We start from the raw sequence: 57,338 nt of genomic DNA, 5'->3' as shown, positions 1-57,338 counted from the left end.
GGGATGGCGCCGCTGTCCGACGCCGAGCTCGCGCAGGTGCACCACGACCCGCTCGTCGACGCCGGCGCGCACGACGCCATGCGCCCGTTCGTGATGGACACCGCGCACTTCTACCTGCGCCGCAACCATTCGAACGAGTGCCGTGTGGCGGCGTCGCTCGATGCACGTCGCAATGCCGCATCGTCAGTCGCGATCGACGACGGCGACCTCGATGCGCTGTTCGACGGCGATCGCAGCAACGCGGTCGCACCGCAGCGCGCCGCGGTGCGCGCCGTGGTCGGACGCCGGCTGTTCGTGCTGACCGGTGGGCCTGGCACCGGCAAGACCACGACCGTGCTGCGCATGCTCGCGATGCTGCAACGCCAAGCCGAAGCCCCGCTTTCGATCGCAGTCTCGGCGCCGACCGGCAAGGCCGCGCAGCGGCTCGTCGATGCGCTGCGCCGCGGCCGCCAACAGCTGCTCGCACGCGACCTGCCGCCGGCGTGGCGTGCGGCGGTCGATGCGCTGCCCGACGGCGACGCGCTCACGCTGCATCGCCTGCTCGGCTTCGACCCGCAGCGCAACGCATTCCGTTTCCACGCCAAGCGGCCTTTGACCGCGGACGTCGTCGTGGTCGACGAGGCCTCGATGGTCGATCTGGCGCTGCTGCGCGGTCTGCTCGATGCGGTCCGGCCCGATGCCGCGCTCGTGCTCGTCGGCGACGCGGACCAGCTGGCATCGGTGTCGACCGGGTCGGCGCTGATGGACGTCGTCAGCGTGCTCGAACGCGAGCGCGACGGAGCGCTCGTCCGCCTTCGGCACAGCTTCCGCGCCGAACGCACGCTCGTGGCGCTCAATGAGACGGTTCGCACGGGCGACGCCGCGGGCTTCGCGCAGGCGGTCGAGGCCGCCGGAGAACGCGCGGCCCACCGGCGCGTCGACGACACCGCCCGGCTCGCGACACAGCTGCGCGCCTGGAGTGAGCGGCTCGCAGCACTGACGGCGCTGCGGGCGTCGCCGGCCGCCGAACCGGAAGCATTGCGTGCGACCGCGCTCGCCGCGCTCGACGCGTTGTCGCAGCAACAGCTGCTGTGCGCATTGCGCGAGGACGTGTTCGGAGCGGTCGCGACCAACCGCACGATCGAGCGCCATCTGCGGCGCGCCTGGCGCGAGCCGGAACGTGCGGAGTGGTACGCGGGTCGTGCGGTCATCGTCACCCGCAACGATGCCGCGTCGCGCCTGTTCAACGGCGACGTCGGCGTGTGCCTCGCGGATGCCGACGGCCGCCTGCAGGTCTGGTTCGAAACGGCGGACGCCTCCGGCGCCCGAGACGTGCGCGGCTTTCCGCCCGGAGCGCTGCCCCCGCATGAGCCCGCGTTTGCGATCACCGTGCACAAGAGCCAGGGCTCGGAGTACGCGCACGTGGCCGTGCTGCTGCCGCCCGATCCCGCACATCGCATCCTCTCGCGCCAGTTGCTCTACACCGCGGTGTCGCGCGCCCGGGAGCGGGTCGAGCTGTGGAGCAGCGACGCCGCGCTCCACGCTGCACTCGCGCAGCCGGTGGAGCGCAGCGGACGGCTTGCCGAGCGCCTCGCCCGCTTGCCTGTCGCGGATGCCGCTCCGGAGCAACCGAAACCCGTGCCCGTCGTGGCCACGCCGCGGCAGGGCGAGCTCGCGTTTTGATCGGACGGTTGACTTCGGCCCGGGCGGTCCCCAACCATGCTCTCCCGCCGCACCGTCCGGGTGCGGTCCAGCCGAAGGTGACCCGCGCGAACGCGCCGGTCGAGCGTGCGACATGAGCACTACCGCCTCCCATCGCTGACCGCTCCGCGCGCCGCTTCGACGGTGCGACCCGCTTCTGCTTCTGTCCCGTCCGGCCCGCGCCGGCACGTCTTCGATTCCACGCCCGCCCGACGGGCCGCACCGGTATTCCCGATGATCGCGATCACGCTCCCCGACGGCAGCCGCCGTGAGTTCGACCACCCCGTGTCCGTCATGGACGTCGCCGCTTCGATCGGCCCCGGCCTTGCGAAGGCCACCGTGGCCGGCGAAGTCGACGGCAAGCTCGTCGATGCCTGCGACGTCATCGACCACGACGCGAAGCTGCGCATCATCACGCCGAAGGACGCCGAGGGCGTCGAGATCATCCGCCATTCCTGCGCGCACCTCGTCGGCCACGCGGTCAAGCAGCTCTACCCGAGCGCGAAGATGGTGATCGGCCCCGTCATCGACGAGGGTTTCTACTACGACATCTGGAGCGAGCGTCCGTTTACGCCCGATGACCTCGCCGCGATCGAAAAGCGCATGGCGGAGCTCATCGAGACCGAGTACAGCGTCATCAAGAAGATGACGCCGCGCGATGAGGTCATCGAGACGTTCAAGTCGCGCGGCGAGGACTACAAGCTGCGCCTCGTCGAGGACATGCCCGAAGAAACCCACATGGGCCTGTACCACCACGAGGAATACGTCGACATGTGCCGCGGTCCGCACGTGCCGAACACGCGCTTTCTCAAGGCGTTCAAGCTCACGCGCATCTCCGGTGCGTACTGGCGCGGCGACTCGAAGAACGAGCAGCTGCAGCGCATCTACGGCACCGCCTGGGCCGATGCGAAGCAGCTCAAGGCCTACATCCAGCGCATCGAGGAAGCCGAGAAGCGCGACCACCGCAAGATCGCAAAGCAGCAGGACCTGTTCCACCTGCAGGAAGAAGGCCCCGGCCTGATCTTCTGGCATCCGAAGGGCTGGTCGATCTGGCAGGTGGTCGAGCAGTACATGCGCAAGGTCTACCGCGAATCCGGCTACCAGGAAGTGCGCTGTCCGCAGATCCTCGACGTGTCGCTGTGGCAGAAGTCCGGCCACTGGGACAACTACAAGGACAACATGTTCTTCACCGAGTCCGAGAAGCGGACCTACGCGCTGAAGCCCATGAACTGCCCGGGCCACGTGCAGGTGTTCAACCAGGGCCTGCACAGCTACCGCGACCTGCCGATCCGCTACGGCGAGTTCGGTGCCTGCCACCGCAACGAGCCGTCCGGCGCGCTGCACGGCATCCTGCGCGTGCGCGGTTTCACGCAGGACGACGGCCACGTGTTCTGCACCGAGGACCAGATCGAGGCCGAGGTCCGCGCGTTCCACCAGCAGGCGCTCGGGGTCTATGCCGATTTCGGCTTCACCGATATCCAGATCAAGATCGCCCTGCGCCCGGACAACCGCCTCGGTGATGACGCGACCTGGGACAAGGCTGAGGACGCGTTGCGCTCGGCCCTGCGCGCCGCTGGTGTCGAGTGGGAGGAACTGCCGGGCGAGGGTGCGTTCTACGGCCCGAAGATCGAATACCACCTGCGCGACGCGATCGGCCGCACCTGGCAGCTCGGCACGATGCAGGTCGATTTCATGATGCCCGGCCGCCTCGGCGCCGAGTACGTCGACGAGAGCAGCCAGCGCCGCCAACCGGTCATGCTGCACCGCGCCATCGTGGGCTCGATGGAGCGCTTCATCGGCATCCTGATCGAGCACCACGCCGGCCAATTCCCGGCCTGGCTGGCACCCGTGCAGGCGGTTGTCATGAATATCACGGACGCCCAGGGCGACTACGTGGCCGAGGTCCGGAAAACCCTTTCAAATCAAGGTTTCCGGGTGGACGCGGATTTGCGGAACGAAAAAATCGGCTATAAGATCCGCGAGCACACGCTGCAGCGGGTGCCGTACCTGCTCGTGGTCGGAGACCGCGAGCGTGAAAACGGCATGGTTGCAGTGCGCACGCGGGGCGGTGAGGATCTCGGCTCTATGTCCGTCGCCGATTTTGCTTCGCGTTTGCACGACGAGGGCGCACCGCGTCCCGTAGCCTGACCTTGAACCCGGTCGCACGGCGGCCGGCACGATCCACACCGGAGATTGCAACATCAGCACCCCCGACAAGCCGAACCGGAAGAACAGCGAGATCCGCGTCCCGCGCGTGCGCGTCATTGGCAGCGATGGCGAGATGATCGGCGTCCTGACGCGCGATGAAGCGCTGAGCCAGGCGCAGGATGAAGGCCTCGACCTCGTCGAGATCCAGCCGAACGCCGATCCGCCGGTCTGCAAGATCATGGACTTCGGTAAGTACAAGTTCGAGCTTCAGAAGAAGGCGAACGAGGCGAAGAAGAAGTCCAAGCAGATCGAGATCAAGGAAATGAAGTTCCGGCCGGTCACCGACGAGGGTGACTACCAGATCAAGCTGCGCAACATGCGGCGCTTCCTTGAAGAAGGCGACAAGATCAAGGTCAACATCCGGTTCCGCGGCCGCGAGATGAGCCATCAGGAGCTCGGACGTGCGATGGCCAATCGCATCGAGCAGGATCTGGGCGAGGACATTGTCATCGAGTCCCGGCCGCGGCTCGAAGGCCGTCAGATGGTGATGATGATCGCGCCGAAGAAGAAGCAGTAAGCGCGAGCATTGAGGTCCCGGCAGCCCGTCTTCGTGACGGGCTGCTGCGTTTCAGGCCCTGCTGGGGCCTGCAAGCCGTTCAATTTGCACGCGATTCACTGCTCGTGCACAATGCGCGGCCCGGTTCGCGCCGGGCGTGCCAGCAGGCACGAGGACAGGTCGCCCCGCGAGGGCGGCATTCGCCGGTCAGGGCAGGATGGAAAGCGCGGCGGTTCCGTTGAGGAAACCGCGGCCGCCCGGCCAGTCAAAGAATCCGAAAGGACATCGCAATGCCCAAGATCAAGACGAATCGGGCGGCGGCCAAGCGCTTCCGGAAGACCGCTTCCGGGAAGTACAAGTGCGGCCACGCCAACAAGAGCCACATCCTCACCAAGAAGGCGACCAAGCGGAAGCGCAATCTCCGGCAGACGAACCACGTTCGTCCCGAAGACGCGGGCCGTCTGGACCGCATGCTGCCGTATTTGTGAGGAGAGTGAGCAATGGCACGAGTTAAACGTGGTGTACAGGCGCGCCGTCGCCACAAGAAGGTCCTCGCTCAGGCGAAGGGTTACTACAACGCACGCCGCAAGGTGTTCCGCGTCGCCAAGCAGGCGGTCACGAAGGCGCTGCAGTACGCCTACATCGGCCGCAAGCAGAAGAAGCGCAATTTCCGTCAGCTGTGGATCGCGCGTATCAATGCCGCTTCCCGCCAGAACGGCATGAGCTACAGCCGCTTCATCAACGGTCTCATGAAGGCCGGTATCACGCTCGATCGCAAGGTGCTGGCCGACATCGCCGTGCACGACGCAGCGGGCTTTACCGTGCTGACCGAGAAGGCCAAGGGCGCGCTCGCGGCGTAAGAAGCACGAAGCGCAGTCCGCAGCGATGCGGGCTACGTCGAAGCCTCACGCATGGGGAAGGGCGCAAGTCCTTCCCCATGTGCGTTTTGGGCCCCGCACTTTCCGTCCGTCGCAGGGCTGCCGGCCTCAAGCCGACCGGACCGTGCCGACCCGCATCCCTGCAAGACTGTCTCCCGGCTTCATCGACATCGAGGTCGTCATCCCGAGCGCGGTGCCGCGGCGCCCGCCAGTGCGCTCGGGATGACCACTTCCAGGTCCTACCGCAGATGAGCGACATCGAATCCCTGACCCGGCAGGCGTTGGCCGACATCGCCGCCGCCGATTCCCCCGATGCCGTCGAGGCGCTGCGCGTCGCGCTGCTCGGCAAGGCCGGCCGCGTCACCGCGCAGCTCAAGCAGCTGGGCGCGCTGCCGCCCGAACAGCGCAAGACCGCCGGCGAGGCGATCAACCGAGCACGCGACGAGCTCACGGCCGCGTTGACCGAGCGCAGGGCAATGCTCGACGCCGCGGCGCTCGACGCACGGCTCGCGTCCGAAACGATCGACGTGACGCTGCCCGGCGTCGACGCCACGCGCGGAGGCCTGCATCCGGTCAGCCGCACGCTCGAGCGCATCGCCGACATCTTCGGCCGGCTCGGCTTCGAACTCGCCGACGGTCCCGAGATCGAGGACGACTGGCATAACTTCGAAGCGCTGAACTTCCCGCCGCACCACCCGGCGCGCGCGATGCACGACACGTTCTACTTCGACGACGGCCGGCTGCTGCGCACGCACACCTCGGGCGTGCAGGTGCGTTACATGCAGCGCCTCGTGGCTGCCGGGCGCACGCCGCCGCTGCGCATGATCGCGGCCGGCAAGGTCTACCGCAGCGACAGCGACCAGACGCACACGCCGATGTTCCATCAGGTCGAAGGCCTGCTCGTCGACGAGCGCGCGAGCTTCGCCGACCTCAAGGGCACGTTGGCCGAGTTCGTGCGTGCGTTCTTCGAGCGCGATTTCGAGATGCGCTTCCGTCCGAGCTACTTCCCGTTCACTGAGCCGTCGGCGGAAGTCGACATTGCTTGGCAGCAGCCCGACGGCAGCACGCGCTGGCTCGAGGTGCTCGGCTGCGGCATGGTGCATCCGACCGTGCTGCGCAACGTCGGCATCGACCCGGAGAAGTACACGGGCTACGCGTTCGGCCTCGGTGTCGAGCGCTTTACGATGCTGCGCTATGGCGTCGACGACCTGCGCAGCTTCTTCGAGAACGACGTGCGGTTCCTGAGGCAGTTCGCCTGACCGCAACTACGGGCCGCCTGCACCGCGCCGCCCGGTGCCGCTGCGCGCGCGCCCCGCGATGAGCCGCCACGCCTCACCTTTCACGAGTCACGACCGCCCATGAAATTCAGCGAAAACTGGCTGCGCCAGCACGTGCCCACCGCCGCATCGCGCGACGAGCTCGCCGCGACGCTGACGGCGATCGGCCTGGAAGTCGAGGACGTCACGGCGCTGGGCGCATCGCTCGACGGTGTCGTCGTCGCGCGCATCGTGAGCGCCGAGAAGCACCCGGAAGCCGACCGCCTGCAGGTGTGCCGGGTCGACACCGGCAGCGGCGAGCCGGTGCAGATCGTCTGCGGCGCGCCGAACGCGCGCGTGGGCCTGCTCGCGCCGCTTGCGACCGTCGGCGCGACCCTGCCGGGCGGGCTCGCGATCAAGCCCGCGAAGCTGCGCGGCGTCGAATCGCAGGGCATGTTGTGCTCGGCGAAAGAGCTCGGCGTCGACGCCGATGCATCCGGTCTGCTGGAACTGCCGGCCGACGCGCCTGTCGGCACCTCGATTGCGCAATACCTGGGCCTGCCCGACGCGACGATCGAGATCAAGCTCACGCCGAACCGCGCGGACTGCTTCAGCGTGCGCGGCATCGCATTCGACGTCGCGGCCGCGACGGGTGTCGAGGTCGCGCCGCTCGCGATCGAGCCTGTCCGCGCGCAGTCGCAGGCGACGCTCGAGATCCGTCTCGGTGCCGGCGCCGACGCGCCGCGTTACTGCGGGCGCGTGATCGAGCAGGTCGACGCCGCGGCGCCGACGCCCGCGTGGATGGCCGAGCGCCTGCGCCGCAGCGGCATCCGCCCGCTGTCGCTGATCGTCGACGTCACCCAGTACGTGATGCTCGAGCTCGGCCAGCCGATGCATGCGTTCGACCGCGACACACTGGCCGGCCCGGTCGGCGTGCGTCACGCGCGCGCGGGCGAGACGCTCAAGCTGCTCGACGGTCGCGACGCCGCGCTCGCCGAGGACTTCCTCGTGGTCACCGACGCGGACCGTCCGGTCGCGCTTGCGGCCGTCATGGGCGGGTTCGACACCCGAGTGACCGACCCGACGCGTTCGGTGTTCCTCGAATCGGCTCACTTCGCGCCCGCCGCGATCATCGGCCGCGGCCGCAAGCTCGGCCTGCACACTGATGCCGCGCACCGCTTCGAGCGCGGCGTGGACCCGCAGCTGCCGCGCATCGCGATCGAGTACGCGACGCGCCTGATCCTCGATGCCGCGGGCGGCGTCCCGGGCCCGGTCGTCGAGGCCGCGCTCGCCGAACACCTGGCCCCGCCGCAGGCGATCGGGCTGCGCCGGGCACGCCTTGCGCGCGTGCTCGGGCTTGAGGTCGCCGACGGCGAGGTCGAGCGCATCCTGCGCGCGCTGGGCTTGTCGGTGGAGGCGACGACCGAAGGCTGGTCGGTCACGCCGCCGAGCCGGCGTTTCGATCTGGCGATCGAGGAAGACCTCATCGAAGAGATCGCCCGCGTCCACGGGTACGACAAGGTGCCCACGACGCTCCCGGGCGGTGCGGCGACGCTCGTGGCGCCGAGCGAAGCGCGTGTTGACGACGCGACGCTCCGCCGCCAGCTGGTCGCGCGCGACTTCCTGGAAACGATCAATTACGCGTTCGTCGACGCGTCGCTGCTCGAGCAATGGGGCTCGACCGACGGCGCCGTCCGCCTTGCAAATCCGCTCAGCGCCGAGCTCGGCGTGATGCGCACGATGCTGCTGCCCGGCCTCGTCGCCGCGCTTGCCCGGAACACGGCGCGGCAGCAGGCGCGCGTGCGGTTGTTCGAGCTCGGGCGCGTGTTCACGGCCGCCGGCGCAGGCGGCGCGCCGCGCGAGACACGGCGCATCGCGGCCGTCGCGACGGGTCCGGTCGCGGCCGAGCAGTGGGGCGTGTCCGCGCGTCCGGTGGGATTCCACGACCTCAAGGGCGACCTCGAAACCCTCGCGGCCGCATCGGGCGCCGTGCTCCAGTACCGCCCGGCCCAGCCGTCCTGGGCGCATCCGGGCCGCGCGGCCGAGGTGGTGCGTCTCCAGACCGACGGGACACAGTCGGTGCTGGGCTGGATCGCGCAGCTTCATCCGCGGCTGCAGCAGGCGCTCGGGCTCGACCACGACGTGGTGGCGTTCGAACTCGACCTCGAGCCGCTTGCCGTCCGCGCGCTGCCGCGTTCGGGGGCGGTTTCCAAGTTCCCGTCCGTCCGCCGCGATCTCGCGTTCGTCGTCGCACAGGACGTGCCTTGGAGTGCGATCGAAGCGACCGTCCGATCCGCTGCAGGCCTGTCGCTGCGCGAGCTCGTGCTGTTCGATCGCTATCAGGGCAAGGGGGTCGAAACCGGGTTCAAGAGCTTGGCTATGGGCTTGATTCTGCAGGAAGAAGCGCGCACCCTCACTGACCGCGATGTGGAGGCTGTCGTAGCCGAAACGCTCGCGGCATTGCAGCGCGAGCACGGCGCGCTCATCCGGTCGTGACGCACCGGTTGGCACGTTTGCGGTTCGGTGGTTGATCGATCGAGCGCGTTTCGACAGGGGGAGCGATGGCGTTGACCAAGGCGGAGATGGCGGAGCGTCTGTTCGACGACGTCGGCCTCAACAAGCGTGAGGCGAAGGAGTTCGTCGACGCGTTCTTCGACGCGCTGCGCGAAGCGCTTGAGGGCGGCCGTCAGGTCAAGCTGTCGGGCTTCGGCAATTTCGATCTGCGCCGCAAGAATCAGCGCCCCGGTCGCAACCCGAAGACCGGCGAGGAGATCCCGATCTCCGCGCGCACCGTCGTGACGTTCCGCCCGGGCCAGAAGCTCAAGGAACGCGTCGAGGCATTCAGCGGAGCCGACCATGCTTGATCCAGGCAGTAACCGCGAGCTGCCGCCGATTCCGGCGAAGCGCTACTTCACGATCGGTGAAGTCAGCGAGTTGTGCGACGTCAAACCCCATGTGCTGCGGTACTGGGAAACCGAGTTTCCGACGCTGAATCCGGTAAAGCGCCGCGGCAACCGTCGCTATTACCAGCGCCACGAGGTGCTGATGGTCCGCCAGATCCGCGGGCTGTTGTACGAGCAGGGCTACACGATCGGCGGCGCGCGTCTGCGCCTCGAGGGCGGCGCGCAGAAGGATGAGTCCGCGCTGAGCTCGCAGATCATCAAGCAGGTGCGCATGGAGCTCGAAGAAGTCCTGCACCTGCTTCGACGCTGACAGGCTTCAGCCGGTCGAGCCGGCCGCTTGCCGTCTGTGGGTGCGTCACCGCACCGCCGTCCTACGCCTGTGGCGCAACGCTCGTCCAGGCCCGCCCGTTGTCGCTGACACCCGCGTCGCAATCGAGCGCTGGCTGCCGTCGTGCGCTTCCGCTGTTCCATGGCGCGCCACCGTGCGATGCACCTCGTCATCGCGGCGGTTCGGAGACTGTTCTTTCTCGGCCTGTCGTAGCGTTGGCCGCGCTCGCATGACGCGATGGGCTGGCGAGGCGAGGCCAAACCGCTATACTTGCCGCCCGCTCCAGCAGCGGGGCATCCAGGATGGATGCGAGCAACACGCGTCGGGGCGTAGCGCAGCCTGGTAGCGCATCTGCCTGGGGGGCAGAGGGTCGTCGGTTCGAATCCGGCCGTCCCGACCAATCGAACGTTCGCGAAAACGCCCGGCCCGCGCCGGGTGTTTTCGTTTGGGCGATCGAATCATCGAAACCGGGCCGTCGTGGCGCGACCCGCCTGCGGCGCAATCGCGGTGTGCGACGCACCTGCCGCACTCGTCGTGCCGTGACGTGCCGGGCAACCACGCGGGGCAACGCCCTGCACGCCGGATCACATCCAACGGAACCAATGACCTGTGAGCGATGTCGGATTGGCGCACCGACGCCTACAGTCGGCGCCGCTCGCGACGCGCGGGCGAATCCCCGACACGGAGTTCATCGGATGCGCCCATTTATTTCCACCCTGCTCGCGGCTGCGCTCGTGAGCCCGCTCGTCGCGCATGCGCAGGCACCCGTGCCAACGGCTGCGCATTCGGGCGAGGTCGCGCCTGACGGCGGCCCGATCCGCGACCTTGATGCGGTCGTGGTGTCAGGCGTCGTCTCGGGCCCCGGCATGTGGAAGGTGCGCAAGGGTGATCACACGCTTTGGGTGCTGGGCACGCTTTCGCCGCTGCCGAAGAAGATCGAATGGGTGTCGCGTGACGTCGACGCGGTGCTCGGCGTGGCTCAGGAGGTGATCTGGCAGCCGAGTCTTGTGATCGGCACGGACGTCGGCATGTTCCGGCTCATGACGCTCGCGCCCAAAGCGCTGGGCGCGCGCAAGAATCCCGGCGGCGAGACGTTGCAGGACGTGGTGCCTGCCGAGATGTACGCGCGCTGGCTGCCACTCAAGCAGAAGTACGTCGGCCGCGGTGGCGGCATCGAGAAGTGGCGGCCGATGTTTGCGGCGATGGAGCTGTTCGACGAGGCCATGGATGACGTTGGGCTTGTGGAAGGCGGCGTCGTGGGGCCGACCATCGAACGCGCGATCAAACGGCGCAAGATCCCGGTGTCGAGTCCGAGCGTGAAGATCGCGATCGAGGACCCGAAGCAGCTGCTCAACGAGTTCCGCAGCACGAAGCTCGACGACCTCGAGTGCTTCGGCAAGACGCTCGACCGCCTCGAATCGGATGTTGACGCAATGCGCGAGCGTGCGAATGCATGGGCGGTCGGCGACGTCGACGCGCTGCGCGCGCTGCCCTACAGCGACCAGAACGAGGCGTGCATGCAGGCCGCGATGCGCGCCGGCGTCATGCAGAAACGGGTGAAGCGCGATATCGACGCCGAAGTGCGTGACGCCTGGATGCAGGCGGCGGAAAAGGCGCTCGCGAAGAACAGCGTGACGTTCTCGACGCTGCCGATGCGCGAGCTGCTCAAGCCCGACGGCTACCTCGCGCAGCTGCAGGCGAAGGGCTACGAGGTTGAAGCGCCCTGATGCGCGTTTGATCGCCGGCGTCGCGCCGGCGATCGATGCCGCAGACCCGCTCTCTGCGCGTCCGCTTAAGGTCCGGTGATCAGCCGATCGCGCGATGCGGCGTCGGCGCGGCGATCACGGGCCAGCGCGCGAGCACCGCGCGGCGGATCCCGTCGGCATCGAGCCCGGCTTCGGAGAGCAGCTGCTCGCGGCTCGCATGGTGCTGGAACTCGTCGGGCAGGCCCAGGTGCAGCACCGGCAGCACGACCCCTTCGGCATTGAGCAGCTCGGCCACGCCGCTGCCGGCGCCACCGGCGACGACGTTGTCCTCGAGCGTGACGAAGCCCTCGTGCGTGCGTGCGAGTTCGAGCACCAGCGTGCGATCGAGCGGGCGCACGAAGCGCATGTTGACGACGGTCAGGCCGAGCTCGGCGCCGACGACTTCAGCGGCCGGTACGGTCGCGCCGAAAGCGAGCAGCGCGATGCGCGCACCGCGACGGCGCAGCTGCGCCTGGCCGATCGGCAGCGTGTCGAGCGTTGGTTCCACGGCCACGCCCGGGCCGGTGCCACGCGGGTAACGCACCGCGGCCGGACCCGCGTAGTGATGGCCCGTCGACAGCATCTGCCGGCACTCGTTCTCGTCGGCCGGCGCCATGACGACCATGTTCGGCACGCAGCGCAGGTAGGACAGATCGAGGTTGCCTGCGTGGGTCGCGCCGTCGGGTCCGACCACGCCGCCGCGGTCGATCGCGAACAGCACGTCGAGGTTCTGGATCGCAACGTCGTGCACGAGCTGGTCGTAGCCGCGCTGCAGGAACGTCGAGTAGATCGCGCAGACCGGCTTTGCGCCTTCGCACGCCATGCCGGCTGCGAGGGTGACCGCGTGTTGCTCCGCGATCGCGACGTCGAAATAGCGGTCCGGGAATTCCTTGCTGAAACGCACGAGGCCGGAGCCTTCGCGCATCGCCGGCGTAATGCCGAACAGGCGAGGGTCGGTCGCGGCCATATCGCACAGCCAGTCGCCGAAGACGTCGGTGTAGGTCGGCTTCTTCGCGCCGGGCTTGCTGACCATGCCTTGGGCAGGATCGAACGGCGAGACCGCGTGGTAGCCGATCTGGTCGCCTTCGGCGAGTCCGTAGCCCTTACCCTTGGTGGTGATGACGTGGAGCAGCTGTGGGCCCTTGAGGCCCTTCAGCGTCTTCATCGCACCGAGCAGCGCAGGCAGGTCGTGGCCGTCGATCGGGCCGGTGTAGTGGAAGCCGAGTTCCTCGAACAGCGTGGACGGCACGAACATGCCCTTCCAGTGCTCTTCCCAGCGCCGCACGAACTTCGCAGCCGGCTTGTTCTTGTCGCCGAGCAGCTTCTTGCCGCCTTCGCGGATCGCGTTGAGCGTGCGGCTGCCGGTCAGCCGGCCGAGCATCTGCGTGAGCGCGCCGACGTTCTCGCTGATCGACATCTGGTTGTCGTTGAGCACCACGAGCAGGTTCGGCTCGGGCTCCATGCCGCCGCCGTGGTTCAACGCCTCGAAGGCCATGCCGGCGGTCATCGCGCCGTCGCCGATCACGGCAACGACTTTGCGATCGTCGCCCATGCGCTGCAGCGCGATCGCCATGCCGAGCGCGGCGGAGATCGACGTCGAGCTGTGGCCGACGCCGAACGTGTCGTACTCGGACTCCTCCCGCTTCGGGAACGGCGCAACACCGCCGGCCTGCTTGACGGTGTGGATGTCGTCGCGGCGGCCGGTCAGGATTTTGTGCGGGTAGGTCTGGTGGCCGACGTCCCAGACGAGGCGGTCACGGGGCGTTTCGAACAGCCAGTGCAGCGCGACGGTGAGCTCGATGACGCCCAGTCCCGCGCCGAAGTGGCCGCCCGACTGCGCCACCTGCTCGATGAGGTAGGCGCGCAGCTCGTCCGCGATGGCGGGCAACTCGTCTTCGGGAAACGTGCGCAGGTCGGCAGGGATGGAAATGCGCGACAGGCGCGGGTAGCGCTGCGGATCAATCATGGGGAATGCGCGCGGCGCCGTACTCGAACGTAGGTTGTTGATTTTCTTTCACCGCGCGGGCTGGGGCAAGTTAAACGCGAGCGCGGCGCGAGCGGATGGCCGGCGCATTCAGTTGCGTGCGTGCGAGACGTCGTGTGAGGCAGTCGAGGTATCGCCGATCCACAGGGTGCGAATTTGGCCCCGCGACTGCGCCGAACGGTCGATGCGGCTGTGGAGGCTAGACTGAAAGCAATGCACCCGGCGCGGGCCGAGCGGGCCGCTGCGCAGCGAGCCTCGTCTAGCGGCGTATCGGGGGGGGCTATCCGCCGGCTCGCCCGCGCGCGACGGTCAGCGACCGCGGAGGCGACCGAACAGGCCGCCCTTGTTTGCATCGGGGTCCGGCGCGCTTTCGCGGAACGGCTCGGCAAAGCCGGTTGCGAGGTTCGCGTTGACGAAGTCAGTGACGTCCTCGAGCGGTGTGCCGCTGGCCTCGGCGAGTTCCGGCAGCGTCGTCGGGCCCTTCATCATCACCGTCGCAATGCGGAAGTGCTTCGGGAATTCGCGCTCGGTCTGCGGCCACTTGAGCAGCTGGTAGCGGCCCGCAGGATCGTAGCCGGCAAGAAGTTTGCCCTTGCCGCTGACGAGGGCGCTGTACCACGCAAGGCGCGAGAGCGGCTGCGCAGCGCCGAGCGCCGCGCTCTGGGTCGACCATTCGCCGCTGTCGACCGGTTTGAAGTCGTCGAGATCGACCGGGCCTTCGAACAGCGGCGCGAGCGCCTTGAGCGACGTTGCCCCGAAGTACTGCTGCTGGTCGGGATTGATGAGCACGCTGACGCCGCCGCGCGCGAATCGCACGCGGCCGTGCAGGCGCCCGGAGCGCAGCCAGTCGGCGAGGCTGCGCGGTCCGGTCTCGGTCGGGACGTGTGGCTGGATGGTCGGCGCGGCCGGCAGCACCTGGCCGACGGCGGTGCTCGGCGGCTCGAGGTCCGGCGGCGTCGTGACGCCCGGACTCGGCACGGACAGCGGCTCGGTGGCGGGCGGCGCTTCTTCTATCGCCGCGTGCGTCGGCTGCTCTTCGGGCAGTTGATCGAACGGCTGCGGTGCAGGGGTCATCCCGCCCGGTGCCGACGACGGCGCCGGCGGCGGAACGGGCACGCTCGGTTCGAGGGCGGCGCTCGTTTCGGCGGCAGCGGGCAACTGCCCGGAGAGTTCACGCAGCATCGTGGCGACCGACGCGGTGTCGATCGGACGCCCCAGGCGGAAATCGGTCTGCGTACGCGCACCGCTCGTGAGGCCCACGACGCGTCGCCCGCTGCCGTGCAATCGCAGCCAGCTCATCGGCCCGTACATGCTGTCCATGTCGACCACGACGAACTCGGCCTCGTGCTCGGGCGCGAGCCGCCAGCCGCCGCCGAGCTCGGCGTTCGCGGCCGCGAACGCAGCCTGCAGTGCCGCTTCGGTGGCGGAGTCCATGCCGGTGAAGCCGAGGGTGTGGGGCATCGATGCTGTCGTTGGGACGGGATGACCCGAGTGTTGCGGAGCGACGGACAGCCGTCAACGCGCGAAAAGGCGACCGCGTGCAAGGATGTGACGCAGGCAAGGGCCGTCGGCGGACTGTATGGATGTCGCGTGGCGTCGCAGGCTTCTATCGCAGACGTCTGCTGTTGCAGTCGATTAGTGTCGGTACGCCGCGTCGCGGACACCCTGCTCGCACACGATGGGAACCGCCACGACGCGTGGTCGAGTTCGCCCGAGACCGGACTCGAACGAAGGGCAGGGATCTGCGGTGCGCGGTCGCCGTCGTCGCGTTGAGTCGCGCTCGAGGTCGGCGCATTGCCCGTGTCTCAAACCAGTACGCGCGTGTTCTTTGGCAACTGGCTCTTCAGGAACGCCATCTGGTCGGCGAGGATGTTGCGGTTGCTGAGGATGAGGTGCTCGATCCAGCTCGGCCGGTAAGGCACGGCGAGCAGCGGCATGCTCGCCTGCTGCGGCGTGCGGCTGCCTTTGCGGGAGTTGCATGGGAAGCACGCGGCGACCACATTTTCCCAAAGATCTCGCCCGCCTTTCGACAGCGGCAGCACGTGGTCGCGTGTGAGCTGCGAGCGCGGGAACGTCCGGCCGCAATAAAGGCACAGGTGGCCATCGCGCGCGAACAGCGCGCTGTTCGACAAGGACGGTGTCGGGTCGAGGGCATGCGCGCGCGCGTGGCCGCGTGCAGCGACGATCGGGTGCAGTTCGATGAGGCTTTGGCGACCGGTGGCTCGGCAGAGGCCGCCGTGCACCTGAAGGCAGGGATCGCCGAGCGTCCAGGCGACCGCGCCGCGTGCGTACAGGCAGGCGGCGTCCTGCCAGTGCATCCAATCCAGTGCGCGGCCGTGTGCATCGAGGGACAGGAGCCGGACGGCGTTGAGTCGCTCGAGGCCGATGCGCGGTGAATCCGACGCGTCGCCGGCAACAAGATTCTCGGCCGGGCTGTCTGCTGCGGTGGCATGCAGTCCGGGTCGAATGAGACGAAGCGGGGCGCGGCCGTTCTCCATCGAAGACCAGCTTATACGCCTATGTTTCCGGGATGTGTACGCGGCCGTAACGCGCGCTAGATCGGCTTGCCCATGCGCAGCAGGTCGATGCCGAAGCCATGGCGCTCGTACAGCGCACGGGCGCGTTCGTTGCCGGGAAAGACCGACAGCGTCAGCCGCGAGCATTCGTGCTCACGCGCAAAGGTTTCCGCATGCGCCAGCAGGCAACTGGCAAGCCCGTTGCCCTCGTGGCCCGGTGCGATGGCGAGGTCGGAAATGTGGCAGTGCCACGCGTCGCTGAAGAAATCCTCGGCGCGCTGCAGGTGGATGAAGCCCGCGGTTGCGCCTTCGTGTTCGATCACGAAGAAGTGCGAGGTCGCGGGCCGTGCGCGCAGGTGCTTTTCGAGATCGGCGCGGATGCCGCGGCCGATCTCCTCGCGCGTGCGGCCCGCAGGCAGCGGGAATCCGGTGAAGCGATCGACGAGCGAGAGGACGAACACGTCATCCTCCGCCTGCGCCGCGCGGATGCTCATGCGTCGAACGCATCCGCTTCGAGCGCGGTGAGCGTCTCCGCGCCGCTCTCCATGGCCGCCGCATGCGCGAGCGTGCGCGGCAGGATGCGCTCGAAGTAGAACCGCGCGGTTTCCCGCTTGGCTGCCTTGAACGCGGCAGGGCGCGATGACGCCTCGGACGCGACCACGCTGCGCGCCCACCAGTACGCGAGCGTCACGTAGCCCGAGAACATCAGGTAGTCGTACGACGCCGCACCGACTTCGTCGGCGTTCGAGGCCGCGCGTTCGGCGATGCGCTGGGTCAGCTGCTGCCATTGCGCAGTCTTCTCGCGCAGCGCATCGACGAATTCTGACGCCGCGCCGCCGTCGCCCTGCTCGCTGCACAGCGCGTCGATCATGCCGAGCATCGCCTTGAGGCCCGCACCGCGCTGCTGCAGCACCTTACGGCCGAGCAGGTCGAGCGCCTGGATGCCGGTGGTGCCTTCGTACAACGTGGTGATGCGGGCGTCGCGCGCGAGCTGTTCAACACCGTGCTCGGCGATGTAGCCGTGTCCGCCGAAGCACTGCAGCGCGTGGTACGTGCATTCGACGCCCCATTCGGTAAGACAGGCCTTGACGATCGGCGTCATGAAACCGAGCAGCGCATCGGCCTGCTCGCGCTCCTGGGCATTGGGCGCGGCGTGCGCAATGTCGACGAGCAGCGCCGCGTGATAGCCCATCGCACGGCCGCCTTCGATGAGCGCCTTGCAGGTCAACAGCATGCGTCGCACGTCGGGGTGGACGATGATCGGATCGGCCGCCTTGTCGGGATGCTTCGCGCCTGATGCTGACCGCATCTGCAGACGCTCGCGGGCGTAACGCAGGGCGTTCTGATACGCGCGATCCGACAGCCCAAGCCCCTGCAGGCCGACCGCCAGCCGTGCGGTGTTCATCATGGTGAACATCGCGGCGAGACCCTTGTTCGGCTGGCCGACGAGCCAGCCCTGCGCGCCGTCGAAGTTCATGACGCACGTGGCCGAGCCGTGGATGCCCATCTTGTGTTCGAGGCTGCCGCACCGCACGCCGTTGGGCTCACCGAGCGCACCGTCACGCGCGACGCGCTGCCTCGGCACGACGAACAGCGAGATGCCCTTGCTGCCGGCAGGCGCGTCGGGCAGGCGTGCGAGCACGAGATGCACGATGTTCTCGGTCATGTCGTGGTCGCCGGCGGTAATGAAGATCTTCGTGCCGGTGACTGAGTAGCTGCCGTCCGCCTGGGGCTCGGCGCGCGTGCGCAGCAGGCCGAGGTCTGTGCCGGCGTGGGGCTCGGTGAGGCACATCGTGCCGGTCCATCGGCCTTCGACGAGCGGCTTGAGGAACACGTCGCGCTGCCAGTCCTCACCGTGGTGCAGCAGTGCCTCGGTCGCGCCGTGCGAGAGCAGCGGGAAGTTGCCCCAGGCGAGGTTCGCGGCGTCGATCATCTCCTTGAGCGCGATGCCGGCCGCGTGCGGCAGGCCCTGTCCGCCGAACTCCGGCGGCGCCGTGAGCCCGCTCCAGCCGCCCTCGACGAATTGCGCGTACGCCTCGCGGAAGCCCGGCGGCGTGGTCACGCGGCCGGTGGCCTTGTCGAGCGTGCAGCCGGCGCGGTCGCCGACCGCATTGAGCGGCGCGAGCACGGTTTCGGTGAACCGAGCGCCTTCTTCGAGTACGGCGTCGAGCACGTCGCGCGTGGCGTCGGTGAAACCGAGGCGCGCGAAGCAGGTGTCGACGCCGAGCACGTCGAACGTCGCAAAGCGCATGTCGTTGAGCGGGGCCTGGTACTGGCTCATGGACGCTTCCTTGATCAGAGCGGGATGACGGGATTCAGCGCAGCACGCCGGGCAGGCCCGGGGCGGGGCTCAGCGCGCTGCTGCGGCGGATGTCGAACGTGCGCTGGCGGCCCTCGTCAGGCGTCGCGCGGACCGTGCCCTCGAGCGTGTAGTCGACGCTGCGGCCGCCTGCGAGCGCATCGGCGATCGCGAGCTTCGCTTCGACCGAGGGAGCGAGCGTGGCCGTGACGATGTCGGCCGATTCAGGCCCGACGGTGAGTGCGGGCCGCGCGGTGAGGCGGCCGGCGGCGCGGCCGTCGACGGCGAGCGCGACGTCGACCTCGTCGAAACGCATCGGAATGCTGCTGAAGTTCTCGATCCGCAGCTGGGCGGACCAGCCGCCGTCCGGCTGCACGGTGAGCTGCTGCACGCGCGCCGTCGGCTCGGAGACGCGCCGCACCGGGCCGCTTGCGCAGGCCGAAAGGCCTGCCACCAACAACGCCATCGCTGCCAAACGCCCTGCCTTCATGCCGCCGCTCCGTGAGGGATCGGACCGAGGATACATCGGCGTACGGCCGCCCTCCGTTGCACGGTGCGGCGGTGTCGAGGGCCTGAAAAAGGAGAAGCCCGCCGGAGGACGGCGGGCTTCGGGACATCACAGGGCCGCCCGGGGGCGCGGCCGGCACTGCGATGACTTACGGGCCGTAGGCGCCGAGGAGGCGGCTGGCGGCAGCGGCGTAGGCGCCGCGGGTGACCTTGGTCGACGGGTCGAAGTACGCCTTGAGCGTGGGCTGCAGGTCGAACGGACCCTGCACGAGCGCGAAGCGGGCGTTGATCAGGCCCATGTCGAGCGCGTACTGCACATAGCCGCGCAGGCTGGCCGGGATCGACGCGGCGTCCTCGATCGGAATGCGCTTGGTGTCATGCACCACGGTGAGACCGCCGGTGAACGCGCTCGCTTCAGCCTGCAAACCAAAGCTCTGCACGAGCGAGTAGGCGAGGCTCACGCGGGTGACCGCATCGTCCGGCCGGAACGCGCCGTTGACCGTGCCCATGACGCCGGCCTGGCGGTGGCTGAGGTCGCGCTGGGCCGAGCCCGTGGCGATGGCGGCTTCAGCGAACGCGAGACCGGTGCCGAGCTGGCTCGCATCGGTGAGCGACGACACGCCGAACAGCGGCTGGTACTGGCGGACGCCCGAGCCCATCACGAGGAAGTCGGCGAGCTCCTTACGCGTCAGCGCGCGGTCGGGATAGAACTTGCCCTCCGGCGTGCTGTCGACGAGGCGGTTGGACACGCCGAACTCAACGAAGCCCTGCGCCGGGTGGCCCTGGACGTCGGTCAGGCCGCTGTAGCCGTCGGTGCGCAGCTGCTTGACGTTGACGTTGATCGTGCCCGGCACGCCGTAGCCGTTCGTGGCCTGCGCCGGGTCGAGGTTGTTGCCCGACACCGATCCGACGCCGCGCACGCTCAGCGTCCACGTGCCTGCCACGCCGGGCGCGGAGACCGCGATGTTCTGGCCGAGCACCGGCAGCGCGATCGACGAGCCGTAGCGCTTGCCGTTCGGGTCGGTGAGCGAGATCGCGACGGTGTTGTCGCCGACGTTCGCACGCGCCGCGACGAGCGCAGTGTCACCGGCCACTTCGAACTTCACATCGCCGGTCGGGCCGACGGGGCTGAAGTCCACCGCGTAGTCGGTGCTGCTGCCCGTGGAGATCTTCGCGTTCGCATTGAACGTACGCGCCGCGTTGACGGTGGCGCCGTAGCTGCCCGCGTTGAGCGCAGCCTGCACGGCCGAGTGCGCATTGATGTAACCCGCGCCCGCTTCCCACGCCTCATTGCCCGGCATGTTGCTCGCGGTTTCCTGCAGGACGCGCTTGACGTCGCGCCAGTCGAACGCGGGATTTGCTTCGAGCATCAGGGCGACGATGCCCGAGGTGTGCGGCGCCGCCATCGAGGTGCCGGACGAGAACGTGTAATACACCGCCTGATCCGTGCCGAGCTTGGCGGCGTCGCCTTCCAGATCGGCTTTGTCGAGGGCACCCAGTGATGCGCGGGCCGATGCGATGTCCACGCCCGGTGCGGTGATGGTGGGGCGGTCCACCCAGGTGAACGTTTCGCCGTCGACGGTCACCGTGCCGCCGCGGCCGTTCTCGCCGCGCGAGGAGAAGTCGGCGAGACGGCCCTGCTTGTCGCCGGCGGCGACCGTCACCACCCACGGCGCCTTCTTGAAGTTGCCGGTGATCGTGCCTTCGCCGGCACCGGAGTTGCCGGCCGAGAACACGACGATCACGCCGCGATCGGCGAGCTTCTTCGTCGCGATATTGGTCGGGTGGTCGGGGTCGAAGTCGGTGCCGGTGTCGCTGGTCTGGCCGAACGAGTTGGACACCACGCGGATGTTGTACTGGGCCTGGTGCGTGAGCGCGTAATCGAAGCCGCCGACGGTGTCGAGGATGAACAGGCCCGCGCCCGAGCCGTAGCCGATGATGCCGGCGCCCGGCGCCACGCCTTCCTGCTCGCCGCCCGAGGCCGCGCCGTTGCCGCCGATCGTGCCGGCCACGTGCGTGCCGTGACCGCCGCCGATGTCGGTGTTCGCCACGCCTTCGACGAACGTCACCGGCAGCAGGTCGTCGACCGCGTGCAGGTTGGTCTGCGCGAGCACGTTCTGCTTTACATGCTCGGGAAACTTGAGGTCCGGGTGCGTGCCGTCAACGCCCGAGTCGTTGACCAGTACGCCGACGCCGCGACCGGTGACCGGGACGCCGGCGACGCGCAGGTTGCGGTCGGTGCGCAGGCGGTCGACGCCGGTCAGTGCGGTGGCTTCGCGGTTGTCGTAATCGAGCACGTCGTTGAGCCAGACCGAGCGCACGTCGCTCATGCCGAGCAGGGCGTTGACCTGCGCAGGCGTGGCGACGACGCCGGCGATCGGCAGCGAGCGCATCGTCACGCCCTTGAGCCCGAGTGCAGCAAGGCGCTGCTGCTGGGCGGCGGTCAGTGGGCCGTCGCCATTGAAGCTCACGATGACCTCGACGGTCTCCGCGGCGCCCATCGAGGGCAGCAGCACTTCGAGGTTGCGGTCGAGGCGCCGGGCCTCTGCGAGAAGGGGCGTGGCGAAGATCGCGGCGGCGAGCAGGCCGGTGCGGAACACGGAGGAGATGGGGGACATGTCGGTTCCTTCGGGAGCGGAGCAGGGGGCGGGCCGGTACGACCGCTGTGACCCAGCCTCGTCCTGTAGCGCGCATCGCGCCATCCGGAGCACCCCTCAGTGCATGCAGGGGAAAACCCCCGTGTGGGGCCGTATGGCCCGTGTGCAGCAGGTGCGGCGTTTGACCCGAGTCGGCTGCGCGTCGCGTGCACGCGAGGCACGCTAGCCTGCTTCGCAGAGCGTTGCCTTTCGCGGCGCCATCGGCAGGAGGCCACATCACGGTGCGCATCGGTCTGATCTCCGACACCCACGGGCTGCTTCGGCCGGAAGCACTCCACTTCCTGCGCGGCAGCGACGCGATCATCCACGGCGGCGACATCGGCCCGCCGGACCTGCTCGATGCCTTGCGCGTGCTCGCGCCGCTCACCGTCGTGCGCGGCAACAACGACACCGCACCGTGGGCACGCTCAATCGAGGAGGCCTGCACGGTCGATTTCGACGGTCGGCGCGTGCACGTGCTGCACGATCTCAAGCAACTGGCGCTGCATCCCGAAGCCGAGGACATCGCAGTCGTCGTCACCGGGCACACGCACAAGCCGCTCGTGCGGCGAGTGGGCGGGGTGATTTACATCAACCCCGGGAGTGCAGGCCCGCGCCGCTTCTCGTTGCCGATCGCGGTGGGGGAGCTGGTGCTGCGTCCCGACGGCATCGACGCCCGCACGGTCGAACTCGACGTTCCCCCGGCGCGAGCCGCGCGGAAGACCGCGCGCTCCAGCTGAACCGCTTCCCCGATTTGCCGCGACCATTCACGCACACCTGCCGGAGCAGGTCGGAGACTGATTCCACGGTGCCGGTCATTGCGTCCGGCAGGAGGCCCGTGTGCGCACGCTTGCCCAGTTCCTGCGTTCCCACCGCGAAACCATCATGCGCGAGTGGCTCGCGCGCAGCTCGCAGTTGCCGTCGGCGCGAGGTGTGTCGATCGAAGGGCAACGCGACCACATTCCGCACTTGCTCGACGCGATGGCCGAGGCGATCGAGCGCGGCGACACGTCGAGCGTCTCGCTCGAACAGCTGCCGCTGCTGCATGCCGACCATCGGCTGTCGCAGGACTACGGTTTGCGCGAAGTCGTGGCCGAGTACCGCCTGCTGCGCCGCGTCGTGCTCGATGTCTATGCGGAGCACGCCACCGACATGTCGCCCGAATCGCGCACCCGGCTGCCGCCGCTGGTGACGTTCAACGAGAACGTCGACCACGCGATCACCGACGCGGTCGATCACTACATGCTGCAGCGTGAGCGCATGCGCGAGTACTTCGTCGGGATGCTGAGCCACGATCTTCGCGACCCGCTCAACGCGATTTCGCTCACGGCCGAGATGCTGCTTCGCTTCGAGGGGCGCGAGCCCGCCGAGCGCCAGTTGCTCGAGCGCATGCGCGGCAACACGCAGCGCATGTCGAGGCTGATCGCCGACATGCTCGACGTGACACGCAGTCGGCTCGGCGGCGGTCTGCCGATCACCCCGGGTCCGGCGGACCTGGGCGAGATCGTCTGCGCGACGGTGGACGAGCTGTCCGCGGGACAGCCCGAGCGCTGCATCGAGTGCCGGCTGCCGACCGACGATGAGGACCTGACCGGACAGTGGGATGCGATGCGCGTCGGCCAGGCGGTGTCGAACCTGGTCGCGAATGCGATCAAGCACGGCGGCGATCCGATCTGCGTGACCACTGCGGACGAGGGGGCCTACGTCGCGCTGGAAGTGGCGAACCGGGGCGAGATCCCCGTCGAGCTGCGCGCGCGGGTGTTCGAGCCGTTCAGCACGCGCGATGCGAGTGCCGGCACCGGGCTTGGGCTGTTCATCGTGGCGGAGATCGCTCGCGTCCACGGCGGCGTGCTGCGACTCGTGCCCGAGACCCCGGGCGAGACGCGGTTCCGGCTCGAACTGCCGCGCATTGCGCCGACGCCGGCTGCGGCGAGCGCGGGCGAGCAGGGAACCTAGCCAGGAATCGACGCAGCGACGTCGCGCGGCGTTCGGCGTTGCCCAGTCGCTTTAGTCGAGCAGGCCCTTGCGCAACGCATAGCGCACGAGCTCGGCCGTGTTGCGCACGCCGATTTTCGCGAGCACGCGCGAGCGGTGGTTTTCCGCGGTCTTGGTGCTGATGTCGAGCTGGCGGGCGATTTCTTTCGTCGTCAGCCCTTCGGCGATCAGGTGGAACACCTCGCGCTCGCGCGCGGTGAGCTGGCCGTACGGGTCCCCGAGGTCGCGATCGGGGTGCTGCAGTTGTTCGGCCAGCGCCTTCGCCGCCTGCGGGCCGAAGTAGCCGCGTCCTGCGCCGATGCTGCGCACGGCCTCGACGAGTTCCGACGCCGCGCTGTCCTTGACCATGTAGCCCGCCGCACCGACGCGCACGGCCTGCAGGACGTACTCGTCCTCCTGATGCATCGTGAGCACCAGCACGCGGGTGTCGGGCAATTGCTCGTGCAGGCGACGCACGACTTCGATGCCGTTGAGGCGCGGCATCGCGATGTCGGTGACGACGACGTCCGGTCGCGTCGCAAGCGCCTTTTCGATCGTTTCGAGCCCGTCGGAGGCCTGCGCGACGACATGCACGTCGCCATCGCGCTGCAACAGGCTCACCAGGCTCTCGCGAACCAGGGTGTGGTCGTCGGCAATGAGGACACGAACCGGTGGATGCACCATTCCACCAAACTGCGCGCGTACGCCGGTCGAGTCAAGTTCGGTCGGTCGGTGCCGGGACCGGTGTCGCGTTGCGCGGCGCCAACGGCACCAGCGCCCGCACCCGCGTGCCTTCGCCCGGGGCGGCGTGCAACTCGAGGCGCCCGTCGTACAGGCGCAGCCGCTCGCGCATGCCGCCAAGGCCACTGCCACCCGCATGCAGCGCCAGGGCCGGATCGAAGCCGAGGCCGTCGTCGGCGACCTGCAACTGCAGCATGCCGTCGCGCGCGACGAGCCGGACGATCACGTCCTGCGCCCGTGCGTGCTTCGCGGCGTTGTTCAACGCTTCCTGCGCGACGCGGAACAGCAGCGTCTGCAACTCCCCGTCGAGCGGCGGCAGCGGTTGCACGTCGAGCGTGACCGCGATGCCGGTGGATTCGCCGAGGCTGCGCGCGAGCCAGCGAAGGGCGGCCTCGAGGCCCAGGTCGTCGAGAATCGGCGGTCGCAGCAGGCGCGAGAGGTGCCGCGTGTCTTCCAGCGTGTCGCCGCACAGCGCCAGGGCCGCGTCGAGCTGCGCACGCGCCGGACTGTCGGGGGGTAGGGCGTCCTCGAGCTGCGAGAGTCGATGCTTGAGCGCCGTGAGGTTCTGTCCGACGCCGTCGTGCAGTTCGCGCGCAAGCCGGCGCCGCTCGTCCTCCTGCACGCGCCAAACCGCACGCCCGAGACGGCGGAACTCGCGCTCGTTGCGCTGGAGCCGCTCGAGCAGCTCGACGTACTGGCGCCGCAGGGTGCGCAGATCATCCATGGATCACTCCTCCCGCGCGGCAGCGCGCGGCGGGTCCGCACGCAGCGGCTGCAGAGCGCGCCGCGCTGATTCGGCCTGACCGCGCGCACGGGCGGCGGCCGCATCGTTGCCGGTGCCGGCGAGTGCCGCGGCACCGAGCGCGTGCAGGTCGGCGGCATGCAGGTAATCGAGCCGACGCAGGCGAGGCAGCACATCGGCATAGAGCGAAGCGGCCGCGTCGGCCTCGCCGGCTTCGAGGGCTTCGCGCATCGCAGCCTCCGTCCAGCGCAGCCGCAGCGGCAGGTGGCCGAGCGCCGTCAATGCCGAGTCGAGCGCGGGGTCGCGCAAGCGCTGAGCACGCTCGAGCGCGACCTGCAGCTGCAACTGGCGAATTCCCGACGTGCGCGCGAGCTGCTCGGCCTGCTGCAGCTCGCGGGCGCGTCGCGCGGCATCGCCGGCGTGCTCAGCGAGACGTGCGCGCAGGAGCGAGGCAATTGCGCGTTGCTCACTGGAGGCCTGTGCCAGCTGGGGTTCGAGCGCGGCGACCACCTGGCGCGCGGCTTGCGCATCGCCCGCGGCGAACATCGTCTGCGCGCGCAGCAGTCCGGTGTCGACCTGGCCGCGCACGTCGCCGCGCTGGGCGAACAGGGTCTCCGCGCGCGTGGCATTGCGCAGCGCCGCGCCTAGGCGGCCCTGCAGCAGGTCGAGCTCCGCAAGGTTGCGCAGACTGACGGCAGCTTCCTCGTACATCTGCGCACGCTCGGCGGACGAGAGCGAGGCCTGCAGCCGCTCTCGCGCGTTGTCCCACTGGCCGCGCGCCGTCGCGAGCTGGCCGAGGTTTTGTTGCGTGCGGATTTCACCGGTGCGGTCGCCGAGCGCCTGGTAGGCATTCATCGACTGCACGAGATACGCCTGCGCGTCGTCGTAGGCGCCGAGCTGGAACTGGGCAAAGCCGATGTCGTTGAGCGCCTGCGCAATGCCGGGCTCGTGCCCCAGCTGCTGCCAGCGCTTGAGTGCGCTCCGGAACGCACCGAGTGCCGCCGTGTAATCGCCGCGTTCTTCGGCCAGCAGGCCCAGTTCGTTCTCGATCGCGGCAAGGCCTTCCTGGTCGCCAAGCGCCTCGTACAGGGCGCGCGCTTCGGCGAGGTGCCGGGCGGCTTCTTCGTGGCGGCCGCCGAGCGTGAGCACGGTGCCGAGGTTGCGCAGGCTCGTGGCGAGCCCGCGTCGGTTGCCCAGCGAGCGGCGCAGCTCGATCGCCTTCCGGAACTGCTCCTCCGCGTCGTCCACCTGGCCGAGGCGGTTGTAGCCGATGCCGAGCGCGTTCACGGTCTCGGCCTCGCCAAAGCGGTGGCCGCTGCGCTTGTAGAGCACCAGCGCGCGCACGAGGTAGTCGTCGACCGCGCGCTGCGCCTGTCCGTGCAGGATCGAGAACTTGCCGAGTTCGTACCAGGCCCGCGCATCGTTGGGGTCGCGCTCGACGAGCCGTTGCAGCACCGCGATCGCGCCCGGGAAGTCGCCGCCGCCGCCCAGAGCGCGAGCGAGATTGAGCTCGGCGAAGGTGTCGTCCGGTGTTGCCTGGAGGCGCTCACGCCACGTGGTGGCGGCCGCGGTGGCATCGCCGGCGAGCATCGCGAGTTCGGCCTGCATGCGCGCGTGCAGTGGGCTTGCCTCGTCGGTCGCCGCGAGGCCCCGCTCGATCGCCTCGTAGGCCGCGTCCTGCTCGCCGATCGCCGCGGCGGCCTCGGCGCGGGCCAGCCAGCCGCGGGCGAACGCGGGCGCGGCCTCGGTCGCTTCGACGAACCGCTGCAGCGCGTCGACCGGGCGGTCTTCGCGGCGGGCGAGCACGCCGGCACCGTACGCGACGAGCGCTGCGTCCGAGGCGGGCAGCTCGAGCTGCGGCGTGGTCGGGATGCGCAGCGCACGCGCGAGTGCGGGCTGCTCGATCAACGCGCCCAGCGCCGCGGCCGCATCCGCTCCTGCGGCCGAGGCCACCGCCGGCGCGCTGCCCGCCTGCTCGAGGGTCGCGACCGCGCGGAAGCCGCCGTCGCTCGGTTCGAGCGCGATCTTCAACGTGCGGTCGGCACCGACGATGCGCCGCAACGCGTCGGCCCCGACGGCCGATGTGCCGGTGGGGTCAAGTTGTCGGATCGCCTGGAACGTGCGCTCGGCGTCGACGATGGTGAGCCCCGGCACGGCCGCAAGCGTGTCTCGCGCAAGCGTGTCCAGCGCCGCACGGCGCGGGGCGTCGAGCGCGCCGGTCGGCGTGTCGAGGGGCAGCAGGAGCAGACGATGCAACGGCGCGACGTTCGCGACTTCGACGGTCGCCGGGCGCCGCTCGATGAATTGCCAGGCCGCGATGCCGATCGCGATCGCGACGAGCGCGGCGATCGCCAGCACGAGGCCGCGCCGGCTGGGGCGCCAGTCCCGCGGCACCTCGCGGCGGTCGATCGCGTGGACCACATCGGCCGCGCTCTGCAGCCGGTGTGCAGGCTGCGGCCGCAGCAGGCGGTCGACGAGCCGGGCAATCCACGGCGGCGTCGCGGGCTTGAGTTGGGTCACCGGCGGCGGCGTGCGCAGCATGCGCTGCGCAATGATCTCGGGCACCGTGCCGCCGGCGAACGGCATCGCCCCGGTCAGCATTTCGTAGAGGATCAGGCCGAGCGCGTAGAGGTCGCTGCGCGCGTCGACCGCTTCGCCGCGCGCCTGCTCCGGCGACAGGTAGTCCGGCGTGCCGACCACGGAGCCGGTTTGCGTGAGGCCGCCGCTGGCGAGCGAACGCGCAACCCCGAAGTCCGTGATGAACGCGCGGCCGTCGCGGTCGATCAACACGTTCGCGGGCTTGAGGTCGCGGTGGATCACGCCGCGCGCGTGGGCCGCGCCCAGGCCTTCGGCCAGCTGGCGCGCAATCGCGAGCGCCTCGTCTGGCGCAAGCGGGCCGTCGCGGTCGATGCGCCGGTCCAGGCCTTCGCCTTCGATGAGGTCCATCGTGATGAACCACTGCGCGCCGTCCTGCGCGAGGTCGTGGATGCGCACGACATGCGGGCTCGACACCTGCCGCGCGGTCAGCAATTCCTGCCGGAAGCGGTCGAACGCGTCGGGCCGGGACGCGAGTTCCGGGCGCAGCAGCTTGAGCGCGACCGGCACGTCAAGCGACAGGTCGCGCGCCCGGTAGACCACGCCCATGCCCCCGATGCCGAGCACGGATTCGATGCGAAAGCGTCCGGCGAGCACGGAGCCCGCGGCGAGCCGCTGCTGTGAGTAGATGCCGGTGGCGGTCGCCCCGGGATCGGTCACGCGTCGGCCTCGCCGGCGGGGGTGCGGCTTCGCACCAGCGTGCTCCAGCGCGGCGCGTTGTCGAGCGAGCTGAGCGCGCGGCCCGCGAGCAGCCACAGCGTGGCGGTCTCGGCGAACGCTTGCAGCAGCTCGAGATCGACTGCGGTAATCGGCTCGCCCCGTCCGCGGCGGTCGGCATAGACCGCGCCGAGGACCTTGTCGCGCTCGAGCAGCGGCAGGCAGACGAGTGATTGCACGCCGCTGGCGACGACCGAAGCGCGCCGCGCAAGCCAAGCCTCGCTGCCGACCTGGTTCACGACAATCGGGCGCCGCTCGGTCAGCGCGCGCTCGACCGCGCCTGCGCTGCCGGTGAATTCGCCACGGACGAGCGCCTCGTCGTCTACGCCGCGGCTGGCCTTGACGAGGTAGTCGCCGTCCTGCGCGAGCAGCATGAAGCCGCGGCTGCAGCCGGACAGCTCGAGCACGCCTTGCAGGACGTCGTCGAGCATCGTGTCGAACCGGGTGCCGGCCGCCACCTGCTGCGTGAGGATCGCCGAGCGCGCCTGGCGGTCCTGCTGGCGGGTGCGGAGCGCATCGGCCTGCGCGTCGTCGAACTGCGCGAACTCGCAATGCACGTCGCCGAGGCGCAGCCAGCATGACGGCGGCAGCAGCAGCTCGCGCACCTGCATGCCGTCCACGTGCACACCGTTCTTGCTGTCGAGGTCGCGCAGGCGCCAGCCGGCGTTCTCGGCGACGAGCTCGGCATGGACGCGTGAGACTGAGCTGTCTTCGAGCACGAGATCGCACTCCGCGCTGCGCCCGATGCGCACGCGTTCGCCGCGCGCCAGCCAGCGCGGCAATGCCGCGGCGTCGGAGGGATAGGCGATCAGTCGCGCTTGCATGGCCCCATCTTAGTGCGCCGGCCGGTCCCACGCCGAAAGCCGCCGTGGGCCATCCTCGCCACGGGTCACAGCGGTGAACGGTAGAGCCAGATGGGGCCGGTCAGCCAGTGCCCGAAACGAAACAGCGCCCCGAAGGGCGCTGTTTGAGCTGACGCGCTGCTGCAAGACCGGCTTACTGGCCGAAGTCACGCAGGTAGGCGACGCTGAAGCGCAGCGTGGCAGCGTTCGCGGCAATCTCGCCCGCGTGGTTCGTCACGTCGCGCGAAGCACGCCACTCGTTTGCGAGTGCGCTGCCGCCGCGCTCGAGCGCCCGGGCCTTGAGCGCATCGACGTTCGCGATCGCATCCGCGTAGTCGGCGCGCGCGACAGCGCTTTCGGCGTTGTCGATCAGCGTATCGAAACCGGCCTGCTCGGCCGCCGGCAGTGCATCGACGTTCGTACGCAGGCGCGCGACTTTCTCGGCGACGACGTCGGCAGTCGGGCGCAGGTCGGAAACGATGAGGAACTGCGAGAAGCCGCCGTAGGTGCTGCGCGCGCGCACGCTGCCCTGGGCGATCTCGTCCGTCACGTCACGGAAGCTGCCGCCCAGCGGGGCCTTGAACACACGCAGCGAGCTGCCGACCGTGTAGGGCAGGGCGTGCGTGTGGATTTCCATCCGCCCGGTGTTGCGGAAGCTCAGGCCGCCCGACGCCGGGGGCTCGACCGTGATCATCACCGGCAGTCCGCTCGCGATCTGCGTGAGCGATCCGGCCGGCAGCCGAGCCAGCAGAGTGGGATCGGCAAGGTTGAGCTGCTCGGCGCTGATGCCAACGCTCGCCGCGTTGAGGTTGCTTGCGTCCTGGAACGACAGCGTCACGTCCGCGAGCGACGTCGAGCCGAGACCGATGCGTGCGTGCGCCACGTTGCCGGAGGCCTCGATCGAAACCGGAAGCGCCTGCGCGGCAGCCGTGCCAGCGCCGGCCATAAGCCCGAACGCGAGCGTGAGAGTGGACATCCAACGCTGCTTTGCCATGACACCTGCCCCTGTAGTTGAACCGTAAGAACCGGACCATGGTTCATCCATCGAGCGTAACGGCCGCGTCAATTCCCGTCATTAGGGGAAAACACCCACGGCGCGGTCGTGTTAAGGCCATGTGCGGACAAGTGTGAGGGGAATCCCCCAGCGCCCGTGAAGGGAAATCACGATGGTCGGGGGCGGGCCGGCGGGAGGAGGCTGGAACCGTCCCCTGATGCACTTCCCGGAGTTCGACCGCCATGACCCCACGTCCCTCCCGCAAGACCTTCCGCGTTTGCGCCATCGCCGCCGGTCTCCTCGCAAGTGGCGTCGCCCTCGCCGATGCGCAGCTCGACCCGCAGCTGGTCGAGCGCATGAATTCGTCGAAGGCCCTCGATGAGCTTGCAGTGGTCGTGACGTACAAGCAGTCGACGCCGGTGAGCGCCGCGCAGGTGCAGGCGCTGAAGTCGCTGGGCATCGAAAAGGGCGTCACGATGCGCACGCTGCCCATCGCCGGCGCACTCGCGACCCCGGCCGAGATCAAGGCACTCGCGCAGCGCGACGATGTGGTGTCGATCTTCTGGAACGCGCCGCTGCGCTTCTTCAACAAGGAACAGCGCGAGATCTCCGGCGCCGCTCGCACGGTGCAGAACCCCGGTGATTTCGGCCGCGCGATCCCGTTCAGCGGCGCTGGCGTCGCGGTGATGGTCAACGACTCGGGCATCGACGCGACGCACGACGACCTCAAGCTTGGCCGTAACGTCGTCGAGAACGTGCTCGCGCCGCAGAACATCCTCGCTGAACTCGCCGGCGAGATTGCACCCGGCATCGTGCCAATGACCTACCTCGAGGGGCAGCCGAACACGGACCTCGGCTCCGGCCACGGCACCCACTGCGCGGGCACCGTCGGCGGCACCGGTCAGCGTTCGGGCGGTCTGTATCGCGGCGTCGCGCCCGGCGCGAAGCTCGTGGGCTATGGCTCGGGCGGTGTGCTGTTCATCCTCGATGCGGTCGGTGGCCTCGACTACGCGGCAACGAACCAGTTCAGCTACAGCGCGCCGATCCGCGTGACGAGCAACTCCTGGGGCAGCAGCGGCAAGTTCGATCCGTTGAATCCGGTCAGCATCGCGACCTACGAGCTCTACAAGCGTGGCATCGTCAGCGTCTTCGCGGCCGGCAATGACGGCGCGGGCGAAGACACGCATAACCCGTACGCGCAGGCCCCGTGGGTCATCTCGGTCGGCGCGGGCGAAAAAGACGGCGTGCTGACGTCGTTCTCCTCGCGTGGCAAGCGCGGTGAAACCGCCACGTTCACGATGCCCGACGGCAAGAGCTGGACGTACATCAACGAACCGACGGTCGTCGCGACCGGCGTCGACATCATCTCGACGCGTGCCAACTCGGGCGCACTGCCGCCGCTCGGGGCCGAGCAGGACACGGCGAACCTCGCGCCGGAACACCTGCCGTTCTATACGCACTCGAGCGGCACCTCGATGGCGACCCCGCACGTCGCCGGCGTGGTCGCACTGATGTTCGAAGCAAATCCAAACCTCACTCCTGCGCAGGTCAAGGACATTCTCGAGCGCACCTCGACGAACATGAGCGGCCGCCTGCCGTGGGAAGCGGGCATGGGCCATCTCAACGCCTATGCAGCGGTGGCGGAAGCCGCCGGCGTGCGCAACGGCTTCGGCGCGACGGTCAACGGCTTGCGCGAGTTCAATGCGAATGCACTGCTCGCTCCGGGCGGCGCACCGCAGCCGTTCGAACTGTTCTTCTCGCCGGTCGGCACGCTTGAGGACCACACGTTCACGGTGGAAGAGGGCGTGGCATTCGTGTCGGCGCGCGCGACGATCAGCGACAACACGCTCGCGATCTCGCTCATCGATCCGGACGGCAACCGCTACGGCTCGTCGATCGCGCTTCCGTTGCTGGGTGACACCGTCGTCGCGGGTGCGCCGGGCAAGCCGGGCACGTGGCGCGTGCAGGTGCGCGGCATCGGCTCGGTGTCGGGCCAGGACCTCGACCCCACCAACGCCACCAACGGCTACGGTGCGCCGGGCTTCGTCAATGGCGAGGTCTCGTTCCTGCGCAGCGGCGGCTACACGGGCATGGACGACGTCGCGACCCACCCGGCGCGCACGGCGATCGAATTCGCGGTCGCGAACCGCCTCGTCGACGGGTTCTCCGATCGCAAGTTCCGCCCCGACAGCGCGATCAAGCGCAAGGAACTCGCCGAGTACCTGCTCATGGGTGCAAACGTGCGCCAGCACCTGCCGTTCAATGGTGTGTCGAGCTTCAGCGACCTCGCGCCGGGCACGGAGGCTTACGCGTTCGCCGAGTCGGCCGTGGCCCGCGGCGGCGCGCTGCGCGACCTCACGCAGAGCCAGGACGGCGTGATGGGCACGGTGAGCGGCGCGTTCCGGCCGGATGACGCCGTGACCCGCGTCAGCTTGGCGTACTCGCTGGTGCAGTCGCTTGCACTGCAGAACGAAGCGCGCTCGTTCGACGGCCCGCTGACCGCGTTCTACGACGGCAAGCGCATCCCGCTCGAGGACGCGGCCTCGGTCCCATCCAGCCTGCGCGGCTACGTGCAGTACGCACTCGATCTCGGCCTCATCAACGCCCGCTTCGCGGTGGCGCAGGGCCCGTACGACCTGCAGCCCACGCTGAAGGCGTATTTCGATCCGTCGACCAAGGTCACGCGTGCGGCATACGCCGTGGCCGCCGGTCGCTACATGACGCACTACCAGAGCGCGGAGGACTGAGCGCGCTCGCAACGCTGCGGTGGGAAAAAGCCCGGGCAGGAAGCCCGGGCTTCTTTTTTGCGCCGGGATGCGGCGAACCATCGCGCGCTCGACGCCAGGACGCACAACGAAAAAGGCCGCGATCGCTCGCGGCCTTTGTCGTTCTCGTCACGGTGCGCCACCAAGATGGTGGCCGGGGAGGGAATCGAACCCCCGACACGGGGATTTTCAATCCCCTGCTCTACCAACTGAGCTACCCGGCCGCGCGTCACGGTGTGCCGTGCGAGGTGCGGGATGATACGGGCGGCCGCGCGCAGTGGCAAGCGCGCTCGCGCCGCGAGGATGCAGCGATCGGCTGCGGAGGAGAGTTCGATGAGGCCCGAACCCATGACGCCCCGGCACCGCGCGTCGATTCGACGCCGTGAGACACACCTTGCATGCGCGGCTGTGGCGCTGATGGCGACGCTGAGCGCCGCTGGCTGTGCAACCGATTCACGGCTGCGCGAGGGCGAGCGCAAGGCGCTGTACCTGCAGCACGCCGGCGCACCCGTCCCGAGCTTTCGTCACATCGGCTCGATCAACGGCTGGACACCGCTCGGCGACGACATGCTCGCGATCTGGACTCGTCCGAGCGAGGCGGTGCTGCTCACGCTCAACGGTCCGTGCCCCGAACTGGATTTCGCCACGGCGATCTCGCTCACGAGCCAGTTCCGCACCGTGTACGCGAAGTTCGACCGGGTGGTGCCGATCGGCTCGATCGGATCCGCGAGCATTGTCATTCCATGCCCGATCCGCGAGATCCGCCCGCTCGACGTGCGTGCGTTGCGCGATGCGCAGCGCGAGATGCGCAAGGACGTGCGCGAGGCGCCGCGCGACGAAGCGGCCCCGGCGCGATAAACCGCAGCGGCCGGTTCGTCTTCGGCCCTCAGTCCGCTGGCGGCACGTAGCCGGCGGGCGCTTCGGCGCCGCCGCCGAACAGGAACTTCTCCATCTCGCCTTCGAGGAATGCCCGGTGCTTCGGGTCCATGGGAGACAGGCGGTTCTCGTTGATGAGCATCGTCTGGTGCGCCAGCCATGCGGCCCATGCGCGCTTGCCGATCGACGCATACACGCGCTTGCCGAGCGGGCCAGGCCAGGGCACGAAATCAAGGCCGTCGGTGTCGCTCTTGTCGTACTCGCAATGCACAGTGCGGGGCATCGGGTGGCCTCTCAGTCAGTTGATTCGAGCAGTCGGCGCACGGGCGCGGGCAGGCCGACATCCGCCAGCGCATCACGCGGGGTCCAGCGCAGGGCTTCATTGTCGGCCACGCGTGCACTCAGGCGCACGTTCCGCCATCGCAGCGGATGCAGGTCGAGGCGGTAGTGGCTGAACCCGTGCGCGAGGACGGGGCGAACCTCCGGCGGCACCGTCGAAGGTTCGAGATGGGCGTGCAGCCATGCGTCCACCGCCGCGGGGTCCGCGTCCACGAGCGGCAGGGACCACAGCGACGCCCACACGCCGGTGGGCGGACGCCGTTCGAGCAGCACGCGGCCCTCGGTGTCTTCCAGCCACAGCGCGTGCGCGTGCCTTTGGGGCAGCGTTTTGCCGGGCCGCGGCGTCGGCAGCTCCTCGGTGCGGCCGTCGCGGCGCGCGATGCACAGCGGTGCGAGCGGGCATAGCAGGCAGGCCGGGTTTGCCCGCGTGCACACCGTAGCGCCGAGGTCCATCTGCGCCTGGGTGTAGTCGGGCATCGTCGCGGTCTTCAGCACGGCGTCGTCGACATGCGCTTCGGCGCAGATCCACAGGCGCTTTTCGACCGCCGGCAGCCCGGGCCAGCCCTCGATGCCGTGCACCCGCGCGAGCACGCGTTTGACGTTGCCATCGAGGATCGCGTGTCGATCGCCCCAGGCCTGCGACAGGATCGCCGCCGCCGTGCTGCGGCCGATGCCGGGAAGCGCCACGAGCGCATCGAGGTCGCGCGGCAGCTCGCCGCCGTGCTGTTCCACACAGCGCCGCGCCGCCGCGTGGAGATTGCGTGCGCGGGCGTAGTAGCCGAGGCCCGACCACAACGCGAGCACGCGATCGAGCGAGGCGTCGGCGAGGGACGGCAGGTCGGGCAGCGCGTCGACGAAGCGCTGGAAGTACGGCACCGCCGTGCGCACCTGCGTCTGCTGAAGCATGATTTCCGAGAGCCAGACGCGATACGGCGTGCGCGGGTGCTGCCAGGGCAGGTCATGCCGACCGCCGCGCGAGTGCCAGGCAAGCAGGCGCTGCGCGAACGTTGCCTCCCCATTCGCGGCTGTTGGGCGGGTTGCAGCGCGTTTGGTTGGAGGCTTTGGGACGTCAGCGGCCATCGGCTGCCCCGCGCGAATCGCGGCCCGGGTTGGAATCTCCGGAGGTCTCTACGGTGTCGGCATCGGTCGCAGCGGCGGGCGGGCGGTCCGTCGGGTCTTCCTCGATCACCACTTCCACGCCTTCGAGCGTCGCGCCCGCAATTTCGATTCGGTCGGCGCTCATGCGGCCGGACAGCGGCGGCAGCGGGGAGCCTGCGGCGCGTGTGTCGTTCCAGGCGAGTATCTCCGGCAACGAGAACGCCGTGTCGACGGACGCGCCTTCGTGTCGCGCCTCGAGCTGGGCGATCCCGGACAGATCGAGCGGCCCCGCGTACGCGAGCGCGAAGGGCACGGCAGTGCGCGGGCGGCCCAACGGTGCGGGCAGGGCGGGCCACGCCGCCGGCCATTGCGCCAACATTCCATCGAGTTCGACAGCGAGCTGCCGGTTCCAGGCAAAGCTGCCGCCTGCGTCGAGCGTGGGCACGACGCCTTCGCCGCGCAGCGCCAAGCCCGCGCGCTCCAGGCGCAGCCCTTTGTCGACGTGGAGCCGGCCGGCAAGTCCGGCGGTGAACGGGACAGTGCGGGTATCGTCGATCAGGCGCGCGACAGCGCCGAAGCGCAGATCGTCGAGGCGCGCCGGTTCGGCGCCCAGTCGCAGCTGCCCCTGCGCATGCACCGTCGCTGGCAGGCGCCAGTTCGGCGCGGTCGCTTCGAGCGTGCCGCGAAGCGTCGCCTGCGCGTCGCCCGTAGGGCGCGACATCGCCAGCGAAAGGTCAAACGGCGCTCGCATGTCGGCAATGTGCAGGGTGCCGGAAAGGTCCGCATCGACGGGGCGCCGGGGTTCGACGTGCGGCGTGTCCAGCGACAGGCCATCGATGCGCCAACCGTCGTCGACGACTGCGCTGCGCCGCACCTGCAGGCCGTTCGTGAGCGTCGGAATCCGAGGTGCGGCCGCGGGCGGTCGCGTCGCTTGCCAGCGCCGCAACGCGGGAAGGTCGAGGGTGGCGTCGTCGACTTCGAGTCGGGTCGCGGCGAGCACGTCGCCTCCGGCGCGCAGCGTGGACCACGGCAGGGCAATGTCGAGGCGTCCTGCCCGGAACAGCGCGTGGGGCGCGCCAGGCTGGCGTGCGACGAGGTCACGCACGACGAGTCGCGGCTCACCGCGCAGGCGGTATTCGCCGATGCCGCTCGCGGTGAGCTCCAAGCCCAGCGCGGCGCCGACGCCGTCGAGCACGGTGGAGGTCACTCGTTGCGGGCGCGAGGCCCAATGCAGCACGGCACCAAGCGCGAGCAGCGCGGCCAGCAGGGCAAGCAGCCAGCGCGAGCGGCGCGTCACGGCGCGTGTGGATGCGGGGTCAGGCCGGCGCCGGCGCGCTGCCGAGCGATTCGGGCAGCAGCGCGTCGACGAACGCCTCGGCATCGAACACGCGCAGGTCTTCCGGCCGCTCGCCGATGCCAGCAAAGCGGATCGGAATGCCGAACTCGCGGGCAAGCGCGAACACGACGCCGCCCTTCGCGGTGCCGTCGAGTTTGGTCACGACGAGGCCGGTCACACCGACGGCTGCCTTGAACTGGCGCAGCTGGTTGAGCGCGTTCTGGCCGGTGGTGCCGTCGATGACGAGCAGCACTTCATGGGGTGCGTCCGCGTCGAGTTTCTGGATCACGCGCTTGATCTTGCCGAGCTCGGCCATGAGGCCCTGCTGCGTGTGCAATCGGCCGGCGGTGTCGGCGATCAGCACCTGGATGCCGCGCGCCTTCGCCGCCTGCACCGCGTCGTACGCGACCGATGCCGCATCCGCGTTCTGCCCCTGCGCGATCACCGCCACGCCGTTGCGCTCGCCCCAGGCCTGCAGCTGGGCGACCGCCGCGGCGCGGAACGTGTCGCCCGCGGCGAGCATCAACGTGCGGCCTTCGCTCTTGAAGCGGTGGGCGAGCTTGCCGATCGTCGTGGTCTTGCCGACGCCGTTGACGCCGACGGTGAGCAGCACGAACGGCTGCGTGCCAGCATCGATTTCCAGCGGCACCGCGACCGGCTTGAGCATCGCGATCAGGTCCGCACGCAGCGCCGTGAGCAGCCCCTGCGCATCGGCGAACTCGCGCGCCTTCATCCGCTTGCGCAGGCTCTCGACGAGCTGCGTGGTCGCGGTGACGCCTACGTCGGCCGTGATCAGCGCGGTCTCGATCTCGTCGAGCAGGTCATCGTCCAGGCGCGGGTTGCGCGAGAACACGCTGCCGATGCTGCGCGCGAGCGCGGTGCCGCCGAGGCGTTCGCGCCAGGCGGCCTTGTTCGCGGCGGTGTCGGCCGCGATCTGCTCGGGCGTGCGGAACTGGAGCTTGGAGAAGTCGGGGATCGACGGCGCGGGGCGCGGAGCAAGCGCGGGGATCGGCACCGGAGCCGGTGCCGGCGCCGCGGCAGGCACGCCGGCGGCCTCGGCCTCCATTGCGGCGCCGACGACATCGGGCGGCAACGGTGCGGACATCGGGGGCGCGGGGCGCTCGGCCGTGGCGGGCGCATCGTTCGGTACCACTGGGTGCGCAGCCGGCGTTGCGGGCGCGGGCTCGCGCACCTGCGCATCGGGAAACGCGGCCGCCAGTTCCTCCGTGCTGTAACGGCGCTCGGGCGCCGGTTCCGGCTTCTTTTTACGGAAAAAACTGACCATTCGGGGCGTCGTTGAGCGAATGCGCGAGAATCGGCACATGCTAGCACTGGCCCCCCGGCACCCCCGATGAACCGCCCGCGCCGACCCGACACCGCCCGCGCGCCTGCGCGTCCAACCAGCAGCGCATCCGGCAAGGTGCGCCTCATCGGCGGCCGCTGGCGTGGCAGTCGCCTCGACGTACCCAACGCCGACGGACTGCGGCCCACGAGCGACCGCGTGCGCGAGACGCTTTTCAACTGGCTCATGCCGGCGTTGCCCGGCGCCCGCGTGCTCGACCTGTTCGCCGGCAGCGGCGCGCTCGGTTTCGAGGCGGTCTCGCGCGGCGCGGGGCACGCGGTGCTGGTCGAGCGCGATGCGACACTCGCGAGTGCGTTGCGCGCGGCGGCGACACGGCTCGGCGCGGGCGCGTCGATCGATGTGGTGCATGCGGATGCGCTCGCGTGGCTGTCGCGCGCCGAAGCCGCCCGCTTCGACATCGCGTTCGTCGATCCGCCGTTTGCCGTCGGGCTCTGGGATGCGGCGCTCGCGGCGGTCTCGCCTGCGCTCGCGGCCGATGCCTGGCTGTATGTCGAAGCCTCGAACAATGCCGCGTGGGCTGTGCCTGCCGGCTGGCGCGTGCATCGCGAGGGCGCGACGCGTGAGGTGCGCTACGTGCTGCTGCGTCGCGTCGACGAGTGCGCATAAGCTTCGGCAGCGGCGTAGCGCGTTGCGCGGCCAGCAGGCGCTGAGCCCGCTGCTACACTCGCGCCGCCGCCGGCACCGCCGCGTTTGATTGATTCGACATGAGTCCGGACCGCCACCGCATCGCCGTTTATCCCGGCACGTTCGACCCGATCACGAACGGGCACGTGGACCTCGTCAACCGCGCCGCGAAGCTGTTCGACCGGCTCGTCATTGGCGTTGCCGAGAGCCCGGGCAAGGGGCCGGCCATGCCGCTCGCGCTGCGCGTCGATCTCGCTCGGCAGGCCGTCGCGCATCACTCGCACGTCGAGGTGCGCGGCTTCAACTCGTTGCTCGCGCACTTCGTCGACGAGGTGGGCGCGGGCGTGCTGCTGCGCGGTCTGCGCGCGGTGTCGGACTTCGAGTACGAATTCCAGCTCGCAAGCATGAATCGCCACCTGATCCCGGACGTCGAGACCCTGTTCCTGACGCCCGCGGAGCAGTACGGGTTTATTTCCTCATCGCTCGTGCGCGAGATCGCGCGCCTCGGCGGAGACGTCGCGGGCTTCGTGCCACCGCCGGTCACCTCCGCGTTGCAGGCGCATTTCGGCCGTTGATCGCGTGGCATTACGGTGATGGCAGGCGGTCGAGCCTGCTCCGGCCGATCACCGTAGAATGGCCCGGCGCTACGGCGCCGACCGCGTGCGGCCTGCCCAGGCTGGCCCGCACGGCACGGATGCCGCCGTCCACTCCCAACCCGACCATGGGGAACCGCATGAAACAGACCACCCGCGCGCTGCTGATCGCCTGCCTTGCCCTGCCGTTCGTCGTCGCCTGCCAGAAGGACGAGGCCGCACCGCAGGAAGAGGCCGCCGTTGTACAGGCGCCTTTGACCGCTCCGACCACCGACGACGAAGCGGCGTGGGGCGAGTACCTCGTCGAAGTCGTCAAGCGCAACATGGAGGGCGTCACGTCGAGCCCGTACCTGTACACGCTGCCGGCCGAGACGTCGCCGGACTTCCAGGGCTACTACGACCGCCAGCTCGAAAAGGCGCAGGTCGACATCCAGCGCGGCATCCTCGAAGGCAACCTGCTGGCCTACGGCGGCCCGTCGTCGGGCAAGATCGCCGACCTCGTGATCGCCGCGTTCCAGAAGGCGCAGCCGGGTTCGATGAAGGGTGTGAAGGTGCTGTTCATCGGCAAGCCCGAGGACGACGCGCGCGTGCAGGCGGCGGTTGCGCCGGCCGGCGTGGACTACAAGTTCGTCGAAGCGAAGTAATCGCTCGCAGCTCCGGTCGCTCGACGCCGCCGGAGCTCGGTGGCGGTTCTGCGCCGCCGTCAGCGTGGTCGTCGGCCACGCCGCGACCGAGCGTTCCAGCCACGGGCGCGTCGCGCCCGCGGTGTCCGTGCCAGACTGGCGGTCCTCGCCCGGCACTGCGCCTTGTGGCGCACCACGGCGGCCTCACGCCGCTGACGATGCAATGTCCCTCAAGATCAACGACCTCTGCGTGAACTGCGACGTCTGCGAGCCGGCCTGTCCGAACCAGGCGATCTCGCAGGGCGAGTCGATCTACGTGATCGATCCGGCGCGCTGCACTCAATGCGTGGGCCATTTCGACGAGCCGCAGTGCGTCGTCGTGTGCCCGGTCGAGTGCATCGACCCCGATCCGGCCCACCCCGAAAACGAGACGCAGCTGCTCGCGAAACTGGCGCGCCTGCAGGAGACCCCCTGATGCGATCGATGCCGCGTGCCGCCGTTCTCGCCCTGGCGCTGTTGTCCGGATGTGCGACGGCGCCGCCCGCGGCCATCGCCCCTGCGCCGGTCGCTGCGGCGCGCACCGCGCCGGCGCCGGCCGCGACCACGCCGCCGGGCACTGCGATCGCGAGTGCGCATGTGCTGGCGACGCAAGCCGGGCTCGACATGATCCGCCAGGGCGGCAATGCGTTCGACGCGGCGATCGCGGTGTCGGCGACGCTGTCGGTCGTCGAGCCGGTGAGCTCCGGCATCGGCGGCGGTGGGTTCTTCTTGCTGCATGACGCGAAAACCGGTCGCGACGTGTTCGTCGACGCGCGCGAAGTCGCGCCGGAGTCCGCCTCGCCTGAGGCCTATCTCGATGCGAAGGGCGATCTCGACCGTGACCGCGCGACGAACGGCCCGTGGTCGGCCGGGATCCCGGGCCTGCCGGCCGCGCTCGTGCACCTGAGCGAAAAGTACGGCCGCCTGCCGCTGTCGACGACACTCGCCCCCGCGATCCGCGTGGCGCGCGAGGGCTTCGAGGTCTATCCACGGCTCGAGAAGGGCTACGCGAGCCGGCGCGAGGTCATGGAGCGCTACCGCGGCACGCGCGAGGTGTTCCTCGCGGACGGCACGCCACCGGTGACGGGCGAGATGCTGCGCCAGCCCGATCTTGCCCGCACGTTCGAGCTGCTTGCGAAGGAAGGCTTCGACGGTTTTTACCGTGGCGACGTGGCCGCGAAGCTGCTCGCATCGGTCAAGGAAGAAGGCGGGCGCTGGACCGCGCAGGAGCTCGCGGGCTACCGCGTGCACGAGCGCGAGCCACTGCGCTTCGAGTACCGCGACTGGCGCGTGACCACCGCGCCGCCGCCGTCGTCGGGCGGCGTGGCGATCGCGCAGATGCTGCAGATGCTCGAAGGCTGGGATCTCAAGGAGCTCGAGCCCGCAAAGCGCACGCACCTCATCGTCGAGTCGATGCGGCGCGCGTATCGCGACCGCACGATCTTTCTTGGCGATCCGGACTTCGTAAAGGTGCCGGTGCAGCGCTTGATCGACCCGGCGTACGCCGCCGGCTGGCGGGCGTCGATCCATCCCGAGAAAGCACTGCCGAGTGCGATGCTCGCCGGCACGCCGGCGCCGCTCGAGGACGAGGACACCACGCATTTTTCGATCATCGACGGCGAAGGCAATCGCGTGTCGGCGACGCAGACGATCAACCTTACGTACGGTTCGGGCCTCGTCGCGCCGGGCACGGGCGTGCTGCTCAACAACGAGATGGACGACTTCGCGCTCAAGCCGGGCACGCCGAATGCATTCGGCGTGATGGGCTTCGAGGCGAACGCGCCGGTGCCCGGCAAGCGCATGCTGAGCTCTATGACGCCGAGCTGGATCGAGTCCGATGCGAAGCTCGCCGTGATGGGCGCGCCCGGCGGCAGCCGCATCATCACGCAGGTGCTGCAGGCGATCCTCGCGTACGACATGGGCATGGATGCGCAGGCGGTCGCCGCATTGCCGCGCGTGCATCACCAGTGGTTGCCCGACGTGATCGCGGCCGAGCCCGGCGCGCTCGGGCCCGAGGTGATCGCGCTGCTCAAGGCGATGGGTCACACGGTCAACGCCGGTGAAAACACCTGGGGCAACCTGCAGACGGTCGCGTGGGACAAGCGCGCGGACACGCTCTCGGGCGGCACCGATCCGCGCAATCCGGTCGGCGAGGCGGCGGTGCTGCTGGAAGCGGAAGCGCCGTAACGTCCCGACGGCCTGCGGGACGTCTGCGTCGCGTGGGCGAAACCCCGGGGCTTCAGTGGAAGTCACGCGAGCGGGTCGAGAGTTCGGGCAGCAACGCCCCCAGATCCTCGAAGCGCGCAGCGATGATGTGCTGCACGCCTTCGACCCGTTCGAGCCGGCCGCTGACCTTGAGCAGCCGCGCTTCGACGACTTCGCGCCGCTGCCGCTCGGCGAGCGCGCGCCAGACCACGATGTTGAACAGTCCGTCCTCGTCCTCGAGCGTGAGAAAGGTGACGCCGCTCGCCGTGCCCGGCCGCTGGCGCAACGTGACGAGGCCTGCCACGCGCACGTGGCGGCCGTGCGGCATCCGCGCGAGCTCGGAGGAGCGCCGGCATCCGCGTGCGCGCAGTGCGCTGCGGATCTGCGCGAGCGGGTGGCGGCCGAGCGTGGTGCCGGTGAGCGCGTAATCGGCGTGCACGTCGTCGCGCGCACTCGGCCGCGGCAGCGACGGCGCGGATTCCTCGACGCCGATGCCCGCCAACAACGGCAGTTGTGTCTCCACGCCCGCGATCGCCCAGCGCGCGCGGTGACGGTGACCGCCGGCCAGCGCCTTGAGCGCGCCGGCATCGGCAAGCAGTGCGCGCGCCTTTGCATCGAGCCGCGCACGCACGACGAGGTCATCGATGCCGGCAAACGTCGCCTGCTCGCGTGCGGCCACGAGGCGCTCGGCGCTTGCGCAATCGAATCCATTGACGAGCCGGAACCCCATGCGGACCGCGTAGTTCGCATCGAGCGCATCGTCGTCGATGCGTGGGCCCGGCCGACTGCGGGGATCGGCTTCGAGCGTGCAGTCCCATTCGCTGTAGCGCACGTCGACCGGGCGCACTACGATGCCATGCCGACGCGCGTCCTGCAGCAGCTGGTCGGCCGAGTAGAAGCCCATCGGCATCGAATTGATGACGCTCGCCGCGAACGCGGCCGGGTAACGGCACTTGAGCCAGCAGCTCACGTAGGTGATGAGCGCGAAGCTCGCCGCGTGCGATTCGGGAAATCCATAGCTGCCGAAGCCCTTGATCTGCTCGAACAGACGCTCGGCGAAGTCCAGCGGGTAGCCGCGTTCGAGCATGCCCTTGAGCAGTTGATCGCGGTACGGCTCGAGGCCGCCGTGGCGCTTCCATGCCGCCATCGAGCGGCGCAGCGCGTCGGCCTCGCCGGGCTTGAAGCCTGCGGCGTGGATCGCGATCTGCATCACCTGCTCCTGGAACAGCGGCACGCCGAGCGTGCGCTTGAAGATCGCCTCGAGCTGCGGGCTTGGGTAGGTGACGGGCTCGAGGCCGCGGCGACGGCGCAGGTAGGGATGCACCATGTCGCCCTGGATCGGGCCGGGGCGCACGATCGCGACCTGGATCACGAGGTCATAGAAGCAGACCGGCTGCATGCGCGGCAGCATCGACATCTGCGCACGCGATTCGATCTGGAACACGCCGATCGTGTCGGCGCGGCCGATCATTTCGTATGTCGGTGCGTCGTCGGCGGGAATCGTCGCCATTGCATAGCGCGGGTGGCCGTGGCGCTCGAGCAGTTCGAACGTCTTGCGCACCGCAGTGAGCATGCCGAGCGCAAGGCAGTCGACCTTGAGGATGCCGAGCGCATCAAGATCGTCCTTGTCCCATTGCACGACCGTGCGCCCGGCCATCGCGGCGTTCTCGACCGGCACGATGCCCTCGAGGCTGCGTTCGCTGATCACGAAGCCGCCCGGGTGCTGTGATAGATGGCGCGGGAAGCCGGTGAGTTCGGCCGCGAGTTCGAGGATCTGCCGCATCAGCGGCGAGGCTGCGTCGAAGCCTTGCTCGGCAATGCGTGCATCCGACACCTCGCCGCTGCTCCAGCGATCGGCTGCGCGCGTGAGTTCGTCTATCTGGTCCGGCGGCAGGCCGAACACGCGGGCGACATCGCGCATCGCGCCGCGGGTCCGGTAGTGACTGACGACGGCAGTGAGCGCCGCGCGCGTGCGGCCGTAGCGTTCGAACACGTATTGCAGCACCTCCTCGCGGCGCTCGTGCTCGAAGTCGACGTCGATGTCGGGCGCCTCCTTGCGCTCCTTCGAGATGAAGCGCTCGAACAGCAGCTCCATGCGCGCAGGGTCCACCTCGGTGATGCCGAGCGCGAAGCACACCGCCGAGTTCGCGGCCGAGCCGCGGCCCTGGCAGAGGATGCCGCGGCCGCGCGCGAACGCGACGATGTCGTGCACGGTGAGGAAGTACGGCTCGTAGCCGAGCTCGGCGATCACCGAAAGTTCGTGTTCAATGCTCGCGCGCACCTTCGCCTCGCAGCCGTCGGGCCAGCGGCGCTGCACGCCTTCCTCGGCGAGTGCGCGCAGCCAGGAGGTCGGCGTTTCGCCGGCGGGTACGAGTTCGCGCGGGTATTCGTAACGCAGCGATTTCAGGTCGAAACGGCAGCGATCGGCGATGCGCAGCGTCTCGGCAAGCAGGTCGGCCGGATAGATCGCGCCGAGCGCCTCGCGGATACGCAGGTGGCGCTCGCCGTTCGGAAACAGCCGCGCGCCGGCTTCGCCGAGCGTGGTGCGGTGGCGCACGCAGGTGAGCACGTCCTGCAGGCGGCGACGCGCCCGCACGTGCATGTGCACGTCGCCGCTTGCGACGAGCGGCAGGTGGTGGTGCGCGCCGAGTTCACGGAGGTGTTGCAGGCGTTGCGCGTCGTCGACGCCGCGGTGCAGTTCGACCGCGATCCACGTGCGCGACGGGAAATGTGTATGCAGCCAGGCGGCATGCGCTTCGTCGGCTTCGTCGAGCGTGGGAAGCCACAGCGCGAGCAGGCTGTCGCAGCCCGCATCGAAATCCGCACGCAGGAGGCGGTACGTGCCCTTGGTTGCACGCCGTCGCGCGGCGGTGACCATGCGGCATAGCGCTTCGTAGCCGCGCAGGTTCTCGACGAGCAGCACGAGGCGCGGGCCGTCGTCGATCGGCATCTCGCTGCCGACGATGAGCGGCACGCCGGCCTCACGCGCGGCCTCCCAGGCGCGCACGATGCCGGCGAGCGAGCATTCGTCGGTGATCGCGAGCGCGCGATAGCCGAGCTGCTGCGCACGCGCGAACAGTTCGCGCGCGGTCGAGGCGCCGCGCTGGAAGCTGAAGGCCGACAGGCAATGCAGCTCGGCGTAGTCGCGCACGGGCCGGCTCATGCGAACAAACTCATGCGACAAGCTCATTTAATCGGGCTCATGCAAACCAGCCGTGCACCATGAGCCCGTCGCGACGGCCTGCATCGCAGAACACCCATGCGAGCTGGCCGCGGGCAGTTTCGATGAGGTAGTAATCGCGCCGCACGTCACCGCCGTCCCACCAGCCCGATTCGATGCGTTCGGGGCCGCTGAGCACACGCGCAACGCCGTGGCGCAGCGGTTGGGGTTTGCGCAGCAGCCAGCCGGGGCGACTGCCGCCCGGGGTCGGCAGCAGGTGCGGCGTTGGCGAGGCATCGCGCGCGGAATACGCATGCCACGCACGTTCGGGACGGTGGTCGGCGCGGCTTTCGAGCGTGAGCACGGACTCGTCGCCGAGCTTCGCGCGCAGACGCTCGCGCAGTTGCGGCCACGGCAGCCCGTGCTGCGGGCGCGGGTCGAACAAATCGCGCCGATCAGGCACGAACGGCGGCAGGGCATCGGCGTGCAGCTCGAAACCGATCACCGGCGCGGGCAGGCGCGCCTGTTCAAGCCGGCCGCGTGCGAGTTCGAACAGCATCGTCGCATCGCGCTCGGGCGCGAGCAGACCGACGGGCACTTCGCTCGTTGCATGGCGGTCGTGCTCGAGCACGAGCACGAAACGCGCGACGCCGCCGTCGCGTGCGCGCAGGTAGGCCGCGAGGTCCGCGGTCAATCGGCGCAGCGGGAATAGCAGCGCCTGGCTCGATTCGACCTCGTGGCCGAGCTCGATGCGCGCGCGAAAACCCTCAGCGGGCCGGTGGCAGAGCAGGGGCTCGTCGACGTGGCCGCACAGGCGATCGAGCTGGCGCAGCAGCGCGTCGCCGCAGCGTCGGCCGAGCGCCGCACGCGGTTGCGCGAGCACTGCACCGAGATCGCGCAGGCCCATGCGCTGCAGCGTACGCACGGCATCGACGGGCAGGCCGGCGCGCTCGACCGGCACGCGTGCGAGATGCGCGTGCAATACGTCGGCATCGGCCGCGAGGCCGTCGCGCACGCGGGCGAACGCATGCGCAGCCCACGGATTCGGTGCGGCCACGAGCCGATGCGTGAAACCCATCGCCTGCAGCTCGCGCCGCCATTGCGGTTCGAGCGTGTGCCAGTCGCCAAACAACTTGCGGCTGCGTCCGATCTCGAGCACCACCGCATGCGCGAACGCGAGCGTCACCTGCGAGCTGTAGCCGTAGGCCCAGTGCGCCAGCAGTTCGCGCGCGTGTTCGACCGCGGCGGGATCGAGCTCGACGCGCTCGAAGTCGTCGGCGATCGCCTGCGCCGTCGCCCACGGTTGGCCCGAGCGCAGGCCGAGCGCACGCGCGGCGTCGTTCGCCGCATGCACGATGCGGCGCGTCGCTGGGCCGCTCAGCAGGACGAGCGGGTGCTGCGGATCCGGACGTGTGCGCAGCACGACGTCCAATGCCAGGCGCGGCAACAGCAGGCAGGCCCACTGCATCGGCAGGTCTCAGTGCGCACGCGCGAACGCGATCGGCTGCGGCGGCGCGAGCCCGCCGCGGCACTTGAGCACGCGCAGCTGGCGCGGCACGCGGTCGACAGCGATGCGCAGCGCGGCCGGTGACGGATTTGCCGCGGCCTCGACGGGGCGTAATGCGAAGCCGAGGCTGCGGCCGCTTTCGGCTGCGACCTGCAGGCGCCTGAGCGCGCGGTCGTCGACGCGCTGCGGCCAGAACACGACCGCGGCGCATGCCCCCGAGCGCAGGCATTGTTCGACCGCCCACAGCGCCTGCTTCGGCGGCGCCTGCAGCAGGTGCAGGCGCTCGAGCACGACGCCGGCCGCGCGCCACGCCGGGGCAAACGGCACGCACGGCGGGTCGACGAGGACGATTTCGCCTTGCGCCTGCGAAAGCTGCGCGAGCGCGGGCCACAGCAGCGAGAGTTCGCCGAGGCCGGGCTCGGACAACAGCAGTTCGCTGAGTGCACCGCGCGGCCAGCCGCCGGTCGGCAGCGCGGCATCGAGCGCCGCATGGCCTGTGGGCTGCGCCGATGCCGGTGCGGCGACAGGGCGGCCACGCCAGATGCGGCGTGCATCAAGCAAGTCATCGAGGGCGACGACTGCGCCCATCAGCGCGGGCTCCGCGTCGACGCTGGCCGTACAAGCACCTTAAGTGCGCACCGATACCCCGGCACGAAAACAAGCGCCGTGGTCGCTATGCGGCGCGTGGATGCAGCGCTCTCACCTTCGTGCGCGCATGCGATCGAAGTACATGATGGATGCGTCACAAGCGCATGCATCGAACTGCCGCGCAGCGCTGTCGCTGGCCGCATTCGACGATGCCGCACGGATCGCCGGGCATGCGTGCGGACAGCCTGCGCGGGCGCGCTGCCTGCAGGCGAGCCATGCCGACGCAACTTGCATACATGCCAGACCACAGAGGCATCGAATGCGCCTTTGTCCGCAACGACACCCACCATCAGTCGCGCCTCACGAGACCGCAGTACAGCCCTTCGATCGCGAAGTCCGCGCCCGGCGCAAGCTCAATCGGCGCGTAATCGGGGTTGCGCGGCAGCAGGCGGATGCGGCCGTGCGTGATCTCCAGGCGCTTGATCGTGATCTCGTCGTCGACACGCGCGACCACGGTCTGCCCGTTGCGTGCATCGCTCGCGCGCTTCACCGCGACGAGATCGCCGTCGAGGATGCCGTCGTCGCGCATCGAATCGCCGTGCACGCGCAGCAGGTAATCCGGCACGGGCGTGAACAGCGCACGGTCGATCGGAACGAAGCCCTGCACATGCGCATCGGCGCCGATCGGTAGGCCCGCGGCGACGCGGCCGAGGATCGGCAATTCGAATGAATCCATGCGCCGGCGCCGCGGCGTGGCCTCGACGATGCGCAGCCCGCGCGCGATGCCGGGCCGGCGCTCGATCACGCCGGCCGCTTCGAGCGCCTTGAGGTGCTTGGCCGCGGCATTGAGCGCAATGCCCATCGCATCGGCCACCTCCTGCAGACTGGGCGCCATACCGGCCGCCTCCATGTGGCGGCGTAGGTAGGCGAGGATCTCGGACTGTCGGGGCGTGAGTGGCATGGTGTAAATCTTTACACCGACCGATGTGGATTGCACGTGTCTTTTTGCTTCGCGATGCGCGGCCTGCGATGCATGTCCAGTCGCACACAGGCATGCGACATGACGATCAAGCACCTGCGCCTGCAACGTCATGCGTTGCATGCACATCGGTTCCCAGAGCCGCGCCGATGCACGATCATTCCGTATCGATCGACGACCGCGGAGCCGCGATGAAACTCTGGTCCCTCATCGGCAACAGCCAGAAGCTCGACGGCGGCGCCATGTTCGGCAACGCGCCGCAGGCTGTATGGCGGCAGTGGGCGCCGCCTGACGAACACAACCGCATCGAACTCGCATGCCGCTGCCTGCTCGTCACGCCGCTCGCGGGCAAGACCGTGCTGTTTGAGGCCGGCATCGGCGCGTTCTTCGAGCCGAAGCTGCGCGAACGCTACGGCGTCGTCGAAGAGCGCCATGTGCTGCTCGACTCGCTCGCCGAGGCCGGCTTCAAGCCCGAGGACATCGACGTCATCGTGCTTTCGCACTTGCATTTCGACCACGCCGGCGGCCTGCTCGCGCCGTGGCGCGAAGGCGAGCCGCCGACGTTGCTGTTCCCGAACGCCACCTACATCGTCGGCCGCGCGCATTTCGAGCGCGCAAAGCAGCCGCATGCGCGCGACCGCGCGAGCTTCATCCCCGAGCTGCCCGCGCTGCTCGAAGCGACCGGCCGGCTCGAACTCGTCGACGGCCCGCATTCGCGCACGCTCGGCGACGCCGTGCGCTTTGATTTCAGCGAGGGCCACACGCCGGGGCTCATGCTCTCGGAGATCGTCGGGCCTGAGCGTGTCGACGGCGCGCCGCACGGCGGCGTAGCGTTCTGCGCGGATCTGATCCCGGGCCGGCCGTGGGTGCACGTGCCGATCACGATGGGCTACGACCGCAACGCCGAGCTGCTCATCGACGAAAAGCGCGAGTTCCTCGAAGACAAGCTCGCGCGCAACGTGCATCTGTTTTTTACGCACGACCCGGGCTGCGCGCTCGCGCAGGTCGTGCGTGACGGCAAGGGCCGTTTCAGCACCGCGCACGAAGTCGAGGCCCTGCGCGCGCGACCGCTCGCGGCATGACGCGCACCGGGCTCGCGCTCGGGCTGTGCCTGGCTGCGGCGTCGGTGTTCGCGACGCCGCCGGCGCCCACGCCGGCAGTCGATGCGGCAACCGAAGCGGCCGATGCCGAGCCGATGCCCGGCGGCGCGCTGCAAGATCGCGAGTTCGGCGTGCGCAGCGACCGGTTCGGCCTCGAGCGGCGTGTCGAAATGCACCAGTGGCGGCGCGACGGGGCCGACTACCGCCGCGTATGGAATGCCGCGCCGATCGATTCGACAGGATTCCCGCCCGAATACCTCAACCCGCCGGAGCTGCCGCTCGAAAGCGAGCGCTGGTGGGCGCCCGCACCGACGCTGGCGGGCCGGCCGCTCGACCGCGAGGTGCTGACCGCGCTCGGGCGGTGGGTAGAGTTCCGTCCTGATTTCGCGCGGTTGCCGGCCAACCTCGCGGCGGCGTTCCAGCCCGAAGGCAACGGCCTGGGCAGCGCGGAAAACCCGCTCGCACCGCAGGTCGGCGACGTGCGCATCCGTTGGTACGAACTGACGTTGCCCGACCTCGACGGCCGCGTGGAGCTGCGCGACGGCACGTGGCAGCTCGCGCCGGGCGCGATGGAGGCCGCGCGCACGCCGGCCGATCCGTTCATCGCGCTGCCCGTCACCGAGGCGCGCGTGCTGCGCGAACCGTGGGCCTGGGCAGTCGGAGGATTTGCGATCGTGCTCCTGGTCGCCCTCGTCTGGCGCGGTGCACGCAAGCGCGACGACTGATCGCGTCGGTCACCCGATGACGGAAACAAAAAAGGCCGGCAATCCGCCGGCCTTTTTCGTCGCTCTGTCGGCCTGCCTCAGGCAGCCGCCGCCTGCTGCGACTGGCGCGGACCTTCGAGCACCGCGCGGCGCACCATGCCGACGATGAGGTCGATCTCCTGGCTCGTGATCTCGAACGTCGGCGTGAAGCGCAGCGAGTTCGTGCCGCCATGGATCACGCCAATGCCGCGCTCGCGCAGCCATTCCTCGGTCGAATCCGAGCCGAAGCACTTGAACTGCGGCGCAAGTTCGCACGAGAACAGCAGGCCCGTGCCCTGGACCTTCGTGATGGGCCCGCCGAGCTCGTCCTTGAGCTGCTCGAGCTTGCGCACCGCCTCGGTGCCGCGCTCCCGGATGTTCTCGCGCAGCTCGGGCGTGACCTGGTCGAGCACCGCGCAGGCCACGTCGAGCGCGCGCGGGTTCGTCGTCATCGTGTTGCCGTACAGGCCCTTGCGGTAGATGCCCGCCGCGCGCTCGCCGACCGCGAGCACCGACAGCGGGTACTGGCCCGCGTTGAGCGCCTTGGAGAACGTTTCCATGTCCGGCGCTTCGAACTGCTCGAAGCCCGGGTAGTCGACGATCGACAGCACGCCGTGCGCGCGCAGGCCGGCCTGGATCGAGTCGACGAGCAGCAGCGCGCCGTGCGCCTTCGTGAGCTCGCGCGCGGCGGCGTAGAACGCCGGCGGCACGCCGCGGCCCGGGTCGCCTTCGCCCATGACCGGCTCGAGGAACATCGCCTCGATGAACCAGTTGTTCGCGTCCGCATCGGCGAACGCCTTTTTCAACGCGTCCACGTCGTACGGCTCGATCACGATGACCGACTGCTCGTTGCGGAAGCTCGCCAGATGCTGGTTGTAGGTCTTGCGGCTGGAGTCCGAATACAGCGCCGGACGATCGGTGCGGCCGTGGAAGCTGCCCTTGACGACGAGACGCTTGATCGTCGCGCCCGGACGCGCGCCGTCGGGGTCGGTGACCGTCTTCGCGTTCGCGTCGGCGATGCGCGCAGCGAGCGTGACCGACTCGGAGCCCGAGTTGAGGCAGAGGAACTTCGTGTACGGGCAGTCGCGGTCGACGCCGATCGCGTCGCGCATCGCGCGCTCGAAGCGCAGCTGCGAGAGCGACGGCGTCATGATGTTCGCCATCACCTGCGGCTTGGCCATCGCCTCGATGACGGGTGCCGGCGCGTGGCCGAAGCCGAGCATTCCGTAACCGCCCGAGTCGTGCAGGACCGCGCCCTTGAGCGTGACGATCCACGGGCCGCGTGCGGCGAGCGCGACGTACGGGTTCACCGCATCGTCGGGGTAGAAGTTCACGTAACCGGCCTGGATCGCGCGCGCCTGGGCGTCCTCGTCGAGGTCGAGCAGGTCGGCGAACTCCTCGCGGATGCGGGCGTATTCGGCCGCTGCGGCGTCGATGACCTCGCGCAGCTCGGGGTTCGAGGCCGCGAATTCCGCGACGGTCGCGTCGTCGAGGCCGGGGGTGCGGCGCGTGCCGCCATGGGCGCGCAGCGGCGCAAGCGTGTCGATTACGGCCATGGCGCTCTCCTTGGATAGGTCAATCGAGTCATTATCAGGATAATTTCGTCGATCGACACCCACGTTTTGGACGGAATCGAGGCATGATTTCGTCATTCCGACGAATCATCCTTCGCATGAAGATCACAAGCGCCGACGAACAGCTGCTCACCGTCCTCCGCGAGGACGCCCGTGCGTCCACTGCGGAGATCGCCCGCCGGCTCAAGGTGTCGCGCACCACGGTGCAAAGCCGCATCGAACGGCTGGAGCGTTCGGGCGTGATCGCCGGCTATACGGTGCGCCTGCACGAGGCCGCCGAACGCAGCCACATCCGCGCGCACATCCTCATCACCGTGCTGCCGAAGCAGTCCGCCGCGGTCGCGGACGCGCTGCGGCGCATGCCCGAGGTGCGCACGCTGCATTCGGTGAGCGGCCCGTTCGACCTCGTCGCGCTGGGCGTCACCCCGAGCGTCGCGCAGATGGACGAGCTGACCGACCGCATCGGCGCGATCGAGGGCGTGGAACGCACAATGTCGTCGATCATCCTGTCGGCGAAGTTCGAGCGCTGACGCGGCCCGCCGCGGTTGCACGGGCGCGGCGGCCTACAATGCCGGGTTGCGTCCGCCTGCGTATCCCGCCTTGAAGAAGTCCGATTTCCACTACGACCTGCCGCCCGAGCTCATCGCGCAGGCGCCATTGCCGGAGCGCTCCGCGAGCCGGCTGCTCGTCGTGCCGCCCGCGCCCGATGCACTGCGCGATGCGCCGTTCCGCGACCTGCCGCAGTTGCTCGCGCCCGGTGACTTGCTCGTGTTCAACGACACGCGCGTGATTCCGGCCCGGCTGTACGGCCAGAAGACGACGGGCGGCCGCGTCGAGATCCTCATCGAGCGCTTGCTCGGCGGTGAGCGCGCCCGCGTGCAGCTCGGCGTGAGCAAGTCCCCGAAGGAGGGCGCGCGCATCGCGCTCGACGCAGGCGGCGAGGCCGAGGTGCTCGGGCGCGAAGGCGAGTTCTACGTGCTGCGTTTCCACGTCGATGCGCCGCTCGAAAGCTGGCTGCTCGACGCCGGCCGCCTCCCGCTGCCGCCGTACATTCGGCGCGAGCCCGGCCGCGACGATGCCGAGCGCTACCAGACCGTGTTCGCGCGCGAAGTCGGTGCCGTTGCGGCGCCGACCGCAGGCCTGCATTTCGACGAGACGCTGCTTGAGGCGCTGCAGGCGCGCGGGGTGCAGTTCGGCCACGTCACGCTGCACGTCGGCGCGGGCACGTTCCAGCCGGTGCGCGCGGACGATCTGTCGCAGCACGTGATGCACAGCGAATGGATCAACGTCGGCGCCGAGCTCGTCGAGAAGATGCGCCGCACGCGCGAGGCCGGCGGGCGCGTGATCGCCGTCGGCACGACCGTCGTGCGCGCACTGGAATCGGCGATGCGCGAGGACGAACAGGGCAGGCGCGCGCTGCAGCCGTTCGCGGGCGAGACGCGGTTGTTCATCCTGCCCGGGTACCGCATCGCGTCGGTCGATGCGCTGATCACGAACTTCCACCTGCCCGAGAGCACGCTGCTGATGATGGTGTCCGCGTTCGCGGGCAAGGCGCGGGTGTTCGAGGCCTACGAGCACGCGATCCACGAGCGGTACCGCTTCTTCTCGTACGGCGATGCGATGCTGCTCTGGCCGCAGGCCGCAACCAACGGAGCCGACGCATGAGCCGCATGGATTTCGAACTGCTCGGCACCGACGGCGCCGCGCGTCGTGGGCGGCTCACGTTCCCGCGCGGCACGGTGGAGACGCCGGCATTCATGCCGGTCGGCACCTACGGCTCGGTCAAGGGCATCTTTCCCGAGCAGGTGCGCGAACTCGGCGCCGAGATCATCCTCGGCAACACCTTCCACCTGTATCTGCGTCCGGGGCTCGACGTCATCGCCGACCACGGCGGCCTGCACGGCTTCTCGCGCTGGAACGGGCCGATCCTCACCGATTCGGGCGGTTTCCAGGTGTTCTCGCTCGCGCACCGCCGCAAGATCACCGAGGCCGGCGTGACGTTCGCCTCGCCGACCGACGGCGCGAAGGTCTTCCTCGGCCCCGAAGAAAGCATGCACATCCAGCGCGTGCTCGATTCGGACATCGTGATGATCTTCGACGAATGTCCGCCTGTGCACATCGACGGCGTGCCGGTCGGGGTCGACGTCGTGAAGCGTTCGATGGAGCTGTCGCTGCGCTGGGCGGAACGGTCGAAAAAGGCCCACGAGGGCAACGACGCCGCGCTGTTCGGCATCGTGCAGGGCGGCGTGCACCACGAGTTGCGCACGCGCTCGGCCGACGGGCTCAAGGCGATCGGATTCGACGGTTATGCGATCGGCGGCCTCGCCGTCGGCGAAACCGAGGCCGAGCGCAACGCGATGCTCGAGCACACCACGCCGCAACTGCCGGTCGACCGGCCGCGCTATCTCATGGGCGTGGGCCGGCCGGAGGACCTCGTCGAGGCGGTCGCGCGCGGCGTCGATATGTTCGACTGCGTGATGCCCACCCGCAATGCGCGCAACGGCCATTACTTCACCGCCACCGGCACCGTGCGCGTGCGCAACGCGAAGTACGAGCGCGACACGCGACCGATCGAGGAAGGCTGCGACTGCTACGCCTGTCGCAACGGCTACAGCCGCAGCTACCTGCGCCATCTCGATCGCTGCAACGAAATGCTCGCGCCGATGCTCGGCACGCTGCACAACCTGCGCTACTACCAGCGCGTCATGGCGGGCATGCGCGAGGCGATCGAGGCCGGGCGCTTCGCCGAGTTCCGCGAGGCCTTCTACACAGCCCGGCGCGGCGACGGCTGACACCCGCCGGCGAAGGCGGCGCCCGCGCGCTGTGCCGATCCTGCCCGCTCGCCCCGGCCGCGGGACCGGGCGGCGTGAAGGACGCGTGGCATAATCGCGCGCTATTTGATTCGTCCGGACGACGTCATGACCCTGCTCGATTTCCTGATCGCCCCCGCCCATGCCCAGGCCGCCGCGCAGCAGCCGGGTGGGTTCGGCATGTCGCTGCTGTTCCCGATCCTGCTGATCGCGGTCATGTACTTCCTCATGATCCGTCCGCAGATGAAGCGCGCGAAGGAACACCGCGCGATGCTCGAAAAGCTCGCCCGCGGCGACGAAGTGATCACCAATGGCGGCATCGCTGGCACCGTCGCCGAGATCGGCGAGAACTTCATTACCGTCGAGATCGCCTCCAACGTGCGCATCCGCGTGCAGCGCGGCGCGATTGCGAGCGTGCTGCCGAAGGGCACCTTGAAGGCGGCGTGAGCCGTCACCAGTAGAGTTATGCCTCGACCGCAGGTGCTCCGGACGCTCCGTCCGATGCCTGCGGTGCGGTGGCCGGCCCGTCCGGCCTTCGCAGCGTCCGTCGCCTGACAAGGCGCGGACACCCATTCGTTCCGGTGGCCGGGGAGGCCGCCGCAGGAAGCCCCGATGCTCACGTTCGCGCGCTGGAAATACCTCGTCATCCTGATCGTGCTGGTGCTCAGCGTGCTGTACGCACTGCCGAACGTGTACCAGAAGGTGCCGTCCGTGCAGGTCACTCCGAGTCGCGGCGCGCAGGTCGACGCCGCGCTGCAAGAGCGCGTCGCACAGACGCTGAAGCAGACGGGCATCGATCCACGCGCGATCGAGATCGACGGCGACAACCTGCTCGTGCGACTCGGCAGCCCCGAGGCGCAGATCCGCGCGGCCGATGCACTGCGTCCCGCGCTCGGCAGCGACTACGTCGTCGCGCTGAATCTCGCGTCCACGGTGCCGAGCTGGCTCGAGTCGATCGGCGCGCAGCCGATGCTGCTCGGTCTCGACCTGCAGGGCGGCGTGCATTTCCTCATGCAGGTCGACCAGCAGGCTGCGCTGACCAAGCGGCTCGACGCGATCGCCGAGGACATCCGGGTGCAGCTGCGCGAACAACGCGTGCGGTACGAGTCGGTTGAGCGCGGCGCCGGCACCAGCGTGATCGTGACGCTAGCGAATGCCGCCGACGCGCCGCGCGCACGTGAGCTCGTGCTCGCCAATCAGCCGAACCTGCAGGTCGCACCGGACGGCCGCACGCTGCGCGTCGAGGTTGGCGAGGCCGAGCTGCAGAGGCTGGCCCTGGAGGCGATCGAGCAGAACGTGAGCACACTCCGCAACCGCATCAATGCGCTGGGCGTGTCCGAGCCGATCATCCAGCGCCAGGGCGACGAGCGCATCGTCGTGCAGCTGCCCGGCGTGCAGGACACCGCACAGGCCAAGCGCGTGCTCGGCGCGACCGCGACGCTCGAGTACCGAGCAGTCGTCGAGGGCAACGCGGCCGAAGCCGCATCGTCCGGCAGCGTGCCGCCCGGCGCGCGTCTGTACTACGAGGTCGGGCCCAACGGCGAGCGCAGCCCCGTGCTGCTCAGCAAGCGCGTGATTGCGACGGGCGACCAGCTCGTCGCCGCTTCGGCCACGTTCGACCAGCAGTCGGGCTCGCCCGCCGTCTCGGTGCGCCTGGACAACGCCGGCGGCCAGAGCATGTTCAATTTCACCACCGAGAACGTCGGCAAGCCCATGGCCGTGGTGTACATCGAGCGCATCCCCGAGGTGCGCACGGTCAACGGCCAGGAAGTGCGCACCACGCGCATCAACGAGGAAGTGATCTCGATCGCGACGATCAACGGCGTGTTCGGCAAGGAGTTCCAGACCACCGGCCTGGAAAGCTCGAAGTTCGCCGCCGACCTCGCGCTGCAGTTGCGCTCGGGCTCGCTCGCCGCGCCGATGGACTTCATCGAAGAGCGCATCGTCGGCCCAAGCCTCGGTCGCGAGAACGTCGAGCGCGGCCTGCAGGCGGTGCTCGGGGCATTTGGCTTCGCGCTGCTGTTCTTCCTCGTCTACTACCGCATGTTCGGCGTCATCACCGTCGCGGCGCTGTTGATGAACCTGCTGATGCTCACCGCGGTGATGTCGATGATCGGCGCCACGCTGACGTTGCCGGGCCTGGCGGGTATCGCGCTCACCGTCGGCATGTCGGTCGACGCGAACGTGCTGATCAACGAGCGCATCCGCGAAGAATTGCGTGCCGGGCTGCCACCGCAGACCGCGATCGCGACGGGCTACGACCGCGCATCGGGCACGATTGCCGACGCGAACCTCACCGCGATCCTCGCCGGCGTCGCCTTGCTTGCCTTCGGCACGGGCCCGGTCAAGGGTTTCGCGATGACGCTGATCATCGGCATCCTGACCTCCATGTACACGGCGGTCGGCGTGTCGCGCGGTATCGCCACGCTCATCTACGGCGGCCGCCGCAAGCTCAAGTCGGTCGCGATCTGATCCGGCGCGCGGGCTGCGGCCCGCGCCGATGCGCCGCTGCCGGCGTGCACTCCAGGGACTTCGATCCATGAAACCTTTCAATGTCTTTCCATACGGCAGCGCGTTCGAGTTCATGCGCGTGCGCTGGATGTCGCTCGCCGTTGCGCTCGGCCTCATGCTGGTCGCGATCGGCGCGATGGCGTTCAAGGGCTTCAACTTCGCGATCGACTTCACCGGCGGCACCGCAATCGAATTGCGCTACCCCAAGCCCGCGAACGTCGACGCCGTGCGCCAGGCGCTTGAGCGCGCCGGCTATTCGAACCCGCAGGTGCAGACGTTCGGCACGAACGCGGACCTGTTGATCCGCCTGCAGCCGCGCAGCGACGCGACCCGCCAGGACCCCGACGCGCTAGGGACGATCGCCGAGGAAGTGCGTCGCGTCGCATCGACGCCGGACAACCAGGCCGAGATCGCGCGTCGCGAGTCGGTCGGCGCGCAGGTCGGCAGCGAACTCGCGCTCAACG

Annotated in this window: 48 protein-coding genes and 2 tRNA genes (2 of these 50 only partly in view); 28 read left to right on the top strand and 22 right to left on the bottom strand. The window is 69.4% G+C overall.

What is annotated here, in order from left to right; genetic code table 11:
- The 11 genes from recD to IE075_RS05915 form a co-directional block, all read left to right on the top strand.
- On the top strand, positions 1–1,662 hold the 3' portion of the coding sequence (gene recD, locus IE075_RS05965; protein ID WP_189454217.1) for an exodeoxyribonuclease V subunit alpha. The gene continues 189 nt to the left of window position 1, outside the view; 1,662 of the gene's 1,851 nt are visible here — the last part of the coding sequence; its start codon lies off the left edge, out of view; its stop codon occupies positions 1,660–1,662.
- Between the two features lie 252 nt (positions 1,663–1,914).
- Positions 1,915–3,828 (top strand): threonine--tRNA ligase, encoded by a 1,914-nt coding sequence (gene thrS, locus IE075_RS05960; RefSeq protein WP_189454216.1) that lies wholly within the window; start codon positions 1,915–1,917, stop codon positions 3,826–3,828.
- A gap of 52 nt (positions 3,829–3,880) precedes the next feature.
- Entirely contained in the window at positions 3,881–4,405 is a 525-nt protein-coding gene (gene infC, locus IE075_RS05955) for a translation initiation factor IF-3 (RefSeq protein WP_229792383.1), read from the top strand.
- A 269-nt stretch (positions 4,406–4,674) separates the two neighbouring features.
- The gene (gene rpmI, locus IE075_RS05950; RefSeq protein WP_072756407.1) at positions 4,675–4,872 is read left to right on the top strand and encodes a 50S ribosomal protein L35; all 198 of its coding nucleotides are present in this window, start codon (positions 4,675–4,677) and stop codon (positions 4,870–4,872) included.
- A 12-nt stretch (positions 4,873–4,884) separates the two neighbouring features.
- A complete protein-coding gene (rplT, locus tag IE075_RS05945) occupies positions 4,885–5,244 on the top strand; it encodes a 50S ribosomal protein L20 (RefSeq protein WP_189454213.1) in 360 nt (119 codons plus the stop codon).
- A gap of 266 nt (positions 5,245–5,510) precedes the next feature.
- Entirely contained in the window at positions 5,511–6,521 is a 1,011-nt protein-coding gene (pheS, locus tag IE075_RS05940) for a phenylalanine--tRNA ligase subunit alpha (protein ID WP_189454211.1), read from the top strand.
- A 99-nt stretch (positions 6,522–6,620) separates the two neighbouring features.
- Positions 6,621–9,014 (top strand): phenylalanine--tRNA ligase subunit beta, encoded by a 2,394-nt coding sequence (gene pheT / locus IE075_RS05935; RefSeq protein WP_189454209.1) that lies wholly within the window; start codon positions 6,621–6,623, stop codon positions 9,012–9,014.
- A gap of 65 nt (positions 9,015–9,079) precedes the next feature.
- Positions 9,080–9,382, top strand: a complete 303-nt coding sequence (locus IE075_RS05930) for an integration host factor subunit alpha (protein WP_189454207.1) — start codon at positions 9,080–9,082, stop codon at positions 9,380–9,382.
- Positions 9,375–9,731, top strand: a complete 357-nt coding sequence (locus IE075_RS05925; RefSeq protein ID WP_189454205.1) for a MerR family transcriptional regulator — start codon at positions 9,375–9,377, stop codon at positions 9,729–9,731. The genes IE075_RS05930 and IE075_RS05925 overlap by 8 nt, the downstream gene beginning before the upstream one ends.
- A gap of 341 nt (positions 9,732–10,072) precedes the next feature.
- Positions 10,073–10,149 (top strand) — tRNA-Pro (locus IE075_RS05920).
- Between the two features lie 295 nt (positions 10,150–10,444).
- On the top strand, positions 10,445–11,476 hold the full coding sequence (locus IE075_RS05915; RefSeq protein ID WP_189454203.1) for a TraB/GumN family protein: 1,032 nt from the start codon (positions 10,445–10,447) through the stop codon (positions 11,474–11,476).
- 79 nt (positions 11,477–11,555) lie between these two features.
- Here the strand turns inward: IE075_RS05915 and dxs are convergent, their stop codons facing one another.
- The 7 genes from dxs to IE075_RS05880 form a co-directional block, all read right to left on the bottom strand.
- Positions 11,556–13,460: a 1-deoxy-D-xylulose-5-phosphate synthase gene (gene dxs / locus IE075_RS05910; protein ID WP_189454201.1), complete on the bottom strand. Its 1,905-nt coding sequence runs from the start codon at positions 13,458–13,460 to the stop codon at positions 11,556–11,558.
- Between the two features lie 327 nt (positions 13,461–13,787).
- Entirely contained in the window at positions 13,788–14,939 is a 1,152-nt protein-coding gene (locus IE075_RS05905; protein ID WP_189454199.1) for a hypothetical protein, read from the bottom strand.
- A gap of 344 nt (positions 14,940–15,283) precedes the next feature.
- On the bottom strand, positions 15,284–15,976 hold the full coding sequence (locus IE075_RS05900; RefSeq protein ID WP_189454198.1) for an HNH endonuclease: 693 nt from the start codon (positions 15,974–15,976) through the stop codon (positions 15,284–15,286).
- Between the two features lie 56 nt (positions 15,977–16,032).
- A complete protein-coding gene (locus IE075_RS05895) occupies positions 16,033–16,488 on the bottom strand; it encodes a GNAT family N-acetyltransferase (protein WP_189454196.1) in 456 nt (151 codons plus the stop codon).
- Entirely contained in the window at positions 16,485–18,275 is a 1,791-nt protein-coding gene (locus tag IE075_RS05890; RefSeq protein WP_189454194.1) for an acyl-CoA dehydrogenase C-terminal domain-containing protein, read from the bottom strand. The genes IE075_RS05895 and IE075_RS05890 overlap by 4 nt, the downstream gene beginning before the upstream one ends.
- Before the next feature lie 34 nt (positions 18,276–18,309).
- Entirely contained in the window at positions 18,310–18,783 is a 474-nt protein-coding gene (locus IE075_RS05885; protein WP_189454192.1) for an LEA/WHy family protein, read from the bottom strand.
- A 166-nt stretch (positions 18,784–18,949) separates the two neighbouring features.
- Positions 18,950–21,418, bottom strand: a complete 2,469-nt coding sequence (locus IE075_RS05880; RefSeq protein ID WP_189454190.1) for a S8 family serine peptidase — start codon at positions 21,416–21,418, stop codon at positions 18,950–18,952.
- Between the two features lie 260 nt (positions 21,419–21,678).
- Here IE075_RS05880 and IE075_RS05875 point away from each other — a divergent pair, with 260 nt between their 5' ends.
- The gene (locus tag IE075_RS05875) at positions 21,679–22,176 is read left to right on the top strand and encodes a metallophosphoesterase family protein (protein WP_189454188.1); all 498 of its coding nucleotides are present in this window, start codon (positions 21,679–21,681) and stop codon (positions 22,174–22,176) included.
- 100 nt (positions 22,177–22,276) lie between these two features.
- On the top strand, positions 22,277–23,392 hold the full coding sequence (locus IE075_RS05870) for a sensor histidine kinase (RefSeq protein ID WP_189454186.1): 1,116 nt from the start codon (positions 22,277–22,279) through the stop codon (positions 23,390–23,392).
- 51 nt (positions 23,393–23,443) lie between these two features.
- Here IE075_RS05870 and IE075_RS05865 read toward each other — a convergent pair whose 3' ends face one another.
- The 5 genes from IE075_RS05865 to IE075_RS05845 form a co-directional block, all read right to left on the bottom strand.
- Positions 23,444–24,094 carry a response regulator gene (locus IE075_RS05865; protein WP_189454184.1) on the bottom strand — a complete coding sequence of 217 codons (651 nt, stop codon included), beginning with the start codon at positions 24,092–24,094 and terminating at the stop codon, positions 23,444–23,446.
- Positions 24,095–24,125: 31 nt separating this feature from the next.
- Positions 24,126–24,875: a sensor histidine kinase gene (locus tag IE075_RS05860; protein WP_189454182.1), complete on the bottom strand. Its 750-nt coding sequence runs from the start codon at positions 24,873–24,875 to the stop codon at positions 24,126–24,128.
- Between the two features lie 3 nt (positions 24,876–24,878).
- Positions 24,879–28,148, bottom strand: coding sequence for a serine/threonine-protein kinase (locus IE075_RS05855; protein ID WP_189454180.1), 3,270 nt, complete (start codon positions 28,146–28,148; stop codon positions 24,879–24,881).
- On the bottom strand, positions 28,145–29,029 hold the full coding sequence (locus tag IE075_RS05850; RefSeq protein ID WP_189454178.1) for a GAF domain-containing protein: 885 nt from the start codon (positions 29,027–29,029) through the stop codon (positions 28,145–28,147). Before IE075_RS05850 ends, IE075_RS05855 begins: the two co-directional genes overlap by 4 nt.
- Before the next feature lie 172 nt (positions 29,030–29,201).
- Positions 29,202–30,041, bottom strand: coding sequence for a DUF6689 family protein (locus IE075_RS05845; RefSeq protein WP_308427810.1), 840 nt, complete (start codon positions 30,039–30,041; stop codon positions 29,202–29,204).
- 242 nt (positions 30,042–30,283) lie between these two features.
- On the opposite strand from IE075_RS05845, the gene IE075_RS05840 reads away from it, so the two are divergent.
- Complete coding sequence (locus IE075_RS05840) at positions 30,284–32,788, top strand: S8 family peptidase (protein WP_189454174.1); 2,505 nt, start codon at positions 30,284–30,286, stop codon at positions 32,786–32,788.
- Between the two features lie 166 nt (positions 32,789–32,954).
- On the opposite strand, the gene IE075_RS05835 is transcribed toward IE075_RS05840, so the two are convergent.
- A tRNA-Phe gene (locus tag IE075_RS05835) sits at positions 32,955–33,030 on the bottom strand.
- Positions 33,031–33,139: 109 nt separating this feature from the next.
- Here IE075_RS05835 and IE075_RS05830 point away from each other — a divergent pair.
- A complete protein-coding gene (locus IE075_RS05830) occupies positions 33,140–33,664 on the top strand; it encodes a DUF6491 family protein (RefSeq protein ID WP_268244909.1) in 525 nt (174 codons plus the stop codon).
- A gap of 28 nt (positions 33,665–33,692) precedes the next feature.
- Here IE075_RS05830 and IE075_RS05825 read toward each other — a convergent pair whose 3' ends face one another.
- From IE075_RS05825 to ftsY, 4 genes are read right to left on the bottom strand one after another with little or no spacing between them, the layout of a single operon-like run.
- A complete protein-coding gene (locus IE075_RS05825; RefSeq protein WP_189454172.1) occupies positions 33,693–33,965 on the bottom strand; it encodes an oxidative damage protection protein in 273 nt (90 codons plus the stop codon).
- 11 nt (positions 33,966–33,976) lie between these two features.
- The gene (gene mutY / locus IE075_RS05820) at positions 33,977–35,101 is read right to left on the bottom strand and encodes an A/G-specific adenine glycosylase (RefSeq protein WP_189454170.1); all 1,125 of its coding nucleotides are present in this window, start codon (positions 35,099–35,101) and stop codon (positions 33,977–33,979) included.
- Positions 35,091–36,416: an AsmA family protein gene (locus IE075_RS05815; protein WP_189454168.1), complete on the bottom strand. Its 1,326-nt coding sequence runs from the start codon at positions 36,414–36,416 to the stop codon at positions 35,091–35,093. The genes mutY and IE075_RS05815 overlap by 11 nt, the downstream gene beginning before the upstream one ends.
- A 19-nt stretch (positions 36,417–36,435) precedes the next feature.
- Complete coding sequence (ftsY, locus tag IE075_RS05810; RefSeq protein WP_189454166.1) at positions 36,436–37,740, bottom strand: signal recognition particle-docking protein FtsY; 1,305 nt, start codon at positions 37,738–37,740, stop codon at positions 36,436–36,438.
- Between the two features lie 66 nt (positions 37,741–37,806).
- Between ftsY and rsmD the strand changes: the two genes are divergently transcribed.
- The 5 genes from rsmD to ggt all read left to right on the top strand — a co-directional run bounded on the left by rsmD (position 37,807) and on the right by ggt (position 41,884).
- Positions 37,807–38,424 (top strand): 16S rRNA (guanine(966)-N(2))-methyltransferase RsmD, encoded by a 618-nt coding sequence (rsmD, locus tag IE075_RS05805; protein WP_189454164.1) that lies wholly within the window; start codon positions 37,807–37,809, stop codon positions 38,422–38,424.
- 98 nt (positions 38,425–38,522) lie between these two features.
- Positions 38,523–39,017 carry a pantetheine-phosphate adenylyltransferase gene (coaD, locus tag IE075_RS05800; RefSeq protein ID WP_189454162.1) on the top strand — a complete coding sequence of 165 codons (495 nt, stop codon included), beginning with the start codon at positions 38,523–38,525 and terminating at the stop codon, positions 39,015–39,017.
- 158 nt (positions 39,018–39,175) lie between these two features.
- Entirely contained in the window at positions 39,176–39,679 is a 504-nt protein-coding gene (locus tag IE075_RS05795) for a hypothetical protein (protein ID WP_189454160.1), read from the top strand.
- 202 nt (positions 39,680–39,881) lie between these two features.
- Entirely contained in the window at positions 39,882–40,133 is a 252-nt protein-coding gene (locus IE075_RS05790; protein WP_189454158.1) for a YfhL family 4Fe-4S dicluster ferredoxin, read from the top strand.
- The gene (gene ggt / locus IE075_RS05785) at positions 40,133–41,884 is read left to right on the top strand and encodes a gamma-glutamyltransferase (protein ID WP_189454156.1); all 1,752 of its coding nucleotides are present in this window, start codon (positions 40,133–40,135) and stop codon (positions 41,882–41,884) included. The genes IE075_RS05790 and ggt overlap by 1 nt, the downstream gene beginning before the upstream one ends.
- A 52-nt stretch (positions 41,885–41,936) precedes the next feature.
- Here the strand turns inward: ggt and IE075_RS05780 are convergent, their stop codons facing one another.
- The 4 genes from IE075_RS05780 to lexA form a co-directional block, all read right to left on the bottom strand.
- Positions 41,937–45,092 (bottom strand): error-prone DNA polymerase, encoded by a 3,156-nt coding sequence (locus IE075_RS05780; RefSeq protein ID WP_308427809.1) that lies wholly within the window; start codon positions 45,090–45,092, stop codon positions 41,937–41,939.
- A 10-nt stretch (positions 45,093–45,102) separates the two neighbouring features.
- On the bottom strand, positions 45,103–46,530 hold the full coding sequence (locus tag IE075_RS05775; RefSeq protein WP_189454155.1) for a Y-family DNA polymerase: 1,428 nt from the start codon (positions 46,528–46,530) through the stop codon (positions 45,103–45,105).
- 9 nt (positions 46,531–46,539) lie between these two features.
- Positions 46,540–47,157: a translesion DNA synthesis-associated protein ImuA gene (imuA, locus tag IE075_RS05770; RefSeq protein ID WP_189454153.1), complete on the bottom strand. Its 618-nt coding sequence runs from the start codon at positions 47,155–47,157 to the stop codon at positions 46,540–46,542.
- A 349-nt stretch (positions 47,158–47,506) separates the two neighbouring features.
- Positions 47,507–48,118, bottom strand: a complete 612-nt coding sequence (gene lexA, locus IE075_RS05765) for a transcriptional repressor LexA (RefSeq protein ID WP_189454151.1) — start codon at positions 48,116–48,118, stop codon at positions 47,507–47,509.
- Positions 48,119–48,327: 209 nt separating this feature from the next.
- Here lexA and IE075_RS05760 point away from each other — a divergent pair, with 209 nt between their 5' ends.
- A complete protein-coding gene (locus IE075_RS05760) occupies positions 48,328–49,218 on the top strand; it encodes an MBL fold metallo-hydrolase (protein ID WP_189454149.1) in 891 nt (296 codons plus the stop codon).
- Entirely contained in the window at positions 49,215–49,961 is a 747-nt protein-coding gene (locus IE075_RS05755; protein WP_189454147.1) for a TMEM43 family protein, read from the top strand. The genes IE075_RS05760 and IE075_RS05755 overlap by 4 nt, the downstream gene beginning before the upstream one ends.
- Before the next feature lie 77 nt (positions 49,962–50,038).
- Here the strand turns inward: IE075_RS05755 and IE075_RS05750 are convergent, their stop codons facing one another.
- Positions 50,039–51,535 carry an aminotransferase class III-fold pyridoxal phosphate-dependent enzyme gene (locus IE075_RS05750; RefSeq protein WP_189454144.1) on the bottom strand — a complete coding sequence of 499 codons (1,497 nt, stop codon included), beginning with the start codon at positions 51,533–51,535 and terminating at the stop codon, positions 50,039–50,041.
- Between the two features lie 116 nt (positions 51,536–51,651).
- Here IE075_RS05750 and IE075_RS05745 point away from each other — a divergent pair, with 116 nt between their 5' ends.
- The 6 genes from IE075_RS05745 to secF all read left to right on the top strand — a co-directional run.
- Positions 51,652–52,083 (top strand): Lrp/AsnC family transcriptional regulator, encoded by a 432-nt coding sequence (locus IE075_RS05745; protein ID WP_189454142.1) that lies wholly within the window; start codon positions 51,652–51,654, stop codon positions 52,081–52,083.
- Between the two features lie 70 nt (positions 52,084–52,153).
- Positions 52,154–53,218: a tRNA preQ1(34) S-adenosylmethionine ribosyltransferase-isomerase QueA gene (gene queA, locus IE075_RS05740; protein WP_189454139.1), complete on the top strand. Its 1,065-nt coding sequence runs from the start codon at positions 52,154–52,156 to the stop codon at positions 53,216–53,218.
- Positions 53,215–54,345: a tRNA guanosine(34) transglycosylase Tgt gene (gene tgt / locus IE075_RS05735; RefSeq protein ID WP_189454137.1), complete on the top strand. Its 1,131-nt coding sequence runs from the start codon at positions 53,215–53,217 to the stop codon at positions 54,343–54,345. Before queA ends, tgt begins: the two co-directional genes overlap by 4 nt.
- Positions 54,346–54,471: 126 nt before the next feature.
- A complete protein-coding gene (yajC, locus tag IE075_RS05730; RefSeq protein ID WP_189454134.1) occupies positions 54,472–54,810 on the top strand; it encodes a preprotein translocase subunit YajC in 339 nt (112 codons plus the stop codon).
- A gap of 165 nt (positions 54,811–54,975) precedes the next feature.
- Positions 54,976–56,835 (top strand): protein translocase subunit SecD, encoded by a 1,860-nt coding sequence (gene secD, locus IE075_RS05725; protein WP_189454131.1) that lies wholly within the window; start codon positions 54,976–54,978, stop codon positions 56,833–56,835.
- A gap of 67 nt (positions 56,836–56,902) precedes the next feature.
- Positions 56,903–57,338, top strand: partial view of a protein translocase subunit SecF gene (gene secF, locus IE075_RS05720; protein ID WP_189454129.1) — the beginning only. The gene runs 524 nt beyond the window's last position; 436 of the gene's 960 nt are visible here — the first part of the coding sequence; its start codon is at positions 56,903–56,905; its stop codon lies off the right edge, out of view.

Source organism: Cognatilysobacter bugurensis, from assembly GCF_014652095.1.
Lineage (GTDB): Bacteria > Pseudomonadota > Gammaproteobacteria > Xanthomonadales > Xanthomonadaceae > Cognatilysobacter > Cognatilysobacter bugurensis.
This window is presented reverse-complemented; position numbering and strand designations above follow the sequence as displayed.

What these genes read in the sequence shown, in the direction of transcription:
- thrS (WP_189454216.1), top strand. Translation starts at nt 1,915, where the DNA reads ATGATCGCGATCACGCTCCCCGACGGCAGCCGCCGTGAGTTCGACCAC.
- rpmI (WP_072756407.1), top strand. Translation starts at nt 4,675, where the DNA reads ATGCCCAAGATCAAGACGAATCGGGCGGCGGCCAAGCGCTTCCGGAAG.
- rplT (WP_189454213.1), top strand. Translation starts at nt 4,885, where the DNA reads ATGGCACGAGTTAAACGTGGTGTACAGGCGCGCCGTCGCCACAAGAAG.
- pheS (WP_189454211.1), top strand. Translation starts at nt 5,511, where the DNA reads ATGAGCGACATCGAATCCCTGACCCGGCAGGCGTTGGCCGACATCGCC.
- pheT (WP_189454209.1), top strand. Translation starts at nt 6,621, where the DNA reads ATGAAATTCAGCGAAAACTGGCTGCGCCAGCACGTGCCCACCGCCGCA.
- IE075_RS05930 (WP_189454207.1), top strand. Translation starts at nt 9,080, where the DNA reads ATGGCGTTGACCAAGGCGGAGATGGCGGAGCGTCTGTTCGACGACGTC.
- IE075_RS05925 (WP_189454205.1), top strand. Translation starts at nt 9,375, where the DNA reads ATGCTTGATCCAGGCAGTAACCGCGAGCTGCCGCCGATTCCGGCGAAG.
- IE075_RS05915 (WP_189454203.1), top strand. Translation starts at nt 10,445, where the DNA reads ATGCGCCCATTTATTTCCACCCTGCTCGCGGCTGCGCTCGTGAGCCCG.
- dxs (WP_189454201.1), bottom strand. Translation starts at nt 13,460, where the DNA reads ATGATTGATCCGCAGCGCTACCCGCGCCTGTCGCGCATTTCCATCCCT.
- IE075_RS05905 (WP_189454199.1), bottom strand. Translation starts at nt 14,939, where the DNA reads ATGCCCCACACCCTCGGCTTCACCGGCATGGACTCCGCCACCGAAGCG.
- IE075_RS05900 (WP_189454198.1), bottom strand. Translation starts at nt 15,976, where the DNA reads ATGGAGAACGGCCGCGCCCCGCTTCGTCTCATTCGACCCGGACTGCAT.
- IE075_RS05895 (WP_189454196.1), bottom strand. Translation starts at nt 16,488, where the DNA reads ATGAGCATCCGCGCGGCGCAGGCGGAGGATGACGTGTTCGTCCTCTCG.
- IE075_RS05890 (WP_189454194.1), bottom strand. Translation starts at nt 18,275, where the DNA reads ATGAGCCAGTACCAGGCCCCGCTCAACGACATGCGCTTTGCGACGTTC.
- IE075_RS05885 (WP_189454192.1), bottom strand. Translation starts at nt 18,783, where the DNA reads ATGAAGGCAGGGCGTTTGGCAGCGATGGCGTTGTTGGTGGCAGGCCTT.
- IE075_RS05880 (WP_189454190.1), bottom strand. Translation starts at nt 21,418, where the DNA reads ATGTCCCCCATCTCCTCCGTGTTCCGCACCGGCCTGCTCGCCGCCGCG.
- IE075_RS05865 (WP_189454184.1), bottom strand. Translation starts at nt 24,094, where the DNA reads ATGGTGCATCCACCGGTTCGTGTCCTCATTGCCGACGACCACACCCTG.
- IE075_RS05860 (WP_189454182.1), bottom strand. Translation starts at nt 24,875, where the DNA reads ATGGATGATCTGCGCACCCTGCGGCGCCAGTACGTCGAGCTGCTCGAG.
- IE075_RS05850 (WP_189454178.1), bottom strand. Translation starts at nt 29,029, where the DNA reads ATGCAAGCGCGACTGATCGCCTATCCCTCCGACGCCGCGGCATTGCCG.
- IE075_RS05845 (WP_308427810.1), bottom strand. Translation starts at nt 30,041, where the DNA reads ATGGCAAAGCAGCGTTGGATGTCCACTCTCACGCTCGCGTTCGGGCTT.
- IE075_RS05840 (WP_189454174.1), top strand. Translation starts at nt 30,284, where the DNA reads ATGACCCCACGTCCCTCCCGCAAGACCTTCCGCGTTTGCGCCATCGCC.
- IE075_RS05830 (WP_268244909.1), top strand. Translation starts at nt 33,140, where the DNA reads ATGAGGCCCGAACCCATGACGCCCCGGCACCGCGCGTCGATTCGACGC.
- IE075_RS05825 (WP_189454172.1), bottom strand. Translation starts at nt 33,965, where the DNA reads ATGCCCCGCACTGTGCATTGCGAGTACGACAAGAGCGACACCGACGGC.
- mutY (WP_189454170.1), bottom strand. Translation starts at nt 35,101, where the DNA reads ATGGCCGCTGACGTCCCAAAGCCTCCAACCAAACGCGCTGCAACCCGC.
- ftsY (WP_189454166.1), bottom strand. Translation starts at nt 37,740, where the DNA reads ATGGTCAGTTTTTTCCGTAAAAAGAAGCCGGAACCGGCGCCCGAGCGC.
- rsmD (WP_189454164.1), top strand. Translation starts at nt 37,807, where the DNA reads ATGAACCGCCCGCGCCGACCCGACACCGCCCGCGCGCCTGCGCGTCCA.
- coaD (WP_189454162.1), top strand. Translation starts at nt 38,523, where the DNA reads ATGAGTCCGGACCGCCACCGCATCGCCGTTTATCCCGGCACGTTCGAC.
- IE075_RS05795 (WP_189454160.1), top strand. Translation starts at nt 39,176, where the DNA reads ATGAAACAGACCACCCGCGCGCTGCTGATCGCCTGCCTTGCCCTGCCG.
- IE075_RS05790 (WP_189454158.1), top strand. Translation starts at nt 39,882, where the DNA reads ATGTCCCTCAAGATCAACGACCTCTGCGTGAACTGCGACGTCTGCGAG.
- ggt (WP_189454156.1), top strand. Translation starts at nt 40,133, where the DNA reads ATGCGATCGATGCCGCGTGCCGCCGTTCTCGCCCTGGCGCTGTTGTCC.
- IE075_RS05780 (WP_308427809.1), bottom strand. Translation starts at nt 45,092, where the DNA reads ATGAGCTTGTCGCATGAGTTTGTTCGCATGAGCCGGCCCGTGCGCGAC.
- IE075_RS05775 (WP_189454155.1), bottom strand. Translation starts at nt 46,530, where the DNA reads ATGCAGTGGGCCTGCCTGCTGTTGCCGCGCCTGGCATTGGACGTCGTG.
- imuA (WP_189454153.1), bottom strand. Translation starts at nt 47,157, where the DNA reads ATGGGCGCAGTCGTCGCCCTCGATGACTTGCTTGATGCACGCCGCATC.
- lexA (WP_189454151.1), bottom strand. Translation starts at nt 48,118, where the DNA reads ATGCCACTCACGCCCCGACAGTCCGAGATCCTCGCCTACCTACGCCGC.
- IE075_RS05760 (WP_189454149.1), top strand. Translation starts at nt 48,328, where the DNA reads ATGAAACTCTGGTCCCTCATCGGCAACAGCCAGAAGCTCGACGGCGGC.
- IE075_RS05755 (WP_189454147.1), top strand. Translation starts at nt 49,215, where the DNA reads ATGACGCGCACCGGGCTCGCGCTCGGGCTGTGCCTGGCTGCGGCGTCG.
- IE075_RS05750 (WP_189454144.1), bottom strand. Translation starts at nt 51,535, where the DNA reads ATGGCCGTAATCGACACGCTTGCGCCGCTGCGCGCCCATGGCGGCACG.
- IE075_RS05745 (WP_189454142.1), top strand. Translation starts at nt 51,652, where the DNA reads ATGAAGATCACAAGCGCCGACGAACAGCTGCTCACCGTCCTCCGCGAG.
- tgt (WP_189454137.1), top strand. Translation starts at nt 53,215, where the DNA reads ATGAGCCGCATGGATTTCGAACTGCTCGGCACCGACGGCGCCGCGCGT.
- yajC (WP_189454134.1), top strand. Translation starts at nt 54,472, where the DNA reads ATGACCCTGCTCGATTTCCTGATCGCCCCCGCCCATGCCCAGGCCGCC.
- secD (WP_189454131.1), top strand. Translation starts at nt 54,976, where the DNA reads ATGCTCACGTTCGCGCGCTGGAAATACCTCGTCATCCTGATCGTGCTG.